This is a genomic window from Rathayibacter sp. AY1D1 (assembly GCF_002932635.1).
Taxonomy (GTDB): Bacteria; Actinomycetota; Actinomycetes; order Actinomycetales; family Microbacteriaceae; genus Rathayibacter.
Window position 1 is genome coordinate 56,600 of the sequence record NZ_PSVY01000008.1, and the last position, 54,978, is coordinate 111,577.

Below are 54,978 nucleotides of genomic sequence, written 5' to 3' on the forward strand. Positions count from 1 at the left end.
GCGGCCTTCAGCGCACTCACCGACGGCGAACTCGTCATCGCCGGCGCGGCCGCTGTCCCCGAGTACGCCGACGAGGTGCGCAGAGCGGTCGGAGCCGACGGTCGCGTCCACCTGCGGCTCGGCCACATCGACGACGCCGAGCTGGACGAGCTCCTGGCAGGCGCGGACCTCGTCACCCTGCCGTACAAGTACCTCTACAACTCCGGAGCCGCGCTGCTCGCCCTCGGCGCGCGGAAGACGATCCTGGTCCCGGCGACCGGATCGACGCGGGCCCTCGCCGCGGAGGTCGGGAGCGGCTGGGTGGAGCTGTTCGACGGCCTCGTGTCGCCGGCGGCGTTGGAGGCGGGCCTCGAGCGAGCGCGCCGGCACGGAGAGAGGGAGCGACCCGACCTGTCCAAGCGCGAGCGTTCCCTCGTGGGAGCGCTGCACGGCGCCGTGTACGAGGCGCTCGTCGCTGCAGGCCGAGGTCGAGGACGAGGCGGGAAGGGGAGGAGAGCGGCGACGCTCGCTCGCCTCCGCGCAGACCCCCGCTTCCTCCGGCATTCCGAGCTGAATCGATGACCGAGCCGCAGGGAGTCGAATGAGGCGTTCAGCGCCGAGCCGCCGTTCACGTACCAGGACTACTTCGAGGGGACAGGACGGACCGGGTCGGAGTACACCCTCTTCGATGATCTCGACTCCGCCGCGGCTCACGCGACGCGGATCCGGCTGCACTCCTAGACGCCCGCTGGCTGCGTGGGATCCGGCGCCCCTGCTGGACGCCTTCCCGATCGACCGCTGGCGGCGCTGAGGACGGGCCGTCAGCGCCGCACTCGGCGCGGTGCCGCCAGCACCGCGTCGAGCAGCTGTGCGAGGTCGGCGGCGCGACGGTGCCAGCCGTACTGCTCCGCGTAGACCGAGCCCTCCCGGTTGGGTCCCGACGCCGCAGCCTCCAGCGCGGACCGCAGCCCGTTCTCTGCGCCCGCAGGGTCGTCGTAGAGCCAGACGCCGGGGGCGGAGCGGGCTCGCAGTGCAGGGGAGGCGGACGAGACGATCCTGAGGCCGGCGGCGAGGTACTCGAAGTACTTCATCGGGCTGCGACCCGCGTTGCCCGGGTCGTCCGAGAGCGGGAGCAGCCCGACGCGGGCGCTCTTCAGCAGCGCGGGCGCCCGGGAGTAGGGCACGGCGCCGAGCAGCTCCACGTTCGCGGGCAGCGTCTCCACGTTCTTCGGGAGCGGACCGGCGAGTCGGAAGGGGACGTCAGGGAACGCCGAGGCGAGCATCCGGACTCCTCCCCAGTCGAAGCGGCGGTCGAGCGCCCCGAGGTAGACGACTCCCGCACGCTCGGCACCGAGACCGTGGAACCGCTCGTACTCGACTCCGTTCTCGAGGACCAGCGTGCGCTCCGGCGCGGCCACTCCCTCGGAGACCGCGCGCAGCACCGGCTCCGACGTGGCGACGAGAGCGTCCGCCCGCTCGAGGAGCTCGATCTCCGCCGCCCGCATCCCCGGTTCGAAATGAGCGTCCGTGGGCCGGTAGACGACACGCTTCGGCTGCAGGAGCTCGAGGAGCGGCACGCCCATCAGGGGCTGGTCGACGATGAGGACATCAGGACGCATCGCCCCACTGGGCGCCCGCCAGGGCCGCAGCGGCACCCGCAGAGACGGCGTCCGCATCCGCGCCGGGAGCGATCCCAGTGGGGCGACGGTGAGCGGTTCGGCGTGCACGACGCCCGCCGCGTCCGTGCGTGGACCTCGCAGCGCAAGACCGAAGCGGGCCCGCACGGTGGCGTCCCGCAGGCGCCCCGCGTGCAGGAGCGAGGACGGCGTCGAGACGTGCGTCACCGTGTTCCCGAGGCGCGAGAGCTCGCGAGCCAGGTGGTGGCTCCCCACTCGGAAGACCCCGACCTCGGCGGTGTGGCTCGCGAAGACGATCTTCACGGGCGCCCGACCGGTCCGGAGGCGTCGACGAGGAGGTCGACGAGTCGTCCTCGCTGCATCCGCAGCGCCGACACGGAGTCTCCGACGCGCCTCCAGTAGTCGGACGGGTCCTCCCGCAGTTCAGCGATCTGGTCGCGGATGAGCGAGAGATCGGCGTCGAAGGCGTTGTGCACGAACCGGTCGATCCCGAGGTCGTCGTAGGCACCCCAGCCCTTCCGCTCGTAGCTCAGATGGACACTCGGAACGCCGCTGCGGATGGTCTGGATGCTGCCGTGCAGCCGGACCGAGACCACGACCGCCGGCCGATCCGCGACCCCGCTGCCGACCGCGTCGCGGAGCAGGCGGAATGGCCCTTCGTGGCCGAGCCGCTCGTAGAACTGCGGATCGTTGTTGCCGCGAGCGGTGGCTTGAGCGAGCAGCTCCGACTCCGGATCGCGCGCGAGGGCGTCGATCCGCGACTCGTAGGCGGCACGTCGCGACCGGCTCGAGGACAGCGCGCGGGCGACGATCCCGACGGGCCCGGGAGCTCCGGCCCGCACGACGGTCCTCGGATCGAACTCGTCGGGGAGGCCCAGAAGGGCCATGTCGGGAGCGCGGTGCACGTTCGCGAGGCCGGACAGCTCCTCGACGGAGCGGTCGTCCCGGGCGAAGACCCCGACGGCGCGGGCCAGTCGCGCCGCGATCACACGGCGGGTCCCGAGATTGAGCGGCCCGATGCTCTGCGGAAGGTAGACGAACGGAACGCGGTCGCTGCGCCGGGGCATCTGGACGAAGTTGGTGCACATCATCTTGACGACTTCGACGGGATTCTTGGTGCGGAGGTAGCCGCCCCCCACGCCGACGACGAGGTCGGACCCGGCGATCGCCCGGGCGTAGCCGGCGCTCCGGCGGCCGGAGAGCAGCGCGACCCCACCGCGTCGCAGCGTCTCGAGGCTGCCGATGCTGCCGGCACGGCCGGTGAGGGGGTGCAGGACACTCTCGTAGAGCTCCTCGTCGAAGCTCGCGGGATCGAGGGCGACGAGCGTGATCTCCGCCGTCGGCAGGGCCGAGAGGACCAGCTCCCGCGCCTCCTCGACGAGCAGGCCGTCGCCGGAGTTGGTGGTGCTGTAGGCGTGGACGATCGTGACCCTCACCGCGCGGCCTCCTCGAAGACGCGAGCATGCGCTGCGATGGAGTCCGACCAGTGGAATCGTCGAGCGTTGATCAGACCCCGGCTCCGCAGGTCGTTGCGGAGGGACGGATCGGCGACGATCTCGCGCATGTGATCGGCGATCGCCGTCGCGCCGATGTCGGTGAGCGTCAGCGCCGCGCCGCCCGCCACCTCGGCGAGCGACCCGCGATCGCTGCAGATGACGGGAACGCCGCACGCCATGGCCTCGACGACCGGGAAGCCGAAGCCCTCGTAGGTGGAGGGGAAGCAGAAGGCGAGCGCTCCCCGGAGCAGCGGGACGAGCGCCTCATCCGGTACGCGGCCGAGGTAGCGCACGCCGCGGGTTCCGCGGACCGCCTCGAGGATCGCGTCGCTCTCCCACGCCGGAGCGCCGGACACCAGGAGCGGCACCCCCGTCTCGTCGAAGACCTTCGAGGCGGCTCGGCACAGCTCGATGATGTTCTTGCGGGGGTCGAGGTTGCCCGCGTAGAGGAAGTACGGGCCGTCGATCCCCAGCTCGTCGAGCGCGACGGAGTCCTGGTCGGTGGAGCGGGTGTTGAACGTGTCGTGGTCGATCCCGTGCGGGATGGTGACGATCTTCCCGGCGGCGTCGGGTGCGACAGTCGCGATGTCCCGGGCGGAGGAATCGGAGACCGTGATGATCGTGGTCGAGAGTGCTGCGAGACGCGCGACGCGCAGGCGCCACAACCGGTCGGAGCTCCGGCTGCGCACATCGTCCACGTGGAGTGTCGCCAGCCCGTGGATCGTGCCGACGATCGGGAGGCGGCTCGGAACCAGCGGCCCCGTGTCCGCGGGGAAGTGGAGGACGTCGATCCCGGAGGGGCGGAGCCTCGGCAGTACGAGTCCCTCATAGGCGCCGTAGACGGCGCTGCGGGCTCGGCCCCCCTCGATCGGAGGTCGGGACAGCACGTGCTGCACGCCGTGTCCGGCGAGCCCGCTGTAGACGGTGCGGGCGTAGCGGGTGTTGCCGCCGACCTGTCTGTCGAGGACACGGGCGGAGACGAGCACTGTCGTCATGGCTTCCTCCTCCGAGGGGCGGTCGGCAGCAGGCCGAGGTAGAGCCGCTCGAGCATCTGCGACTGGTGCTGCACGGTGTTCAGGGCGAGGGCGTGCTCGGCGGCGGCGACGAGACGGGAACGGGCCGCCGGGTCCTCCAGATCGCCCCAGTACGACGCCACATCGTGGGGGGAGTGCGCGACCAGGGGCAGGCCGAGGCGATCGAAGGCGGGGATGTCCCGCACGACGAGGGCCAGCCCCATGCCGTGCGCCTCCAGAACGGCCATCGGCATCCCCTCCCACTGCGCGCTGTGCAGGTACACGTCGGCATCGCCCAGTCGGCGGAGCGCCTCGTCGCGGCTGAGCCAGCCGGTGACGTGGACGCCGGCCTGGTCGAGGGCGGTGCGGTGACGCCCCTCGCCTCCGCCGATCCACGTCGCGTCGACGGAATGGCCGGCGGCGCGCACGGCCTCCACGGCCTCGGCGAAGAATCGGGGATCCTTGTGCGTCGAGAGCCGACCGGCGCCGACGAGGCGGAGAGGCCTCGGCCCGCCGGGGCGAGTGGCGGGCGGGAGCGAGGCGGGCACCGAGTTGGGGACGTGCACGACCTCCGCCCGGCTGAACGGCCACCGGCTCAGACGGGCCTCGCGAGCTGAGCAGGCGGCGAACACGGTGGTGTTGAAGGCGAGGACGCCCTCGAAGACCCGGAACGCCGCCCGGGCGGGCAGCGGGAGGTCTCGGCGCTCGAAGCCGTAGCAGTGCGGCGTGTAGACGATCGGACGTCGCCGGCCCGCCCGGACCGCGAGGCGCGCGTACGCTCCGCCGAAGCTGGAGTGCGCGTGCACGACAGCGCCCGGCATTCCGGCCAGAACCGTTCGCAGAGCGCGGACTCGGGCGACGTGCCCTGTCGGCAGCGCCGTCACGCCTGCGAACGACGCGAAGGCGCTCTCCGGTACCGGAGAGTCCTCCCGCGGTGAATACACGAGCCTGTGCTGGAAGGCGGGCGTGGCCGCTACGTAGTCGCTGATCGCCGACGCGGTACCTGCGCCGAAGCTCTCCGTCACGTGCACGATCGTGCGCTCGCCTTCGCGCCAGTCCTCAGCGAGTGTGGATCCGCTTGTCAACCGTTCGCGCCCTTCCGGCTTGGCCGAGCCGTGGAAGGCTCCGGTCCCTGTCGATGACCATCGGACAGGATCCCTCACCGACCACGCGGTCCGTCGGCATGACTCCGTGAGCGATCCTATGTGCTCCCGGCCGACGGTATGAGGTCGAAAGGGGACCACCTCCGGGGGACCGGGACCGTGGTTAGTCTGTAGTCCTACAGAGCTGAACGGAGCTGCTGCAGGAGACGATCGATGATCGATCACGTCGGAGATGAGGCGCGAGATGGCTCGAGGGGGCGCTGCGACCGCGACGACGCGAGAGGGCGCGGCGCGTCTGGATGTCGTCCAGCGGCTTCTGTTCCTCGCCATCGTCTTCATGCCGTTCCAGCAGGCGCTCACCATTCAGGTCGGCTCTCCGCTGAAGATCACCGAGATCGCCGTCATCCTGGCCATCGGCTTCTCCGTGATCACCGTCCAGAAGGACCGGTACACGCCGGTGGGACGGGAGATCGTGCTGGGGCTCGGTGCGCTGGTCGTTCTGGCGACGATCTGGGCATTCCTGTTCAAGCAACCCGAGGTTCCAGCCGCCTACGGCTATGACCTGGGCTTCACCAACGACATGATCCTCTACTGCGGATACGCTCTGCTGGCCCTCGCGGTCTGGTGGTACGTCGGCCACCGACTGGGATTCCAGGACATGGAGCGGGCTCTCTCGATCGCCGTCCGCCTCGCTTTCGTCTTCTGCGCGATCCAGCTGGCCCTCCACCTCGCCGGGGTCCCGCTGCCCGCTCTCCTCAACTCGACGATTCAGATGGGGGCGACCTTCGGCGTCAGCCTGCCGAGGAACGGCCCGTTCCTCGAGGGGAACTACCTCGGTTTCTTCGCCGGGATCGCGCTGTTCGCCTGCCTGCGCCGTCGCGACCGCATCGGAATCGCCGCCGCCGTCGCCTGCCTCGTCTACTCGCAGTCGACGTCGGCACTGATCGCGACCGTCTCTGCGGCGGTCCTCACGGCGACGCTCCGCCCCCAGCGGGGAGTGGGAGTGCAGATCTTCAGCGTCGGCGCGCTGGGCGCGGTGATCGTCCTGCTCGTTCCCGCCCTGCAGCGCTTCGTCCTCGCGCAGCTCTCGAAGCTCGGACTGGGCACAGGCGCCGTCGACGTCGGCACCCGCTCGCTGAACGTCCGATCCCAGTCGTCGAGCACGGGCTTCACCATGGCCGCGGACAATCCGCTGTTCGGAGTCGGACCCGGCCGGTTCGGCGTGTGGAGGACCGACTACTCCCAGGCGGTGGCGGGGCTCACCTCGAACGGCGCCTCTCGCGGTCTCGCGAACAACGTCTACGCCCAGCTCGCTGCCGAGACCGGAGTGATCGCCCTGGCCCTCTTCGCCGTCCTCCTCGTGATGCTGATCGTGCGGGGATATCGGCGCAACGGGACGGCACTGGGTCTGGGGGTCTTCCTCGCCGTCGCTCTGGCCTCCGCCCCCGCGTGGACCGCCTTGACCGTGTGGATCGCGCTGGCGTACGCCGCATCGCTCGCCTCCGAGCCGCTGCCGGCGACGACCTCGATCGCCCGGTCCGGCCTCGACTCGGAGCGACGGGCAGCGGCGGTGTCGCGATCCATGGCGGTGCGTCCGGCGCCGTCCACCGGTCGGCACCGGCAGTTGTCGGATCGACGGTGAGCTCCGCACCCGCGACGACCGAGCTCTCCCTCGATGATGCGGTACACCTCGCACACGCCCTCACCGCGCACCTCTCCTCCACGCACGGGCTCCGCGCCCTGTTCATCAAGGGGCCCACCGCCCATGCACAGGGCATCCGCACGAGACGCGTGTCCAGCGATGTCGACGTGCTCGTCCACCCGGCGGACGTCCAGCGCCTCGTCGACCTGCTGGCCGAGCGCGGATGGATCCCCCGGCCCGACCGCCCGGCCCCGCGCGCGTACCCGGTGCACTCCGTGACCCTGTTCCATCCGCAGTGGACCTGCGACATCGACGTGCACGACCGCTACCCCGGATTCTTCGCAGAGCCGGAGGAAGTCCTCGACGTGCTGTGGACGTCGCACCGGACCGTGACGATCGCGCACAGGAGGGTCGCTGTGCCCTCCCCGGTCGCGGGCGCGGTCGTCGTCGCGCTCCACGCGCTGAAGGATCCCCTCCTTGCCCGGAGCACGTCCGAGCTCGAGTCGGTCATCGGGTTCCTCAGGGGCGCGAGCGAATCGGACCGGGAGGCGCTGCTCCTGCTCGTCGAGAGCACCCGCAGCGCCTACCCCCTCCGCCCGGTGCTCCACGCCCTCGGGCTGGACGTGCCGGACGACCTGGCCGTGCACGAGCGCCGGTTGTGGGATCTGCGGGTGGCCGGAACGGGGCGGTCCAGCTATCACTGGGCGCTCGCCTTCGTCGAGGCCACAGGGAAGCGGCGCATCGTGCTGATCGTGTCCGCGCTGACGACCGTGATCGGTCTCACACGCCGGGCGCGCCGGAGGGCTGCGGAGACGGGGATGGTCCGCTTCGATCGGCCGTCGTTGTCAGATCTGCGGGCGTTCCTCGGGCTCGTGCGCTCGCTCGCCGCCGATCGTCGACGCCGTCGCCGAGAGAATGCGACCCACTCGTGACCACCGTCGATCCGGGAGCTCTGGATCACGCCGTGTGGGCGCGATCCGATCAGCTGGCCTTCGTCGAGGACGACGCGCAGGCGGTGCTGCTGAACCTGTTGTCGCCGTTTCCCGTGCCCCTCGTGCTGAAGGGCACGGCGCACGCGATCTGGAGAAGGCTCGAGCATCCGTCCACGACCGTCGAGATCCTCGCGGGGCTCGCCGACGAGTTCGGCGTCCCCCGAGAGGTCCTCGAGGAGGACGTGCTCAGTTTCCTCCTGGAGCTGAGCACAGCAGACGTGGTCCACAGGCTGCCCTCGCGCTGAAGGTGAGACATCGTGCAGCAGTGTGCGCCGTGCGGGGGGTGTGAACGGCGGTCGTGACGGCGGCCTTTCCTCCGTACTGTTCGGGAATGGGAGCATCATCGCGGGATCGAGGACGACGGGCGCTACTGAGCCTGACGGCGGCAGCGGGCGCGGGCGCCGTGACGGCGGTGGCGACGGCCCCCCCGGCGACAGCGGCCAACGCCTTCCCGGACGCACGGCTGGACGGCTTCCGGGACTCGACCGAGTTCCCGGGAGCGACTGCTGAGCAGCGGCTCCGGGCCGCTCTCGACGCGGCTCACGCCCTCACGACCGAGTCCTTCCTCGTCGTCTCCGAGCCCGTCGTGCTGACAGCACCCTTGACGATCGACCTCTCGCGTGTGTCGATGGAGTTCGCCGGAGGCGATGTCGATGCGACGGCGGTGTCGGGATCTGCGCTCGTCCTCACCGCCTCCGAGGCCTCCGACGATGCGCCGCACACGCGCGTGAGCCTGCGCGGACTGCGCCTCACGGGTCCCGGCCGAGCGGCTCCTGGATCCGTCGGCCTCGAGCTGTCCTCGGCGACAGGCGTCCGAGGCGCAGGACTGTACGGAGTGGAGATCATCGGATTCGAGACGGGTGTCCGGTTCGGTCCCGGCGCCGAGCATCTGCGCCTCTTCCACGTGGCCGTGGAGGAGTGCGGCACGGGCGTCCTGGTCGCCGGCACTGCCCCAGGGTCGAATCTCGCGATGGTCGGCGGTTCTGTGCGCTCGTGCACGACGGGACTGTCCTCCGCGTCGACCAGTGGCGAACTGCACACGACGTCGCTGGCCATCAGCGGATGCGATCGCGCGGTCGAGGCTTCAGGGGGTGCCGTCACGCTGCACGCTGCGACCGTCCGCCTGACCCCGGCGAGCACGGTCAGCGCGTTCTCCACCGCTGCGACGACGACGGCCAGGATCAGCATCAACGGCGGCACGGTCTCCGCCGCCGCCCCGCTGGCGGCGGCCACAGTCTTCGAGACGGCTCACAGGAGCTGGGGAGGCGGGATCGTCGTGACGAGCACCTCCTTCCGCAACGTCGCTCCGGCATCGGGCTACCTCGTCGGAGGGACCGGCCTCGTCCGGTTGGCGGACGTCTCGATCCTGGACGAGCCCTCCGTCGTGCCGACCTCGGTTCTCGTCCACCGCGCCGCGAACCGGCTCGTCGATGGAGCCTTCGATCTGGGCACGGTCGCGGACGCGTACCTGGACACTCCGGACGCCACCTCTCGGAGTGCGAGCCCGTCGGCCACGCTCGCCGTCGCGTCAGGGCGGCTCCTGGTCCGGAAGACAGGCACCGGACAGACGAGTCTCTCGTTCGATGTGCTCAGCAGACCCGGGCAGGTCTACGCCGCCGACCTCGTCATCGGACAGGCCGCTGCGAACGGGTCGATGATCGTCTCGGAGTCCTTCGTCACCGTCTCCGGTCGTGACGCCCGCGGCATCCCTGTCACCGTCCGCTCGGAGCCCGTCTCCTCGACGACGCAGTCGATGGCGGCGATGGCCGCGGCACTCCCGTTCCGGGTAAGACCCGCGACCGGCGTGGATCGCCAGGCGCCGTCCTGGGCGTCGCATTTCCGCGTGACCGTCGGCCTGAACGACCCCGCCGCGGGAACGGTCGGCATCGACGACGCGGTCGTCACCGAGATGTGAGGACCGGCCGCTCGCGCGGTGGCCCGATGCGTCAGTGGGCGCCGCCTCCGGGGGCGACGACGGCCTGCACGGTTCTCGCGAGCAGCGCGAGGTCCCCGGTGAACGACCAGTTCTCCACGTAGTAGAGATCCAGTCGGATGGCGTCCTCCCAGGAGAGCGTCGACCGCCCGCTGACCTGCCAGAGCCCGGTCATGCCCGGCTTGACGTTGAGGCGCCGGCGCGCGGCTTCGTCGTAGAGCTCGACTTCTCCCGCCACCTGCGGCCGCGGCCCGACGAGCGACATGTCGCCTCTCAGCACGTTGAAGAGCTGAGGGACCTCGTCGATCGAGTACTTGCGCATGAAGCGTCCGATCGGTGTGATGCGAGGGTCGTCGGTGATCTTGAACAGTGGTGTTCCGGACGTTCCCTGAGCGGCGAGCAGCTCGGCGAGCTGATCATGAGCGTTCACCACCATCGAGCGGAACTTGATCATGCCGAAGGGCTTGCCGTTGATGCCGATCCGCGTCTGGCGATAGAACAGGGGCCCCGAGCTCGTCAGCTTGACGGCCAGTGCGACCGAGGCGATGAGAGGCATCAGCACGGCGATGAGGCTCAGCGATCCGACGATGTCGAGGGCACGCTTGCGCGCCTGCTTGCTGCCCTCGAATCGAGGTGTCTCGATGTGCACGAGAGGAAGGCCCGCCACCGGGCGCATGTGGATCCTCGGTCCGCTGATGTCGGTGAGGCTCGGCGCCATGACCAGGTGCTGGCGCCTCGGCTCGAGACTCCAGCTCAACTGTCGGATCTGCTCGGGTGGCAGGTGGTCGCTGCTCGTGATGATGACGGTATCGGCGCCGGTCCGGTTCAGGATGCCCGGCACCGCATCCACCGTGATGTTCTCGAAGACAGGCACCCCCCACCCGCTCACCCGATCGCTGGCCAGATCCTCGGGGATGCACACGCCGACAACGAGATACCCGGCCCCGGGGGCGCGGACGAGCTCGCGGTAGATGTGCTCGACGCTCCGTGGCGAGCCGACGAGGACGACGGAGGAGGAGTACCGGCCCGCGCTCCGCTGCTGCCGCAGCCACACCCTCCAGGCTCCGCGTCCGAGCCAGAGCAGGACGAGGCCGAGCGGGAGCGCGGTGATGATGTACCCGCGGGCGAAGCCGATCTGGCCGAGGTAGGCGACGCACGTGATCACGGCGAACAGCAGGAGCGTCGCATCGAGGATGCGCTTGTACTCCGTCACCTCTCCGCCGAGGACACGGTCTTCGCGTGTGGCGTAGAACTTCAACAGGGCGGCCCACAGCACCACGATCATCGAGGAGACGATCCAGTAGTTCGCGAGCAGGCCCGCGATCTCCGGCTGATGGCCGGCCACGAACAATTCTCGGCTCTCCACTCCGAACCAGAAGAACTGACTGCTGAAGACCGAGAACACGATGACGAGGACATCGGTGATGACGAGTTTTCTGGCCACTGCTCGGGACCAGGAGCTCCGGCCCTTCTCGGAGGAAGAGCTCTTCGTGGAAGTGGGTGTTTGCAGTTTCACCGTGTGAGCCCTGTCTGCGACTGACCGCTGTTCTCTCGCATAAGCGACCTGCCCTCAGCGTAGTGGTCGGGCGTCGTGCTCCTCCGTCCTGAGCGAAGCTCCGCGCAAAGGCCCCTCCTAGGGGATGCTCTCGGCTATTCCGACTATTCCCCGACGATGAGGACGCGCTCGGACCTCCGTTGTGCGCCGTCGACGACCGCTCGGACGTCGGCGGCGGAGATGTCCCGAGCACGGGGAGTCGAGGTGGTTCGGCGGGTCGGATCCGTCGGGCGGTTCAGGTCTCTCGGCTCGCGCGGTCGGCGCTCGTGCGTCCGGTGCTGATGCGGTGTCGCGGCGTCCCGCCGCTGTCGATGGGGCGTGACGCGCAACGGCAGGAGAAGACTCGGGAGAGGCGCCGCGAGAGCTCGCGAGGGGAGACCGGCGGACGATCGTCGGGCACCGACGGCGGGCACGTCGTCGCCGGCAGGGACGAGCAGGACGCTTCCGCTGCCGGAAACGACGACGGCACACTCGTGCTCATCGAGACGGACAGGTGCTGCGCCGGAGTGCTCCTGGGCGTGGAGCCGAGATCGGCGCATGCGTCTGCGGTCATCGGCTCCGGCCGCGGCCGCGGCCAGGCGCCCGTGGTCGGGCGCTCCGGGGGCGAGCGCCTCGCCGGCGGACGATCCTGCCTCGACGGGGAGCTGCTCGGAGCCGATGACGAGCCGTGTCGCGGCTTCCCGGGGCGCTTCCGCTCTCCGTTCAGGACGTCGCGGATCGCTCGGGTCGTGTCGGGTTCGGGCCGGTGAGCGCGACCGGGGATCGAGGCCCTGTCCCCGTCCGCCCGAGCCGGTCGTCCTGTGAGCGAGGCATCCGCTCGCACGAGCGGGTCCGGTGACGTCCTCCCTCGGTGATCGAGGGGAGGACGTCACCGGACCCGCTAGTCCTGCTCGGGGGGCGCGCCGTCGTCAGGGCGCCCCCTGGTGATCAGCTCAGCCGCAGAGTGCCGCGCCTGCCACGTAGAACGCGCGGATGCCGATGTTCGGCGTCGAGGCCGACGCCACGCTGGTGACGTTCGTGATCGTGACGACGGGGCTGCCGGTGCTGTTGCTGTCCCACGTCCCGGGGTTGCTCAACGGGGTGCGGTAGTACTGGTTGTTGTCACCGATCACGTTGATCCAGTTGCCGCCGATCTCGACTCCGAGGTCCTTCGCCGTGCGTCCGGCCGGAAGTGCGGTGAGCTGGGTGCCGTCCTGGTCGAACACAGCGGCCGTCGTCGCGAAGATGCGACGCGTCGCGCCGAAGACCTGGGTGTCGGCGGCGACCTGACGCAGCCCGGTGACTGTGGCGAGGACCTGCGTCCACGGCGACCAAGACGCTCCGGCCTCGATGGTCTTCGTCGCCTCCCATGCCGTCCCGTCGGTCGCGACGAGCGACACCCGCCACAGGCTGTCGTCGCTGAACGACACGGCGATGTCGAGGACAGTGCGGCCTCCGGGCGCGGCCGCGAGCGCGACGCCGTCCCAGTCGTACACCGTGCTGCCGCTGGCCGAGAACAGGCGGGCTCCGCGGTCGCCGCCGGCGATGATCAGACCGTCATCCGCCGCGATGCTGGTCATGCCGATGCGGATGGGGGTCGTCGTGTCCCACTCGTAGAAGCCGCCGGAGGGGGCGGTGTGCGAGTAGACGTCGCCGTCCTGGGAGACGACGTAGCTCAGGTAGGTCGCAGACGCAGCCGTGTCACCGACGCCGGTCCACGCGACTGCGAAATCGACCACAGTGGTGACAGCTTCCGGCATCTCGGACTCGACATTGTTGCGACGTCCGCGGAAGGTCGAGGTGCGGGTGCCGCTGGTGCCGTTCACGATCGCTGCGGTGGTCGCATCGGCCACGGGAACGGTCGGCTGGGCCGGATTCACCACGCCTGCTGTCGTGGCCGTGATGGTGCCCGTCTGGCTGACTCCGGCGGTGGCGAAACGCAGACCGTTGAAGCCCTCCAGGAGGAGGCTTCCGCCGGCACCCGTGAACAGCGTGCGAGGTGTGGCCGTGCCGTCGTACCAGCGCAGCGCGGTCGGCAGAGTCACCGTCACCGCGATGCCTGCGGCGGCCGGAACTCCGGAATCGCTCACCTGGAGGTAGGCGTTGAACGGGTTGCAGCTGCTCGTCGTGTAGGAAGTAGTGGCATCGCCACCCTCCTGGTCGACGAAAGCGACCGTGCGCACGGTCACCGGGGCCGATGCGGCGGCGAGCGGCGCACCGATCGCCGCGACGACGACGGGAGTGGTCCATGCGGCCGCCTGCAGGACGGTCCGGCGGCCGGGAACCGCATTGCGAGCCGGAACGGGCGAATCAGAAGGGGACGTGTTCGACATAATATGCCTCTCTGGTTGGACGAATGGCCTGCGGATCTTCAACGAACGACCTGAGCCGTAGACGGCAGACGTTCCCTCGGAAGATCCACTGCTCATGTCGCAGCGTCCCGAGAGTTTTTCCGCGACGATTGATTTCGCGAGAGGGCTGTCCTTCCCGCGGCAGGCCTGAGACTACTGCACACCAAGTAATTCCACGCAACGGGGTTCGACGATCTCGAGACAGATGAGAGAGGCTCCGAAACGGCGGCGGAACGACTATCCGCCTCACTCCGAGGTCGCCCTGTTCTGCCGCAAGAGAGATGATTGATCGACAGGTGAGGCGCAGAGCCGTCTCCCGCTTGTGTTCCTTCTCTCTCCTGGCGGATCGATCGGGCCGTGAGTCCGGCCGGATGAGGCGCTCCGGTGTCGGCTGCCCGGATGCGTCTCCCCGCTCGCTTTCCCGCCCGAGGAACCCCTACAAGGCCGATCGGAGGATGGCCTCTACGGCCTTCGTGATTCCGTCACCAGGCGCGCACGGGCAGGACCGCCTCCCGAGGGCGTCCTCCTCGTTCAGGTGCAGCGTCTCCGTCGGCTGCACGGCCTCGTCGTGATCCGACTGATCGGCCTCACCTCGGCCGGGCGCGGGCTCGTTCGCGGATCCCCGGCGGCGAGAGGAGGATCGCCGGCGCATCCGCAGTCGCTCATCGACCCATCAGGACGTCCGCTCCGTTCCGGCTCCTCCGACGCTGCCGTCGCGTCGTCCGACCTCGGCGCCGGAGCGGCGGCGACGGGCGCCGCTCCGATGGGACTCGGGTCGGGTCCGGTGAGCGGGCGCGTTCCGCCTCCGGCGCAGTCGGGTGCGGGAGGATGATCGGATGGACGACACGGCGGTACGGCGGCTCCTCGAGGGGCTCGCGGGGGCGGAGGCGAGCTTCCCGTTCGGCCCGGGCACGCGGGTGTGGAAGGTCGCCGGGAAGGTCTTCGCGCTCGAGTCGGAGCGCTTCGAGCGCCCCGTCGTGAGCGTCAAGGCGCTGCCCGAGAACGTGGTGCACCTCGTCGCGGGGGTCGAGGGCATCGAGCCCGGGTACCACCTGAACAAGAAGCACTGGGTGACCGTCGATGCGGGCGGGGCGGTGGAGTCCGGGCTGGTGCTGGAGCTGATCGAGGAGTCCCACGCGATCGTCGTCGCCGGACTGCCCAAGCGGCTCCGGCTCGCCCTCGGCGGCACCGCCGCCGGCTCGCTGAACGAGGACCGCTGAACGACGCCCGCCCGGCGCCGCCCTGCCGCAGCGCCCCCGCCGCGGCAGAGGCTCGCGGGGCGCGGCCTACAGGCCGTAGGAGCGGAGGTACGCGGCGGTGTCGTGCCAGCCCTCGACGGCGAAGCACTCGACGCCCATCGCCTTGACGGGGTAGTCGTTGCCGTCCGGGTCGAGGCGGTCGCCGACGAAGATCATGTCGTCGAGAGGGATGCCCGTCAGCTCGGTGAGCTTGTTCATCCCGTACGCCTTGTCGATGCCCTTGCGGGTGATGTCGACCGACGTCGAGCCGCCGGAGCGGACCTCGAGGTCGGGGAGCACGGCCTGCACGGCCTCGCGGAGGGTGTTCTTCTTCTCGCCGTCCGGGTCCCAGGCCTGCTTGACCTCGACGGGCGCGGACTGGCCGAGGGCCGAGAAGGTGATCTGCGAGTCGCGGTCCTCGAGGATCGGGCCCCAGGTCTCGGACTCCCAGTAGCCGAGCTCCTTCGCCTTCTCCTCGACGGCGGCGAGCGCGCGCGACTTCTCGTCCTCGGTGAGGTTCTCGGCGTAGATCTGCGCCCAGTCGCCGTTCTCGTACCGGTAGTACTGCGTGCCGCAGGTGGGCATGAGGTGCAGCTTCGCGAGCACCTCGGGGTCGGCGCCCTCGAGGCGGTCGAGCACCTGCATCCGGAACTGGCCGATCTGGCCGCCCGAGATGATGCACACCTCGGTGGCCTGGAGCAGCTTCACGAAGAGGTCGGCCATCGCCGGGTCGACGGGGGACTTCGAGGCGGCGAGGGTGTCGTCGAGGTCGAAGGCCATCAGGCGGGGCAGGGTGCTCATGGAACTCGTTTCACGGTCTGCGGACGGGGCGGTAACGAGGATACGGGGCGCCGCCGCAACGCGCGCGCGGTCGGCGCGAGCGGGCTCCGAGCGCAGACTGGGGGCATGACCGCCGCCACAGCGCCCGACGGAGGACGCCGCTCCGTTCCGCGCACTCTCGCCCGCATCCTCCTGGGCCTGGTGCTCGTCACGGCCGGCTCGGCGCACCTGACGGTCGCGCGTCAGGCCTTCCAGGCGCAGGTCCCGCCGTGGCTGCCGGCCGACCCGGACCTGGTGGTCGTCGCGTCGGGCGTCGTCGAGATCGCGCTCGGGCTGGCGCTCGTCGTGCTCGTGCGGTGGCGCGTGATCGTGGGAGTCGTGGTGGCCGCGTTCTTCGTCGCGGTCTTCCCGGGGAACATCTCGCAGCTGGTGACGCGGACGCCGGCGTTCGGCCTCGAGACGGACGCGGCGCGCGCGGTGCGGCTCGTCTTCCAGCCCCTGCTGGTGGTCTGGGCGCTCTGGTCGACCGGGGCGTTCTCGGCCTGGCGGGCCCGCCGGTCGCGACGCCGCGGGGACTGAGCCGCCGGTCCGCGGCCCGATCGTCCCGCGATCCTCCGGAACGACGAACGGCGGTCGGCGGGAGACCCCGCCGACCGCCGCCCGTGCCCTGCTCGGCTAGGCCGCGAGGCGGCGTCGCGCGACGACCAGCGCGAGACCCGACAGCAGCAGCACGAGGGCTCCGCCGATCAGGCCGGCCGCGTCGGCGCCGGTGTTCGCGAGCGAGCCCGGGCCGGAGCCTCCCGCGACGGGGGCCGCCGTGGTGGTGGGGTGCGGCGACGGAGCGGTGGTGGGCTGCTCCGTCGGGGTGCCGGGCTCGGTCGGCGCCGGGGTGACCGGGACCTCGGCGGCGGGCTCCGTCGTCAGCGACCAGTTGGGGTCGTAGAAGTCGGCCTGGTCGATCACGCCGCGGGCGGTCGACCAGTCGATGAGGAGCTGGCGGATCTCGAGACGCTCGTCGTAGACGAGCGGTGCCTGCGCGACGGCCGGGTAGGCGCCTCCGCCGCTCTGGCGGTAGTTGTTGACCGCCATCACGAAGCGCTCGTCGTCGGCGACCGGGGTGCCGTCGGCGTGGGCGAGACCGCGGATCCGCGAGCCGGCGGGCTGGGAGACGTCGATCACGTAGTCCAGGCCCGAGATCGCGTCGTAGTTGTAGTCCGGGATGCCGTCGGGGCGGTCCTCGGTCGTCGCGTTGGTGCCGGTCTCGGGGTCGAACACGGCGCCCTCGGCGGTCTGCACGAAGTAGCGGGCCGAGAACTCGAGGTAGTCGCGCACCTCGGCTCCGGTCAGCTCCACTCCGCGGAGGGTGTTCTCGTAGATGTACAGGCCCGCGATGTCGCGGATGCTGACCTGCCCCTTCGGGAAGACGGCGGTGCGCGAGAACGGCGACGCCTGCGAGATCACCGGCAGGTCGGCCCACTCGGTGCCCTCGAGAGCCGTCTCGACGGTCTCGGCCTGGACGGTGTTGATGAAGTCGATGATCGGGGTGTCCTCGTAGCGCGAGGTCGCGGCCGAGAGCTCCTCGACCGAGTCGGCGACGGGGGTGTTCACGTACTCGATCGTGGCGGCGTGCTGCTCGGCGAGGGCGTCGACCAGTGCGGGCGACTCCTCGGCGATGTCCTTCGCGTAGACGGGCTGCGTGACGGGCGCGTTCCCGGCCGACCAGTCGACCTCGAGGCCGCCCGCGGCGTCCGGCACCAGGTTCAGGGTGACCTCGGTGAGGCCCTGCGCCCAGAACTCGGGCTGGGTGACCAGCACCTGCTCGCCGGCGACGTTGGTGAACAGCGTCTGCGGCAGGTCCTTGTGGCTGTGGCCGGCGACGACCACGTCGATGCCGGGGACCTGCGTCGCGATGTTGTTGACGACGTCCTCGTTGAGGTCGGCGGGGTCGTACTCGGCGTCCGGCACCGTGCCCTGGCCGGTGTGCGCGAGGACGACGACCACGTCCGCCTGCTCCTGCACGATCGGGACCCACTGCTTCGCGGCGGCGACCATGTCCTGGAACTCGAGGACGCCGTCGACGTACTGCTTGTCCCAGACGCGGACGCCGGGGGTGACGAGGCCGAGGACGCCGACGGTGACCGTCTTCCCGTCGATCTCGCGCTCGATCAGCGTGTAGGGGTCGTGGTACGGCTTGCCGGTGGCGACGTCGACGACGTTCGCGCCCAGCAGCGGGGCGTTCAGGTCGCCCTCGTACGCGCTGAGCATGTCGAGCCCGTAGTTGTACTCGTGGTTGCCGACGACCTGCGCGTCGTAGCCGATGGTGTTGAACGCGGTGGCCATCGGGTGCGTCGTCTCGCCGGAGAGGACGCCCGCGGCGCCGTCGCCGAGGCCGTAGTAGTAGGTGAGCGGCGTGCCCTGGATCGCGTCGCCGTTGTCCATGACGAGCACGGACTCCTCGCCCTTCTCGGCGCGGAGGCGGTCGACCTCGGTCGCGACGCGGGTGAGGCCGAGCGCACCGTCGGCCGGGTACGGCGCGTTCGCGAAGTAGTCCCAGTCGTAGACGTGCCCGTGCGTGTCGGTCGTCGACACCAGGGTGAGCTCGACGCCGTCGTCGAGAGGGGCGGCCGAGGCGATCGGAGCGGCGGTGGCGGCTCCGAGTGCGACGACGGCGAGGAGGCTTGCGGCGCGGAGTCTGCGCATCGTGGTCCTGTTCGCGTGATGAGTGGAGTGTGAACGTCCTCGAATCTATGCGCCGCGTGTGAACTGCGCATGACGGGATCGAGAGCATTGCTCGGCGATGCGTCCGCGGTGCCGGCCCGGAGCCGGAGGAGTCCGCGGGGCCGCCCCCGAGCGCAGGAGCCGTCCTCCGGCCCCTCCGCTAGAATCGAGCGGCTGGTCGCGCGGAGGCGGCACGACTGCCGCGCCGCACCCGCCCACCCCCGCCCCTCCCGTCGAGAAGGACACGCCATGCCAGCAATCGTCATCACCGGCGCCCAGTGGGGCGACGAGGGCAAGGGACGCGCCACCGACCTCCTCGGCAGCCGCGTCGACTACGTCGTGAAGTTCAACGGCGGCAACAACGCCGGGCACACCGTCGTGGTGGGCGACGAGAAGTACGCCCTGCACCTGCTCCCCTCCGGCATCCTCACCCCGGGCGTCGTCCCGGTCATCGCGAACGGCGTCGTCGTCGACATCGAGGTGCTGTTCCACGAGCTCGAGGCGCTGAGCGCGCGCGGCGTCGACGTGTCGAAGCTGCTCGTCAGCGCCAACGCGCACGTCATCACCAGCTACCACCGCACCCTCGACAAGGTGACGGAGCGCTTCCTCGGCAAGCGCCAGATCGGCACCACCGGCCGCGGCATCGGCCCGGCGTACGCCGACAAGATCAACCGCGTCGGCATCCGCATCCAGGACCTCTTCGACGAGAACATCCTCCGCCAGAAGGTCGAGGGCGCCCTCGACCAGAAGAACCACCTGCTGGTGAAGGTCTACAACCGCCGCGCGATCCTGGTCGAGCAGGTGCTGGAGGACCTGCTGCAGTACACCGAGCGCCTGCGCCCGATGGTCGCCGACACGTCGCTGGTCCTCTCGCAGGCGCTCGACGCGGGCAAAACGGTGCTGTTCGAGGCCGGCCAGGCCACGATGCTCGACGTCGACCACGGCACCTACCCGTTCGTCACCTCCTCCAACGCGACCTCGGGTGGAGCGGCCACCGGCTCCGGAGTCGCGCCGAACCGCATCGACCGCGTCATCGCGGTCATCAAGGCGTACACGACCCGCGTCGGCGCCGGACCGTTCCCGACCGAGCTCTTCGACGAGTGGGGCGAGTACCTCCGCCGGCAGGGCTTCGAGTTCGGCACCACGACCGGCCGCCCGCGCCGCTGCGGCTGGTACGACGCCCCGATCGCCCGCTACTCGGCGCGGATCAACGGGGTCACCGACTTCGTCCTCACCAAGCTCGACGTGCTCTCGGGCCTCGAGACCATCCCCGTCTGCGTCGCCTACGACGTCGACGGCGTGCGCCACGACGAGGTCCCGGTCTCGCAGAGCGACTTCCACCACGCGAAGCCGATCTACGAGGAGTTCCCCGGCTGGCAGGAGGACATCTCCGGCTGCCGCGAGTTCTCGGACCTGCCGCAGACCGCGCAGGACTACGTGCGCGCGCTCGAGGCGATGAGCGGCGCCCGGTTCTCGGCGATCGGCGTCGGGCCGGAGCGCGAGCAGGTCGTCGTGCTGCACGACCTGCTCGACTAGAAGCGGCGAGGAGCCGGGCCGGGCAGCCCTCTCGGAGGCGGCCGACGTGGTCACAACGGAGGAAGAACGTCGGGGACCTCGCGGAGTGACGCGGATCCCGGGCCCTCTCGACGAATCCTTCCTCCGGTGTGGACACGACCGCCGCCGAGCGCGCCGGATAATCGGCGCATGCAGATCTACGCCGACCTCCCGGCCGTCCGCGCGCGGCAGATCCTGGCCGACGCCCTCGCTCTCGGCGTGGCCGTCGTGGCGATCGCCGCGGGGATCGCGGTCGGCTCGCTGATCGCCGGCCTGGCCGAGATCGGCCGTCGGCTCGAGAGCGCCGGCAGCGGCTTCGGCTCGACCATGAGCGACGCCGGGACCACCCTCGGCGGCATCCCCCTGCTCGGCGACGCCGTGCGCGCTCCGTTCGACGAGGCGAGCGGGGCCGGCTCCGTGCTCGCCGCCGCCGGACGCGACCAACAGCAGCTCGCGAGCGCCCTGGCCGTGGTCGCCGGGCTCGCCGTCGGGGGCCTCCCGCTCCTGCTCCTGGCCGTGCTCTGGCTCCGGCCCCGGCTCCGCTTCGCCCGCCGGACCGCCGAGCTGCGCGCCCTCGGCTCGACCGGCGGCGGAACCGAGCTGCTGGCCCTGCGCGCGCTCACCCAGGCGTCCCCCCGCGACATCCTCGCCGCGCACCCGGACGCCGCCGCGGGCTGGCGGGCCGGCGACCCCGCCGTCACCGCCGCGCTGGCGGCCCTCGCCCTCCGCCGGGCGGGGCTCCGGCCCCGCTGACCCCGCAGGACCATCGCGGGTCCGCCGGAGGGATGATGCCGCGAGCCACTGCGGACGACGCCGGCGACACGGGTGCCTCCGTAGCGTCGAGGACATGCAGAACCAGACCTCCTCCGTCGTGGCGCGCGTCGAGGGCGTGCGCAAGCTCTACGGCAGCACGCCGCCCGTCGTCGCCCTCGACGACGTCACGCTCTCGATCGAGCGGGGCGAGTTCACCGCGGTGATGGGTCCCAGCGGATCCGGCAAGTCGACGCTCATGCACGTCCTCGCCGGCCTCGACACCGCCTCCTCCGGCCGCGTGTTCCTCGGGGAGGCCGAGATCACCTCGATGAGCGACGCCGAGCTGACCGTGCTCCGCCGCCGCAGCGTCGGCTTCGTCTTCCAGGCCTTCAACCTCGTCCCCACGCTCGACGTGCGCGGCAACATCCGCCTCCCGTTCGAGCTCGACGGCCGCTCCCTGACCGGCGACGAGGAGCAGTGGATCGCCCGGCTGATCGAGTCCCTCGGGCTCCGCGAGCGCCTCACGCACCGGCCCCACGAGCTCTCGGGCGGGCAGCAGCAGCGCGTGGCGATCGCCCGCGCCCTCGCCACCCGACCGCAGCTGATCTTCGCCGACGAGCCCACCGGCAACCTGGACTCGCGCACCGGCCGCGAGGTCCTCAGCCTGCTCCGGGCCTCCACCCGCGAGTACGGCCAGTCGATCGCCATGGTCACCCACGACCCGATCGCGGCGGCCTACGCCGACCGCATCGTCTTCCTCCGCGACGGGGCCGTCGTCGACGACCGCCGCGGGATGAGCGCCGAGGAGATCTCGCGCGCGATGCTCACGATGGAGGGCGCGGCGTGAGCGGCGTGCGCACGGGCTCGAGCCAGGGCGGGGGCGCCATCGTCACCGTCGCCGCACTCGCCGCGGCGTTCGGCGCCGTGCTGGTGCAGGTCATCGCCGACATGGTCGCGGCCTTCGCGGCAGCGGGGATCGACGGCATCGGCCAGGTCGCCCTCATGCTCGGGATGGTCGGCGCCGTCTTCTTCGGCATCGCCGTGTTCGTGGGCGGGATCGTCACGGCCAACGCGGTCTCGACCGTCATCGCCGGGCGCACCCGCGAGATCGCCCTGCTGCGCCTGCTCGGCGCCTCCGGCCGGTCGCTGCGCAGCGGGATCGTCCGCACGGGCCTCCTGCAGGGGCTCCTCGGAGCGGCGATCGGCCTGGTCGCCGGCGTCGCTCTCGTGGCGCTCGCCGCGGAGCTCGCCATCCGGAGCGGCACCCTGCCCCGCTTCGACTACCCGCTCGTCTCGCCCGGCCTCGTGCTGCCGCTGATCGCCGTGGTCGCCTCGACGGTCATCGCCTCGTGGTCCGGATCGCGCCGCGTGCTGGCGGTCGCGCCGTCGCAGGCCGCCGGATCCTCCGCCGAGCCCCGCTACGAGGAGCTGCGCGGCCGCACCGCCCGCAACGTCACGGCGATCGTCTTCGTCGTGGTCGGCGCGCTGCTGCTCGCCGCGGGCGTGGTCCTCGGGCTCGCCAACCCCGGCGGCGTCCTCCTCGGGCTCGTCGGAGGCATGGCGTCCTTCACCGGCGTGATCCTCGGGGCGCCCGTCCTGCTCCCTCCGCTCACGGCCCTCGTGGGCCGCGCCTTCGGCCGGGGCCCCGTCGCCCGCCTGGCGTCCGCCAACGCCGTCCGCAATCCGGCACGCAGCGCTCGGGCTGTGATCGGACTGGTCATCGGAGTGTCGCTGGTCACGATGTTCGCGGTCGCCGCCGCCACCTTCGGCACGATCATGGAGCGCTCGGGTGAGACGAACCCCGAGGTGATAGCGGCGTTCGAGCAGTTCATCCAGGTGAGCACCGCGGTGATGAGCGTCCTGCTCGGCTTCTCGGTCGTCCTGGCCGCCGTCGGCATGGTCAACACGCTGTCGCTCAGCGTGCTGCAGCGCCGGCGCGAGCTGGGCCTGCTCCGCGCGCTCGGCTTCACCGGCTCGCAGGTGCGGTCGATGGTGGTGCTCGAGGCGGCGCAGATGATCATCGCTGCCGCGGTGCTCGGCATCGTGCTCGGGATCGTCTACGGCTGGTGCGGCGCGATCTCGGTGTTCGGCTCGCTGCCGGGCATCGGACTGATCCCGCCGACCGTCCCGGTGCCGATCCTGGTGGCGGTGCTCGTGGTGGGCGTCGTGATCACGGTCGTCTCGGCCGTGCTGCCCGCCCGCCGCGCCACGAAGGTGTCGCCGGTCGCCGCTCTCGCCGTGGCCTGAGAGCCGGCGCCGCGCAGAACCCGCAGCCGGAGGGCCGGCGCCCTCACCACGGAGGACCCGGTGGCCGGAGGGCCGGCGCCGCGCAGAACCCGCAGCCGGGGGCCGGCGCCCTCACACCACCGAGAACCCCGCGGCGAGGGGCTCCCGCCCGCTCAGCGCGAGCAGGAGCTCCTCGCCGCGTCCGGCTCGAGCGGCCAGCCCGCCGGTCAGCGCGCAGCACGCCTCGACGGCCTCGCCGGGCAGCACGTGCGGGATCCCGGTGGCCCGCGAGAGGTCGAGCGTGTGCACGACCAGCTCGAGCAGCCGGGTCCGGAGGTACTCGTCCAGCTCGATCGCGTGGCCGCCCACGGCGACGAGGCGGCCGGGACGCTGGGCGGCGACCAGCTCGATCGCGCGGCCCGCCGCCTCCGCCAGCGCCTGAGCCGGCCTGTCGCCGAGCAGCAGCCCCGCCTCGACCCCGCGCCGCGCCACCGCCGCGGGGTCGGCGACGTTCCCGGCCAGCGCGGCGTAGTAGTCGAGCGCGTCCTCGATGGTCGGCTCGGGCGGCTCCGGAGCGAGGAGGTACGCCTCGACCGTCAGCACCGCCCGCGACGCGTGGCCCGCGAGGCCGCGGACGTCCCAGACGCCGAGCCCCGGCTGCTCCCACTGGTCGTCCCGCACCTGCGCGAGCAGACCGACGAGGGCGGCGGCGGCGGACTCGAACAGCGCGGCGGTGCTCATGGAGCCATGCTGGCACGGTGCCCCACACTTATCGCATGAGCAGCCCCCGCCGCCCCGGTCCCGTCACGCTCGTCGGCCGCTCGATCGTCCTCGAGCCGCTCGCCGTCGAGCACGTCGAGCCGCTCGGGCGGGCGATCGGACGTCCGGAGGTGTTCGCCGGCGGCTACGGAGGAGGACCGTCCGGCCTCCCCGGCACCCCGGAGGAGTTCCGCGCCTTCGTCGACCGCTACTACCCCTGGGGCACGGGCCTGCCATTCGCCGTGCTGCAGGAGGGGCGCGTCGTCGGCACGACCTCGCTGGCCGACTTCGACGAGACGCGCGAGGCTGCCCACCTCGGCTGGACGGCCTACGCGCCCGAGACGTGGGGCACCGTCGTGAACCCGGAGGCGAAGCGGCTGGTGCTCGGGCTCGCCTTCAACAGCGGCTACGAGCGGGTGAAGCTCCAGGCGGATGCGGTGAACGCGCGCTCGCGGGCCGCGATCCTCCGCCTCGGCGCCGTGTTCGAGGGGGTGCTCCGCCACGACCAGCGGCGGGCCGACGGCTCGTGGCGCGACACGGCCGTCCACTCGATCCTCGCGGCCGAGTGGCCGGCCGTCCGCGACGCGCTCGACCGCCGGATCGACGCGGCGCCAGCGCTCCCTCCCTCGACCGCGCAACCGCTGACCGGGCGGCCGCCCGAGGAGTAGGAAGGAGGCATGGAACGCATCCACTACGCCGGCAGCTCCGTGCTGACGGGTACCGCCATCGCGCGGTCGCTGCTGGCCTACGCGGAGGCGCTGGCGCTCACCAAGGGGTCGATCACGGTCGACATCCCGATCCGCCAGGAGTCCGGCCGGCCCGGACGGGCGGCGCTGCTGATCGGACCGGCGAGCCAGCTGTTCTCGGAGTCCGAGGACGACGGAGCCGAGGAGCTGCTCGACGAGGAGCTCGTCGAGCGCTTCACCCGCGAGACGGCCCGCCTGGGCGTCTCGCACCCCGTGGCCGAGGAGGACGGCGGCGCCGGGCCCCTCTCCGCCGTCGACACCGAGATCCCGCACTTCCACGGCGAGGACGACTCCTGGTGAGCATCCGGGGCGCCGGTAGGATCGACACTCACGACTCCGCCCGATCCTTCGCGGACGGGCGACTTCCCGAACGGAGAACCGCCTGATGGGGCGACTGATCTACGACTCGACCCTCGAGGCCGACTTCGACGACCGTCTGCTGGCGCACCTGCAGATCGTGATCGGCTCGAAGCTCGCGCGCAACGAGTCCTTCTACTTCTCGTGGAAGGACTCGCAGGCGGTCGGCGACGGACGCACCTCGATCTGGCTGCACCCCGCCATCCCGCTGCGCTTCAAGTACCACGGCGGCCGTGCCCCGAACATCAACCCGGACTGGATCCGCCAGCTGCTCGCCGATTCGCACACGGCGCACGGGCTGCGGATCAGCGAGGAGCCCCACGGGACCGCCCGTCAGAGCGAGGAGAGCATGCTGTGAAGCGCGTCGAGATCATCTACGGCGGAGCGCCGTTCAGCCTGAGCGAGACGTCGGCCGCGGAGGTGCGCGAGAGCATCGACCGCGCCCTGGACGGCTCCGCGTCGCGCTGGATCACGGTGAACCAGGGCGAGGGCGAGCCCCGCGAGACCTCGATCCTGATCACGCCGGGAGTGGCGTTCTCGGTCGCCGACGTCGCGCACTGAGGTCGACGCCGCGGTCACGGTGATCGCCGCCGCTCACGCCGCCGGCTCGGTCCGGGGCGCTCGCACCGCCGGCCCGCCTCGGAACGACTGCCGTCCTCAGTGCACCCGCGCCGCTCAGCCCGCCAGCACGCGCGGGAACTCCCCCGGGATCTCGCTCGCGAGGTACCCGGCCGGGCCGATCCGCGCGGAGAGGCGCGTGTCCGCCTCCGTGTGCAGGAACGCGCCCCACGCGGCCGCGCCCATCGGATCGACGCCGCGCCCGCGCAGGCCCGCCGTCGCTCCGGCGAGCACGTCGCCGCTGCCCGCGGTGGCCAGCCCGGGGTGCTCGCCCTCGATCCGCACCGCGTCGCCGTCGGGCGAGGCGATCGTGTTGAACAGGCTCACCACCGCGCCGTAGCGCTCGGCGACCGCGAGGGCGGCCCGCTCGACGTCGTCGACCTCCTCGCCGAGGAGCCGGGACGCCTCCTCCGAGTTCGGGGTCAGCAGGAGCCGGCCCGCGAGCCTCCGTGCGAGACGGCGCTGCCCGGGCAGGACTCCGAGCGGGAAGGCGTCGAGGTGCACAGCCGGCACGTCGTCGAGGAGCGGAGCGAGGGCCCGCAGGGTCGCGGCGGTCGCGCGCGGGTCGTCCAGGCCGGGTCCGATCAGGGCGACGTCGGCGGAGGAGAGCTCGCCGGCCAGGACGTCGAGCCCGCGGCCCGAGACGGAGCCGGTGCGCGTCTCCGCGAGCGGGACCACTCCGCACTCTGGCAGCGCGACCGCGGTGGCCGACGCGACCGACTCGGCGACGCAGAGCGTGATGCGACCCGCGCCGGTCCGCAGCGCGGCGATCCCCGCGAGGATCGCGGCGCCGGGCGTCTTGCGGGCGCCGCCGACGACGACCACGTCGCCGCGAGAGTGCTTCGAGCCTCCGGGCTCCGGGAGGGGCCAGCGCTGCTCGAGCAGGGCGCGGGAGACGAGGTCACTCATGAGGGTCTCCTTCTCCGTCCGCGCGGTCGTCGTGCCGGGTGACGGGGGCGCCGGAGCGCTCGAGGTGGGACGTGCGGTTGAAGAGCTCGAGGCGCCACGCGTCGCCGTCGCGGACGAGACGGGTGACGGAGCCGTTGGCGACGGGCGTCGAAGCGCCGATGTCGAGCAGCTCGTGCTCGGAGAGGCTCTCGAGGACGTAGCGGAGGACGAGGACGACCGCGTCGTGGCAGAAGAGGATCGCCGGCCCGGGAGGCGCGGCGACGGCGAGGTGGTCGACGAAGGCGCGGACGCGGAGCGCGAGGTCCGTCCAGGCCTCGCCTCCCGGCGGCCGGTAGTAGAACTTGCCGAGCCACTCGCGCCGCGCCGCCTCCTCGGGCATCCGGGCCCGCACGCCGGCGGAGGTGAGGCGGTCGGTGACGCCGAGGTCGCGGTCGCGCAGGCGCTCGTCGGGGCGAAGCCGCAGGTCGATGCCGGCCTCGCCGAGGGCGAGGCGCGCGGTCGCGGAGGCGCGGCGGTAGGGCGACGTCCAGGCGGAGGCGGGCCGCGCCTCCTCGGCCAGCCAGCGGCCGAGCGCGCGCGCCTGCTCCTCGCCGGCGGGGGAGAGCTCGACGTCGGGGTCGCGGCGGTCGACGGCGATCTCGTGCGCCCCCGAGGCCTCGGCGGCGCTCGCCGCGATGTTGGCGAGGCTCTCGCCGTGGCGGACGAGGAGGAGCTCGGTCGGGCCGGTGGAGGAGGCGGGCATGACTCCACGCTCCGCCTCGCGGGCCGGAGGCGCCAGGGGGTTCCGCCGCGGCGACGCGGGTTGCTACGGAGTCGTCAGGGGTTCCGCCGTCGTCAGGGGTTCCGCCGCCGTCAGGGCGCCTCTCCGTCGGCGCGCTCCTCCGCAGAGACCGCCGTGACGACCGCGGTGAGCGTCTCGGGGTCGCTCAGGATGCGGAAGTGCCCGCCGGTCTCGATCCGGACGTTGACCGCGCCCTCGAGCATGCTGCCCTCGGGGATGTGCGGGTCGAAGAGGCCGAACACGGACGTGATCCGCGCGTTCGCTCCGGAGCGGCTCGACAGCAGCAGGGTCGTGGCGTCGCGCGGCGAGAAGGCTCGCAGGCTCCGGAGGACCAGGTAGGGCGCGTAGCGGGAGCCGCCGAACGGGGTCGCCACGGCGACCATCCGGTCGACCCGGCCGTCCGGGTCGAGCTCGGTCATCACGTACTTGCCGATCAGTCCGCCCTTGCTGTGGGCGACGATCACCACGTCGCGGAGCCCGTGCTCGGCGAGGTAGGCGGCCACGTCCTCGGCCGTCCGGGCGACCGGGCGGCCGTTGCGGCCGAGGCTCGTCAGCACGTGGAGAGGGTGCCCGCGCTCGTGCAGCGGATCGATGATCGGGCGGAGGAAGGACCAGGTCTCCCAGATCCCCGGCAGGACCACGACGGGCCGCCGGTCGCCGTCGAGGTAGTCGTCCGGGGCACGGCGCGAGAGGACGCCGCGCACCTGCCAGGCGACGGCGTAGGCGTAGTCGCGGATCCACCAGACGGCGTCGCGGACCAGGCGCCGGAGCCGGCTCATGCGGCCGGCTCCGACCGGAGGGGGAGCGGGGCGGCGGGCCTCTCGCCGAGCGCGGCGGCGAAGCGGAGGATCTCGCGGGCGAGCGCTCCGGGCTCGGTGCGGGGGACGACGTGGCGCGAGCCGGCGAACTCGACGAGCCGCCCCTCGCGCGCGTGGGCCGTGAGCCGCTCGCACCAGTCACGGGTGGCGATCGGATCGTCGCGGCCGCGGGCGACGAGGACCGGCACCTCCAGCCGGGCGACGCGCTCCTGGACCGGATGCCGCAGCATCTCGGGCAGCTGGCGCAGGTACCAGCGCAGGCCGCCGCGCAGGTAGTCGGCCAGCACGATCGCGTCGACGCCCACCGGCTCGCCGAGGCAGTCCCGCAGCAGCGCGAGCCCCTGGCGGACCGCTCCGGGCCGCTGCGGATCCACCACCGGCCCGATGAGCACCGCGCCGTCGACCAGGCCGGGCGCGCGCAGCCCCAGCTCGACCGCCACCTGCGACCCCATCGAGTGCCCGACGACGACCGCGCCCGAGACGCCCAGTCCGCGGAGGACCTGCTCGACCTGCCGCGCGTGGTCCTCGAGGCCGATCCTCCGCCGCGGTCGCGCGTTCGCGCCGAAGCCGGCGAGGTCGACGCCGATCACCCGGCCGTGCCGCTTCAGGCGGGCGGCGAGCGGCGAGAAGGTGTGGTGCGACATCCCGATCCCGTGGATCAGGACGAACACCGCGCCCGCTCCGGCCGGACCGGTGTCGACCGTCCGCAGCGTGACGTCCTCGACCTCGTGTCGCACGGGGAGGACGCGGCGGGGCGGTGTCGGCAGCATCGTCCCAGGCTAGGGATCGGCGGCCGGCCGCGCGGGGGGATGCGCCCGCTCCCGCCGTGGTCTAGGCCGCATCCACCCTGGGGAGGAGCGTCCACCCCGCCGGCCGCCGGCGGTCCCCGCCGAGCGTCCCGTCGTCCCCGCTGTCAAGCGGCTCCTCCGCGGCGGCGCCCCTGCCTAGCCTCGGAGGAGGGGGCCGGCGTGCGCCGCTCCCGGAGGGATGACGCCATGCGGATCGCGATCGTCGGGGCGACCGGCAACCTGGGGACGGCCCTGCTGCGGCGCCTGCACGGCGAGGCCGGGGTGGAGGAGATCGTGGGCATCGCCCGCCAGGCCCCTCGGCCTCGCTCGGAGGAGTACCGCGACGTGCGCTGGGTCGAGATCGACCTCGCGTCGAGCGTCGCCCCGCGGCGGCTCCGCGAGGCCTTCGCCGGCGTCGACGCCGTCGTCCACCTCGCCTGGGCGCTGCAGCCCAGCCACGACGAGCCGTTCCAGCGGCTGGTCGACGTCGGAGGCACTGCGGCCGTGCTCGAGGCGGTCGCCGCCGCGGGAGTCGGCCAGGTCGCCGTCGCCTCGTCCGTGGGCGCCTACAGCGCCGCGCCGAAGTCGATCCGGGTGACCGAGGACTGGCCCACGGGCGGCCTGCACACCTCGACCTACAGCCGCCACAAGGCCGCGAACGAGCGGCAGCTCGACGCCTTCGAGGAGCGGCACCCCGAGATCGTCGTCACACGCCTGCGCCCGGGGCTCGTCTTCCAGCGCGGAGCGGCGACCGAGATCGCCGGGCTCTTCGCCGGACCCCACTACCCGACGCGGTGGCTGAAGGCGGTCCGGATCCCGGTCCTTCCGCTGCCGAGGAGCATCGTCTTCCAGGGCGTGCACGCCGACGACGTGGCCGACGCCTTCTGGCGCGCGCTCGACCGGCGCGCCGGCGGGGCCTTCAACATCGCGGCCGAGCCGGTCCTCACGCCGGAGCGGCTGGCGCACGCCTTCGGCGCCCGCCTGGTCACGGTGCCGTTCGGGCTGCTCCGCTCCGTCGTCACCGCGACCTGGCACCTGCGCCTGCAGCGCACCGACGCGGGCTGGCTCGACATCGCGGGCAACGTCCCGGTGATGTCGACCGAGCGCGCCCGCGCCGAGCTCGGCTGGGCGCCGACCCGCACGGCGGAGGAGGCGCTCGCCGAGCTCGTGGTCGGCCTGGCCGACCGCTCGACCGTCCCGGGCTCGCCCCCGCTCCGGGGCTGATCCGGCCGGGAGCCGATCAGAGGCGAGCCCTCCCGGTCAGTCGGCGACGCGGATGAGCACCTTGCCCGTCGCGCCCTGCTCGACCGCGTCGTGGGCGGCCGCGGTCTCCTCGAGCGGGAACCAGGTCAGCGGGAGGCCCGCCTCCTCGCCCACCGGGAGCGCGCCGTCGACGAGCGCCGCGGTGATGTCCTCGGCCGCGGCCTGCAGTGCCTCCTCGCCCACGGTGTAGAGCAGCAGGCCCTGCCAGCGGGCGTTCTTCGCGAAGCTCGCGACGATCGGCACGGTGAACTCGTCGCCGTTGTTGTTCGCGTAGTACCCGATGCTGCCGTGGTTGGCGAGCACCTCGACGTCGAGCGCGGCGTTCTGAGCCGGTGCGACCTCGACCACGTGCTGGACGCCCTCGGGGGCGAGCTCGCGGATCCGGTCGGCGAGGGCGTCGTCCGGGTACTGCAGCACGTGCTGCGCACCGGCCGCACGGGCGAGCCGCTCCTTGGAGTTGCTGCTCACCGTCGCGATGACGGTCGCCCCGGCCCAGACCGCGAGCTGGATCGCGGCGTGCCCGACGGCTCCGGCGCCGCCCTGGACCAGGACGGTGCGGCCGGCGAGGGCGCCGGGGGCGAGGCGGGAGGGGCCGTGCTCGTGCACGGTGAGGGCGCGGTGGGCGGTCATCGCGGGGACGCCGAGGCTCGCGGCGACGTCGGTGCCGACGCCCTCGGGCAGGCGCACGACGTGCTCGGCGGCGAGCACCGCCGACTCCTGCGCGGTGCCGGTGGGGCGGCGGTGCGCGGAGAGGTACATCCAGACCCGGTCGCCGACGGCCAGGCCCTCGACGCCCTCGCCGAGCGCCTCGACGACACCGGCGCCGTCCTGGTTCGGCACGACCTCGTCGAACGCGAGGTCGCCGTCTGCGCGCGCCTTCCAGTCGGTCGGATTCACGCCCGATGCCAGGACGCGGACGCGGACCTCGCCGGAGCCCGGAGCCCGCTCATCCCGGTCGACGAGGGAGAGGACGGAGGAGTCACCGGTGCGGGAGTAGACGATCGATCGCATACGGAGGGCAAGGAGCGCGGGCGGCGGTGTATTCCCGGCGGCACGACGAAGGGCGGCGGGCCCGGAGGCCCACCGCCCTGTCAGCGCCGACGGATCAGTGCTGCACGTCCTCCTGGACGGCGTGCTTGGCCTCGCGGGCCGAGTCCTTCACGTCGTCGGTGGCGGAGGTGCCCGCCTCCTTGACGTTCTGCGCGGCGTCGGTCGCGGTCTCCTTGACGGAGGCGAACGCCTGCTGCGCGGGCTCGCGGAGCTCGCTCGCCGCCTCCTTGGCCGCGTCGGTCACCTTGTCGACGACCGGCTGGGCCTGCTCCTTGACGCGGCTCGCCGCCTCCTTCTCCTTGCTGGAGGCGGGGATGAGCGAGGCGACGAGGAGTCCGGCGCCGAGGGCGATGAGCCCCACGGCGAACGGGTTGCCCTCGGCCTTGGCCTTCGCCGAGCCCGCACCGCTCGAGAGCGAGTCGGAGGCGTCGTGCGCCGAGCCCATCACGCGGTCGCGGACGGAGCCCACGGCCGACTTGACCTTGTCGGTCTGACGCTGCGCGATGGCGGACGGGCTGACCTTCTCGGCCAGCGCGTCGACGTCCCCGCCCAGCTCGAGGCGCGTGCGCTCGATGTCCGCCCGGATCTCCTCGGGTGTCTTGTTCTGTCCTGCGTCGTACGTCATCGTCCTGCCCCGTTCGGCTTGAGGGTGTCGGGAATCTTCTTGAGGGAGTCGACCGTCTCGGGAGCGCCGTCGACCTGCTTCAGGCTCTTGCGGCCCACCGCGTAGAGGATCGCGGCCACGATCGCCCAGATGACGGCCACGACCACTCCGGACCAGCCGTTGCCGATCAGAGTGCCCAGGCCCCACCAGAGGGCGATCGAGAGGAAGAGCACGGCCATCAGCGCGGCGTACCCCGCCCCGCCGAGGAGGCCCGCTCCCTTGCCCGCCTTGCCGGCGGACTCCTTGAGCTCGGCCTTGGCGAGGGCCATCTCCTGGCGGATCAGGGTGGAGAGGTCGCGCGAGACCTCGCCGAGCAGATCGCCCAGCGACGTCGACCCGGCCCGCTGGTCGGGCGTCTCCGTCGAGCGGTGGACGCCCGTCGGGTCGGTCACAGCCGGCCGCCGTTCGGGAAGCCGCCGTCGAGCGGGTCGGCGACGGGCTCGGTCGGCGCGTAGTCGCGCTCGAGGGAGCTCGATCCGACGGTGCCGTAGGCGGACGCGACGGGCGCGTCGTACGCGGAGGCGTCGGAGTACGCGGTGGTCGAGGCGGGGGCGTCGAACTCGGGCCCGTCGGTGCGGGTGCTCGTCGCCTCCTTCTCGTCCTTCGCCTCGGCGGTCAGGGCTCGGATGAGGCGCCCGCCGACGAGTCCCGTCGCCGCGGCGATGAGGATGAAGGCACCCGGGCGGCGGCGGGCGAACGTGCGGACGTCGTCGAGGAGCTCGGACGGGTCGCGGTTCTCGAGCCACGAGGCCACACCCTGCACGCGGGTGGCCGCCTGGGAGACGAGCTTCGCGGCGGCGTTGTCGCTGCCGCCCTCGCCGTTGGCCAGCGCGGTCAGGTCGTCACTGAAGGCGCGGGCGCCCTTGGCGGCGTTCTCCTTCTGGGCGTGGGCCTGCTCGGTGAGCTGGGTGCGGCTCTGGTCGTAGAGGTCCTTGACCTGGACCTTGGCCTCCTGGACCACGTTGGCGGCCTCGTCCTTGCCGGTCGAGAGCACTTCGCTCGCGGCCTGCTTGGCGTCGCCGGCGACGGCGCCGGCCTGGTCCTTGGCGGTGCCCGCGGCGGCGCTCGCCTTCTCCTTCGCGGAGTCGGCCGTGCTGCCCGAGGAGGAGCCGGAGGAGGTGTCCGTGGAGGCGACGTGCGCCCCGCTGTCGATGGGGGTCTCGGTCGCGCCGAAGTTCGCGGCGCCGTCTCCGAACGGAGGTGAAGCGGGATCGATGTTCGACATCGTCTGTCCCTTCCAGGATCGAGTGGGGAATGAATGCGTGCCGGCGTCGCCAGTCTGTTCGGGCTCTCAAGTACCGGGAAGGGCATAGCGGCTGACCCCCCGATGGGGCTACCATCCCGCGCCCACGAGGGCGGGGCCCGAGAGCCCGTGGATCGACTGCTCCGCCACCGCGTCAAGCCCCTTCTGACCCGCGAACAGGGCTCCCTACCGTCGAGAGGACAGACATCGGACGTCCGCACCCGGATCCGCCCGGCTACCCCGGAAAGGCAACCAGTCATGTTCTTCCACCGTCAGGAACTCCAGTTCACGTCCACGCCCTCGAAGCCCGACGCGGTCTTCGCCCGCCGCTTCCAGGAGGTGCTCGGCGGCCAGTACGGCGAGATCACCGTGGCGATGCAGTACGGCTTCCAGGCCTGGAACGCCCACGACCCGGGCAAGTACCGGGACCTGCTCTTCGGCATCGGCGCCGAGGAGTTCGGCCACGTCGAGATGATCGCCGTGATGATCGCCCAGCTGCTCGAGAAGGCCCCGGTCGAGCAGTCCGAGGACGCGATGAAGAAGGACCCCGTGCTCGCGGCGGTCATCGGCGGCTCCGACGTGCAGCACGCCATCGTGGCCGGCGCCGGCGCGCGCCCCGTCGACAGCATGGGCAACCCGTGGCAGGGCTCCTACATCACCGCCAGCGGCAACCTGCTGGCCGACTTCACCGCCAACGCGAACGCGGAGATGCAGGGCCGGCTCCAGGTCGCCCGGCTCTACCACATGACCGACGACCACGGCGTGCGCGACCTCCTGTCGTTCCTCCTGGCCCGCGACACCATGCACCAGAACCAGTGGATAGCGGCGGCCGCCGAGCTGCGCGCGGAGGGCCGGGAGGACCTGCCCGTGCCCTCGAACTTCCCGATCTCGAAGGAGGAGCGCTCCGTGTCGTACGAGTACATCAACTTCTCGGACGGAGCAGCGGCCTCCGAGGGCAGCTGGGCCTCGGGCCCGACCCCGGACGGCAAGGGAGAGTTCAGCTACCGCGTCGCGGAGCCCGGCGGCAACGTCCCGATGCCCCCGCCCACCCAGCCGGACGAGCGCCTCTACGGCACCGACCCGAAGCCGAACATCGTCGAGAAGGCAGTGGGAGCCGTCAAGGACGCGGTGACGGGCAAGTGAGCGCCGCACGGGTCCTCGGGGCGCTCGGCGCCTCCGCTCTGACGATCGGCCTGCTGGCCGGCTGCACCGGCGACGCCCAGACGCCCTACCAGTCGGGGAGCGCGGTGCCCACCAGCGCCGACGACGGATCGTCGCAGACGCCCACGAACGCGCCCTCGCAGTCCGCTCCGTCCGAGTCCGCCACCCCGGCGACCTGATCCCGCGCCCTCGACCGGCCGGCACCGGTCGAGGGCGCGAATCATCGCAGTCCAGCGGGCGCCCGGGCAAGCCCCTTCCCGCTCCCAGGAAGCGGGCAGTTCCCGGTCCTACGGTCGTGCCAACGATCAGCGAAGGAGGCACCACCATGGGGCTCGATGACAAGATCAAGAACGCCGCTCAGGACATCGCCGGCAAGGCGAAGGAAGCCCTGGGCGACCACAAGAACGACGACAGCCTGAAGGCCGAAGGCCAGAAGGACCAGGCCGTGGCCTCGGCCAAGAAGGCCGGCGAGGACGTCAAGGACGTCTTCAAGTAGGTCTCGGCAGTACCGCGAAGGCGGCGCTCCCCTCGGGGGGCGCCGCCTTCGCTGTTCCCCGGCTAGGGGTGCAGGACGACCTTGATGCAGCCGTCCTCCTTCTTCTGGAAGGTCTCGTAGAGGGCCGGAGCGTCCTCGAGCGGCGCCCGGTGGGTCACGAGGTCCATCACGCCGAGCGGATCGGAGGAGTCCTCCACCAGCGGCAGCAGGTCGTCGATCCAGCGCTTCACGTTGCACTGGCCCATCCGCACCGTCACCTGCTTGTCGAACATCGACTTCAGCGGCATCGGGTCGGCCTCTCCGCCATAGACCCCGCTCAGCGAGACGGTGCCGCCGCGGCGCACCAGGTCGAGGGAGGCGTGCACCGCGGCGAGGCGGTCGACGCCGACCGTGTCCATCGCCTTGCGGGCGATCGGGTCGGGCAGGAGCCCCGCCATCGACTGCGCGAACGAGCCGACAGGCGAGCCGTGCGCCTCCATGCCGACCGCGTCGACGACGGAGTCGGGGCCGCGCCCGTCCGTGAGGTCGCGCAGCTGCGCGGCGATGTCGTCGGACAGGTCGAAGGTCTCCACGCCGTACCGCTCGGCCATCGCGCGCCGCTCGGCGACGGGCTCCACGGCGAGGATGCGGTAGCCGCGGTGGGCGCCGATCCGCGCCGCGAACTGGCCGACAGGGCCGAGTCCGAAGACGACCAGGGTCCCGCCGTCGGGCACCTGCGCGTACTCCACGCCCTGCCAGGCGGTGGGCACGATGTCGCTGAGGAAGAGGTAGCGCTCGTCCGGCAGGTCCGTGCCGACGACGATCGTGTTGTAGTCGGCCAGCGGCACGCGGAGCAGCTCGGCCTGCCCGCCGGGGACCTGGCCGTACATCTTCGTGTAGCCGAAGAGCGCCGCTCCCGAGCCGTACTCGGTGACCTGCGTCGTCTCGCACTGCGACTGCAGCCCTCGGCGGCACATGAAGCACTCGCCGCAGGCGATGTTGAAGGGCACGACGACCCGGTCGCCGGGCTTCAGGGTGGTGACTCCGGAGCCCACCTCCTCGACGACGCCCATGGGCTCGTGGCCGAGCACGTCCCCGCGGTCGATGTAGGGCCCGAGGAGGCGGTAGAGGTGCAGGTCGGAGCCGCAGATCGCGGTCGAGGTGATCCGGACGATCGCGTCGGTCGGCTGCTGGATGCGGGGGTCGGGGACGGTCTCGACCGAGACCTTCTCGATGCCCTGCCAGGTGAGTGCTCGCATGCTCGTGTCCGTTCTCCGGCTCGCGCCGGTCGGGGTCGGTGTCCCTCCACCGCACACCCGGAGGGCGCCGAGGGGGAGGGGCTTGACGCTCCCCGGAGCGCTCCCGAGGGGGATTCCCGGGAGAACGCACGGACGTGCATCCCGCGTTCACCCGACTCACGGCGGCCGAGTGGTGGGATGGGGGGATGGATGCTCTCTACACCGCCATCGCCCACGCCTCCGGTGGAGGACGCGACGGCCACGTCCGCACCGAGGACGACCGTCTCGACCTCGACACCCGCGCCCCGCAGGAGCTCGGCGGCTCCGGCGAGGGGACCAACCCCGAGCAGCTGTTCGCGGCCGGCTACTCCGCCTGCTTCCTCAGCGCCCTGCACGGAGCCGGTCGCCAGCTGAAGATCGACACGACCGACGCGGCCGTCTCGGCCAGCGTCTCGATCGGGAAGAACGACTCCGACGGCTTCGGCCTCTCGGTCGAGCTCGACGTCTACGTGCCGAAGGCGAGCTCCGAGGACGCGCAGAAGGTCGCCGACGCGGCGCATCAGCTCTGCCCGTACTCCAACGCCACCCGCGGCAACATCCCCGTGCAGATCAACCTGGTCGACTGACCGGGCCCTCTGGACGGCCCCTCCCGGACTCCGGGCAGGGGCCGTCGTCGTGTCCGGGGGCGGTCCGTTAGGGTCGGGGCATGACCGAGGAGCTGTCGCACGAGGAGCCGTCGCACGAGGAGTCCCTGGCGCGGGCCGAGCTCGTGCAGATCCGTCAGAGCATCGACAACATCGACGCGGCGCTGATCCACCTGCTCGCCGAGCGCTTCAAGTTCACGCAGAAGGTCGGCCGGCTGAAGGCCGCGCACGGGCTGCCCGCCGCGGACCTCGAGCGCGAGGCCCGCCAGATCGCGCGGCTGCGGGCGCTCGCCGAGGAGTCGCACCTCGACCCGGCGTTCGCCGAGAAGTTCCTCGGGTTCATCGTCGCCGAGGTCATCCACCACCACCAGCGCATCGCCGACGGCGCCGAGGACTGAGGCTCAGCCCTCGATCCGCAGCAGCCCCACCGTGCGCTCGCGCAGCACGCCGAGCAGCAGCGGGTAGTCGGGGAAGAGCTGGTCGCGCCGCAGCGTCGGCACCCGCAGCCCGAGGGGGACCTCCGTGACGCGGCCGTTCGTCTCGGTGAGGGTCAGGCGGAGGCTATGGCTCCCCGTCGGGCTCGAGGCGACGACCGAGCGCAGAGCCTCGAGCGGGAAGATCAGCCCGTCGATCTGGATGGCCGACTCCGACACCACGATCGAGCCCGGCAGCCCGGGCCGCAGCGCCAGCCGCGCCGCGACCAGCCCGAGCGGGAGGGAGAGCGCCACGACGACCGCCCCCAGCGCGATCTGCGCGCGGTCGCCCGACGGGGATCCCGCGAGGGCGACGGCCAGGACGCCGGCGGCGAACGCCTCCGTGGCGACGACGACCAGGGCGACCGCCCGGCGCTGGAGCGGAGCGCGGTGCGGCCGGAAGCGGACGGCCGAGGCGGGCCCGGCCAGAGCGGGCGGCAGGGCGTCGCGGACGCGGGCGGCGGCGCCGAGGTCGGCGAGCAGGGCTGCGAGGTCCTCCGGGCGGAAATGCGCGCAGCGGACCTCGACTCCGTCGCCGCGGCACCAGGCGACGAAGCCGTCGCCGTCGGCGGACTCGAGGAAGCGGACCGACCGGCGGGGCCACTGCTCGCGGCGGCGGCGGCCGCGCATCAGCACGACCTGCGTCTCGGTCGTCATCACGCGGGTGGGGGAGACGACGAAGAGCGAGACCGCCGAGGCCAGTCCGATGACGACGGTGAGGGCGAGGAGCCCGAGCGCGAGCACCGACTCGTCGAGGACCCCGCGGCGGTCCGCGAGGACGGCGAACGGGATGAGCACGGCCGCGAGGCCGGCGCCGAGGAGCCGCAGGAGGAGGGCGCGGAGGCGCCGCAGGACCGATGGGCCGTACACCCGTCGCGTCCGGATCGCCATCGGTTCCGACTCCATCGCGTCAGGCTAGCCCCGGCCGGGGCCGGTCGCCCGGAGAGGCGCGGCGGTGGCGCGATCCTCGCGCCACCCGTCCCCGGTTCGGGGGAGGAGTGGCGCGAGGCGCGGCCTACGCCTCCGCGGTGCGGTGCAGGGCGCGGACCGAGACGACCCGGCGTCGGGCGATCGCGGCGACGGTGAGCAGCAGGCCGAACAGCAGCCAGATCACCAGGCCGACGACGGCGCCGGCCGTGCCGTCGGTGCCCTCGACCACTCCGGACAGCGCGTTCTGCGCCGCCGAGAGCGGCAGGAACCCGAGCACGTCGTCGAACAGCCCGGGGACCGTCGAGATGATGCCCGCGCCGAGCGCGATCACCGCCGCGACCATCGCGAGGAAGCGGCCGATCCCTCCGAGCAGGGCGACCAGCCCCTGGTTCACCGCGGCGAACGAGGCGCCGGTGAGCATCGCCAGGAGGGCGAAGCCGACCCAGCGGCCCGGCTCCAGGCCCGCGACCCCGCTCATCACGATCGCGACCGCGAGTCCCTGTACCACGCCGATCACGAGCGCCGGCACGTAGGAGGAGAGGGCGAGCGCCGCGGAGGAGCGGGTCGAGGAGAGTGCACGGTGCGAGAACGCCGCGAGCACCAGGAACGTCGCGAGGGCGCCCAGCCAGAGGGCGATCGTCGCGAAGAACGGGACGCTGGAGGCTCCGAACAGGTCGGTCGCGCTGCTCGCGTTCTCGACCGGGTCCGAGACGACGTCGGCGAGGTTCGTCGACTCCGACTCGGTGTAGGTCGGGAGCTGCGCGACCGCGGCGTCGAGGCCGGTCGCGAGCGTGCGGGTGCCGTCGGCGAGCTGCACGGCGCCGTCCGAGACCCCGCTCGCGCCGTCGGCGAGCTGGTCGGCTCCGTCGGCGGCGGAGGAGGCTCCCGCGGCGAGGTCGGCGGCGCCGCCCGCGGCCGTGGTCGCGCCGGTCGCGAGGTCGCGGGCACCGGCCGCGGCGGTGGTGGCGCCGGTCGCGAGCTGCGCCGACCCGGCCGCCGTGGTGTCGAGGCCGTCGGCGAGCTGGGACGCTCCGCCCGCGGCGTCGTCCGCGCCGTCGGCGAGCTGCGTCAGGCCGCCGGACAGCTGTCCGATGCCCCCCGAGAGAGTGCGCGCGCCGGTGGCGGACTGCCCGACCGCGTCGATCAGCGAGGGCTGCCCGTCGCCGCCGAGGCGGATGCCCGCGTCGATCCCGGCGACGGCTCCCGCGGTCGTCGTGGCGAGGGTGGTCGCGCCGGTGGGTCCGTCCGCCGAGGCGATGACGGCGCGCGCGGCGAGGCACTGCGTCGTCTCGCAGCCCTCGAGCGCGGCGCTGAGCGCCTCGAAGGTCCCCGCAGTGGCAGCGGCGGCGCCGGCGCTGAGGGCGGCGACCTGCTGGGTCCCGTCGCCGGTCCTCACCACTCCCTCCCTCAGCTGGTCGAGCCCGTCGGCCAGGTCGGAGGCGCCGCCCTGCAGCGCGGTCGCCCCGGTCGCCGAGTCGCGGGCGCCCGTCGCGAGCTGTCCCACTCCGCCGGAGAGGCCGCGCGCACCGGTGGCCAGCTGCGCGACCCCGCCGGAGAGGTCGGAGGCTCCGGTGCCCAGCTGTCCCACGCCGTCGGCGAGGGACGAGGCTCCGGTGCCGATCTGCCCGACGCCGTCGGAGAGCGAGGAGGCGCCGCTGGCGAGCTCGTCGATCCCGTCGGCGAGGCTGCTGGTGCCGTCGGCGAGGGTGGAGGCGCCGGTGCCGAGCTGGTCGGCGCCGTCGGCGAGCGTGCCCGCGCCCTCGGCCGCCTGGCCGATCTGCTCGTTGAGGGTGTTGAAGCCGACGTAGACGTTCTCGAGGTAGGCCGTGGTCAGCTGCGTGTTGAGCAGCGAGGTGGCGGTGCTGGTCACCGTGGCCGAGATGGCGTCGTCGACGAGCTTGGCCTTCTCGCTGGTGGCGATGTCGATGGTCGCCTTCGTCGCCTCCGCGGCGTCGCCCGAGTACGAGGTGGCGGCGGCGGAGAAGGAGGAGGGGATCGTCACGACGGTCGCGTAGCTGCCGTCGGCGAGGCCCTTCGCGGCGTCGTCCTTGTCCGTGAGGACCCAGGTGAAGTTGCCCGTCGAGTCCGAGCCGGAGACGTTGGGCACCGGGGTCGTGCTCGCGGACGGCGTCGCGCTCGCCGAGGGGGTGGAGGAGGGGGCGTCCGAGCTCGCGGAGTCGGTGCCGCCCGTCACCAGGCCGGCCGCGAGCTGGCGCCCGAGCGGCACGGTCTGCCCGTTGATCTCGACCGGGGTGTCCTCGTTGACCACGGCGGCCGTGATCGTGTCGAGTCGCTCGGTCGGGTTCCACAGCGCCCACACCAGGAGGCCGCCGATGACGAGGGGGACCAGGACGATCCCGAGAAGGGTCAGCCAGGACACCTTCTTGACGCCGCGGGGGCGTTCGAGGGAGAGGAGAGCCATCTGTCAGAGGACCTTTGCGATCGCGCGGCGCTCGGCCGCGGGCGAGACCGCGAGCACGCCGCGGTCGGAGGGGAGGAGGTCGTCGAGCGCCTCGGCGTCGACGGAGGAGGCGACCACGGTGAACGCGTCGTCGGCGGCGCGGGCGGCGTCGAGCTCGGCCCGGATCGCGCCGCGCAGCTGCGGGTCGGTGACCGTGTCGAGGTCGTCGAGCACCAGGATCGGCGGAGCCGACTCCAGGGCCGACCGGACGTCGGCGACGGGGTCGGCGGCTCCGGCGAGGCGCACCAGCCCGACCCGGCCGCGCACGGCGGCGGAGCGGATCGGCACGACCAGGCCCGCGACCTTCAGGCGCCCGGAGTCGGGGGCGAGCCGACCGGCGATGCTCAGCAGCAGCGCGGTGCGGCCGGAGCGGTGCGGCCCGTGGACCACGAGGGAGGAGCCGGGAGCGACCCGCAGCGAGACGCCGCTGTAGACGGGACCGTCGGGTCCGTCGAGGCGGAGGTCCTCGGCCGCGATCACGTCCGTGGATCCGGGCTCCGGCCAGTCGGCCAGCGCGAGCTCCTTCGTGAGGCCCTCGCCCTCGACGTCGAAGGACGGGAGGATGCGGTCGAGCCAGCGCGGCATGTGCCAGGCGCGGTCGCCGAGCAGGTGCAGCACGGCGGGCACCAGCGTCATCCGCACGATGAACGCGTCGACGAAGACGCCCACGGCGAGCCCGAGCGCGATCGGCTTGATGTTGGTGTCCCCCTCCGGCACGAAGGCGGCGAAGACCGAGAACATGATGACCGCGGCGGCCGTGACCACCTTGGCCGAGCCGACGAAGCCCGACTCGACAGCGGCGCGCGCCGGCCTCCCGTGCACGTAGTCCTCGCGCATCCGCGAGACCAGGAACACCTCGTAGTCCATCGCGAGGCCGAAGAGCACGCCCATCAGGATGATCGGCATGAAGCTGATGATCGGGCCCGTCTTGTCGACGTGCAGAGCGTCCGAGAACCATCCCCACTCGAACACCGCCGCCACGGCGCCGAAGGACGCACCGACCGACAGCAGGTAGCCCAGCGTCGCCTTGATCGGCACCCAGAGCGAGCGGAACACCATCGTCAGCAGCACCAGCGACAGGCCCACGACGAGCAGGCCGAACGGCAGCAGGGCCTTGGCGAGAGTGTCCGAGATGTCGATCCCGACCGCGGTCTGGCCGGTCACTGCGAGGTCGACGCCGTACTCCTGCTGGAAGTAGTCGTGCTTGTCGCGGATCTCGGCGACCAGCGCCTTGGTGGCCTCGGAGTCGGGGCCGCCCTCGGGAATGACCTGGATGATGCCGGTGTCGGCGGTCTCGTTGGGCGTCGCGAGCGGCACCGAGGCGACTCCGTCGAGCTTCTCGATCTCGCCCTTGAGGTCGTCCATCAGGCCGAGCGGATCGGTCGAGCCGATGATCGTGCCGGTGACGATGAGCGGGCCGTTGTAGCCGGCGCCGAAGTTCTCGGCGAGCAGGTCGTAGGTGGTGCGCGCGGGAGTGCCCTCGGCCTGGTAGCCGGCGTCCGGCAGGGCGAGGCGGAGGCTGAGCGCCGGGATGCTCGCGACGCCGAGCACGCCGATCACCGCGATGATCGTCACGATCGGGAAGCGCGTGACGACCCGGACCCAGCCGCGGAAGAACCCGCGCGGGACCTCGGCGTGCACGTGGCCGCCGGGGGAGGCGGTCGCCGCCTCCTCGTGCGCCTCGGTGTCGACGTGGGTGCCCGCGGCGGCGGCGGCCTTCGCGGCCTTCCTCTTGGCCCGGCGCTCCTTGGGGCGCAGCCGCGCGCCGGCGAAGCCGAGGAGGGCGGGGGTCAGGGTGAGCGCGATGACCACGGCGATCGCGACTCCGCCCGCCGCTGCGACGCCCATCGTGGTGAGGAACGGGATGCCCGCGACCGAGAGGCCGACGAGCGCGATGATCACGGTCAGGCCCGCGAAGACGACGGCGGAGCCCGCGGTCGCGGTCGCCCGCGCGGTCGACTCCTCCGGGTCCATGCCCTGCTTCAGCTGGTCCTGGTGGCGGCTGATGATGAAGAGGGCGTAGTCGATCCCGACCGCCAGGCCCAGCATCAGCGCCAGGAGCGGCGTGGTCGAGGAGATCGAGGCGAAGCGGGTGGCGATGAAGATGGCCGACATCGAGAGGGCGACGCCGAGCAGTGCGGTGACCAGCGGCATGCCGGCGGCCAGGAACGAGCCGAAGGTGAGCACGAGGACGACGAGGGCGACCACGAGGCCGATCGCCTCCGTGATGGTCACGCCGGGGAGGTTCTGGGCGAAGAGATCGCCGCCGAGCGAGACCACGGAGCCGGCGGGCAGCGCGTCCTGGAGGGTCGTCGCCTCGGCCTTCAGCGCGTCGCGGCTCTCGGGGCTCGTGGTGGTGGCGGAGCCGTCCATCTGCGCGGTGATGACGAGGGCGTTCCCGGCGTCGGAGATCGTGCCGGACACGCTGTCGGAGTAGGGGTCCGTGACGGCCGCGACCTCGTCGACGTCGCCGAGCGCGGCGACCGCGTCGCTGACGGGGCCCTTCACGTCGGCGTCCTGGACGCTGCCTCCGTCGGGCGCGACGACAACGTACCGCGCGGACGTGCCGCTGACCTGGGGGAAGGTGCGCTCGAGCTGGTCGAGGGCGGTCTGCGACTGCGTGCCCGGGATGGAGAACGTGTTGTCGGTGCCCTGGTTGAGCAGCAGCGCTCCTCCTCCGCCCGCCACCACGATCAGCAGCCACAGGACGGCGACGAGGCGGTGGGCGCGGTACACGCGACGACCGAGACGGTAGAGCAGCGACGACACGCGGTCTCCTGACGATGGGTGGGGAGGGTGGCGATACGTCTCTGTACCAGGGCGGAGCCGGGCTCCGATACACGAGCGTATCCGATACAGGACCGTATTCGATACGTGAATGTATCGGATAAGGTGAACGGCGTCGAAGGTGTTGACAGGGCGGGCAGGAGGCTGGTGATGACGGCGATCGACTCCACCCCTCCCGAGACCTCCCGCCGAGGCCGCACCCGCGAGCGCCTGCTCGACGCGGCCTACGACGTCTTCGCCGAGACCGGCGTGCACAGCGCGTCCGTCGAGCAGATCTGCGAGCGCGCCGGGTTCTCGCGCGGCGCCTTCTACTCCAACTTCTCCACCAAGGAGGAGCTGTTCTTCGCGCTCATGGAGCGGGAGAACGGCGCCCGGGTGACCGCCCTCGTCGAGCAGATGGACCGTACGATCCCGCGCGTCGTCTCGGCCGACGAGCCGCTGACGGCCGAGACGCTGGCCGTGGTCATCCTCGACTTCCTCCAGGGTCCTGCCACCGACAACCGCCGCTGGTGCGTGGTCGAGTCGGAGTTCGAGCTGCTCGCGCTGCGCGACCCGCGGATCGCTCCGCAGTACCGCGACTTCCGCGCCGGCTTCGACGCCTCGCTCGTGCAGATCGTGCACGGGGCGCTGCGCCAGGTGCGCCGCGACTTCTCCCTCGAGCCGACGACGGCCGTGCGCCTGCTGGTGGCGGGCTACGACGACGCGGTCAAGCAGTCGATCCTCGAGGACGAGTCGGAGCCCGAGTCGCTCGAGCGCCTGCGGGCGACGCTGACGGCGATCGTCCTCGCGATCTCGTCCGCCGACGCCTGAGCCGGGCCGGCTCTCGCGACGGCGGCCGCCGTACCCGACGGCCGGCTCCGCACAGGCAGGCCGAGCGGCCGCTGGAGAGTGTCTGGTCCGGTCCCCGCTCCTCCGCCCGCGCGACGAGGATGGACCCATGGAACTGCGTCAGCTCGAACACTTCCTCGCCGTCGCGAAGGAGCAGCACTTCACCCGCGCCGCGAGCGCCCTGCAGATCTCGCAGTCGGGCCTCTCGGCGTCGATCCGCGCGCTCGAGAGCGAGCTGGGCAGCCCCCTCTTCACCCGCAGCACGCGCCGGGTCGAGCTGACGCCGGCCGGTCGGGCGATGCTCGCGGAGTCGGAGCGCTCGGTCGCCAGCGCGCTCGCCGCCCGCGACGCGGTTCTCGCCGTGCAGGGGGTGCTCCGCGGGAGCCTCGCGGTCGGCACGGAGGAGTGCCTCGGCGGCGTGCACCTGCCGCGCGAGCTCGCGAACTTCCGCGAGCAGCACCCGGGAGTCGCGCTCCGGCTGATCCACGAGGGGTCCGGCACGCTGCTCGACTCCGTCGCCGCCGGCCGCCTCGACCTGGCGCTGGTCGCCGACATCGGAGCCGTGCCGGGCGGCGTGCGGACGATGCCGCTGGCGAGCGAGGGCTTCGCGGTGCTCGTGCGCCCGGGTCACCCGCTCGCGAGCCGCGTCGGCTGCCGCATCCCGGACCTGGCGGGCGAGACGATCGTGGGGCTGCAGGAGCACTGGGCGGCGAGTCACCTCGCGGCGCGGGCGTTCGCGGCGCACGGCCTCGCGTTCGAGGTCGAGCTCGAGGTGAACGACGTGCACACGCTGCTCGACCTGGTCGAGTACGGCATGGGGATCGCGGTCGTGCCGGCGCACTTCGCCGAGAAGCGCCCGGCCGGGCTGCGGGCGGTGGCCCTCGCCGATCCGCTCCTGGTGTGGCGGACGATGGTGGCGGTGCCGGAACGGCCGAGCGCCGCGGCCCGCGCGTTCGTCTCGGCCCTCCCGCAGCCGCTGCAGGACGCGGTCTGAGTCGGAACGCGCTCGCAACGGAGGAGGGACCAGCGCCGAGATCCCGCGATCCGCGTCGGACCGGTGCCTCGACCGGATCCCTCCTCCGTCATGAACGGGCTCAGTCGAGCGAGGCCAACTCCTCGGGCGTGAGCTCCAGGTCGGCCGCCGTGGCGGAGTCGCGGATGCTCTCGGGGCGGGAGGCGCCCGGGATCGGCAGCACGACCGGGGCCTTCGCCAGCTCCCAGGCGAGGCAGACGACCTGCGGCGTCACGCCGCGGGCCTCGGCGACCGCCGCGAACGCGGAGTAGCGCGAGCCGAGCTCGCCCGCCGAGGAGATGCCGCCGAGCGGGCTCCACGGCAGGAACGCCAGTCCGAGCTCGGCGCAGAGCTCGAGCTCCGGCTCGCTGGAGCGGAACGACGGCGAGAACTGGTTCTGCACCGAGACCAGGCGCTCGCCGAGAATGCCGTGCGCCTCGCGGATCTGGTCCGGGTCGGCGTTCGAGATGCCCGCTCGGAGGACGACGCCCTCGTCGAGCAGCTCGGCCAGCGCTCCGATCGAGTCGGCGTAGGGGACCGCCGGGTCGGGCCGGTGGTACTGGTAGAGGCCGATCGCGTCGACGCCGAGGCGCTTCGCGGACGCGCGGGCCGCCTCCTTGAGGTACTCGGGGCGGCCGTCCTGGTCCCAGGGGCCGGGCTCGCGCCGCAGGTGGCCGCCCTTGGTGGCGACGAGCACGGCGGAGGTGTCGCCGCCGTAGCTGCGCAGCGCCTCCGCGATCAGCAGCTCGTTGTGGCCGAGGTCGTCCTGGGTGGCGAGGTGGTAGGCGTCGGCCGTGTCGATCAGGGTCACGCCGGCGTCGAGGGCGGCGTGGATCGTGGCGATCGAGCGCTCGCGGTCCGGGCGGCCCTCGATCGACATCGGCATGCCGCCGAGTCCGATCGCGCCGACCTGGAGGTCGCCGAGAGTGCGCTGCTTCATGAATGCTCCTTCGCAGTGGGGTGGGTGGTCACCAGGCGTAGTCCTCGGGGGCTGTCCGGTGGCCGGGGAAGATCTCGTCGAGGCGCGCGAGGGCCTCGGCGTCGAGGGTGATGTCGACGGCGGCGACGGCGCTCTCGAGCTGCTCGAGCGTCCGCGGCCCGGTGATCGGACCGGTGACGGCGGGCTGGTGGAGGAGCCACGCCAGCGCCAGCTCGCCGGGCGCCTCGCCGCGCTCGCGGGCGAACGCCTCCCACTGCTCGAGCGCGGGACGGTGCTCCTCGATCGCGGCGAGGGTGCGCTCGGAGGAGCGGCGCCCGCCCTCCGCGGTCTTCTCGAGCACGCCGCCCAGCAGTCCGCCCTGCAGCGGCGACCAGGGGATGACGCCGAGCCCGTAGTGCAGCGCGGCGGGCAGGACCTCGCGCTCGACGTCGCGGACGAGCAGGTTGTAGATCGACTGCTCGGAGGCGAGGCCGGTGAAGTGGCGGGCGCGCGCCGCCTCCTGCGCCTGGGCGAGGTGCCAGCCGGCGAAGTTGCTGGAGCCGACGTAGAGGACCTTGCCCTGCTGGACGGCGACCTCCATCGCCTGCCAGATCTCGTCCCAGGGAGTCGTCCGGTCGACGTGGTGGAACTGGTAGAGGTCGATGTGGTCCGTCTGCAGGCGGCGGAGGCTCTCGTCGAGCGCGCGGCGCAGGGTGAGCGCCGAGAGACGGCCGCCGTTGGGCCAGGAGTCGCGGCCGCGCTCGGCTCCGGGAGCGGCGAACTCGCCCATGTCGCCGAAGACCTTGGTCGCGAGGACGGTGCGCTCGCGGCGCTCGCCGCCCTGCGCGAACCAGCGGCCCACGATCTCCTCGGTGGCGCCGCGGCCGGCCTCGCCTCCGTACACGTTGGCCGTGTCGAAGAAGTTGACGCCGAGCTCGTGCGCGCGGTCCATGATCGCGAACGAGTCGGACTCCTCGGTCTGCATGCCGAAGTTCATGGTGCCGAGGACGGTGCGGGAGACGGACAGGCCGGTGCGGCCGAGGTGCGTGTACTGCATGGTCCCAGTCGACTCCGGTTCGGGCCGCGTGTCCAACAGGTGCTCGGCATGGGTGCGATCGACGGGGGAGGTCAATCGGGGGCGCGCCGTCCAGGGGCCACCCCGCGCCCCGCGTCGGGCCTGCGCGTCGGCCGGGTCCAGCGGCCTCGACCGGATCGCCCGCAGCCCGCTGGGCGCGGTGGCGCCCGGCCGCCCGGGTGCCGGGTTAGAGTCGCGGAATGGTCCGGACGACGCAGCGCCTCGTGATCGCCCTCTCCGCCGTGGTCCTGCTCGCCGGCTGCACGGCGGAGGCGACGAGCCCCGCCGCCCCACCCGCCGAGCCGACCGCCTCCACCGCACCGCCCGCCGCCGGAGCCGAGTCCACGCCGCGGCCGGTGCCGAGCGTCTCGACCACTCCCGCACCCGTCGAGGACGTCTCGGGCGAGTGCGTCGTCCAGGCGCTCGACGAGGGGACGCTCGACGGCGTCGACCTCGAGCGCGTGCGCGACCGCGGCACCCGCGTCGGCGCGACCGGGACGGCGAGCACCGCCTCCGACGGCGCCCCGGCCTCCTACCTGGTGGCAGCGGGCGACATCAGCGAGCGGATCGCGGACCGGTTCTGCATCAGCTCCGACTACCTCTCCGCGCTGAACTCGGTGCGCCGCGACGGCGTCGACATCGACAGCCTGTACGGCGGCGACACCCTCAACCTCCGCCCGACGACCGTCCTGAGCGTCGGCGACCAGAACGGCCGCGTCCTCGACAACGCCGAGCCCGACGACCTCCCCGCGCAGACCGGCTGACGCCGCCGACGCCCGCCGCCACTCCTCCCGCCTCGCAGCAGCAGGCGACCACCGCGGAAGGCGCGGATCCGACGGCACGTGCGCGGCACTCAGCCCAGGACGCCGATCAGGACCGCCGACACGGCGACGGTCGCCGCGAGCCCGGTCGTCCGCGAGCGGCGGCGCGCCGGATCCTCGAACCACGGCAGCCCGCCCCAGCGCAGCACGGCGCCGGCCGCCCCGGCCGCGGTGAGAGCCACCAGCGCGGCCCAGGGGAGCAGCGTCAGCGCCGACCAGTCGACGAGCGCCCGCCCGAGCAGCAGCACGGCGACGGCCTCGACGCCGCGGGCGAGCGTCCGGACGCGGTCGCGGTCGAGGAGCCCGGCCGCCCGGCGCCGGGGGACGCTCCCCAGGGCGAAGCGCCCGACGGTGAACGCGACGACGAGCAGGACGAGGATCGAGGCGATCATCACGACTCCTCCCCGGCGCGCTCCAGCAGGCGCAGGCCGAGCTCGTCGACCGAGCTCGCCGTGTCCCCGTTGACGAACACGGCCACGCCGCTCTCCCGGTCCATCGCGAGCATCGTCGAGTAGCCGGAGGTCCCTCCGTTGTGCCAGGTGACGGATCCGCCGTCCTCCGACTCCGAGGTGAACCAGCCGAGGCCGATCCGCGCCCCGTCGGCATCGAACCGCGGATCCAGGACGCTCGCCGCGGGCACCCCCAGCGCGGGGTCGTCGGTGAGGAGGGCCTGCGCGTAGCGGGCCATGTCCGCCGCCGTGGAGCGGGTGAAGCCCGCCGGCGCGTAGCCCGCCATCGTCCACGCGTCGACGGACCGCCCGCTCGCCGAGAAGCCGGTCGGCGCGTCGGCGGGGAGGGCGTCCGCGGTCTCCGGGACGGAGGTCGCGGTCATCCCGAGCGGATCGAGGACGCGCTCGCGGAGGAGGTCGGCGTAGTCGCGGCCCTCGGCGCGGGCGAGCGTCTGGCCCAGCACCGCCGCACCGAGGTTCGAGTAGGCGTGCACGTGCTCGCCCTGGTCCGCCTCGGCGGCCTGCCGGAGGACGTCGTCGGCCGACCAGCCCGCGTAGGGGTCCGTGCCGCGCAGCTGGGCGACGAGCGTCGAGGCGAGGTCGCCGACACCGGTGGGGAGTCGCGGCAGGCCGGAGCGATGGGTCGCCAGCTCCTCGAGCGTCCCGGTGAAGCCGCCGACGGCGGCGGGGTCCTCGAGCCCGACCGTCCCCTCGGAGGCGCTCCGGGCGAGGAGGAGCGCGGTCATCGTCTTCGTGACCGATCCGATCTCGACCTCGGTCCGCTCGTCGGCTCCGAGTCCGCCGTAGCGCACGCCGTCGGGCGTGATCACGGCCGCGACGAGGTGGTTCCGCGCCCCGTCTCCGACGTCGGTCCGGAGCCACCCGGCGATCTCGACGTTGCCCGTCGCCTCGGTCGAGAGGGTCGGAGCGGAGGGACGGAGCAGCACTCCGCCGAGCAGGACGACGGCCGCGGCGGAGGCGGCGGCGAGAGCGAGGCGGCGGCGGGTCATCGGGGTCCTCCGGCGGCGAGCAGGATCACGAGCAGGGGGACGAGGCGCTCCGGCGGGACGCCGTAGCGACCGCGGCCGCGCGCCTCCAGCCAGCCGGCGGCGACCAGCTGGTTGACGTGGTGGTAGATCTGCCCGGTGGTGCCCGCGCCCTCGCTCTCGGCGAGCTGGGCGACGGTCTCGACTCCGCCGGCCACCGCCTGCAGGAACCGCAGGCGCACGGGGCTGCCCAGCGCGGCGAGCGCGGTCGGCCCGGGGCTCGCTCCCCAGTCGCGCTCGAAGAACGCGTCGGTGCTGAGGCCGTACTGCCACTCGACGGGGCCGGCCGGAGTGGCGACCGAGCCGGCGAAGACGACTCCGCCGGGAGAGGGCAGGCGCTCGCGGAGAGCGGTCAGGGCCCAGAGCGGATCGTCGGCGGCGGGCGCGGCGGGAGTGTCGGCGCGCTCGAGGCGGTCCAGCCGCGCTCGGAGCTCGTCGACCTCGCCGGCGAGGTCGCGGGAGGAGGTCATGCCTCCACTATTGCAAACATTCCGTAATCACGGAACTCCGGAGCGGAGCCGGTACCGCAGGAGTCGCGGTGGTCCAGCTCGACCACCGCGACTCCTGCGGACTCGGATCGCCCGGAGGCTCAGCCGAAGTGGCGCGGCAGCACGGCGCCGTTCACCGAGCGCAGCTCGTCCAGCGGCAGCGTGAAGAGACCCTGCACCTCGACCGCGGGGGTCGCCGCGTCGGTCACGCCGATGCGCAGCACCGGGTAGCCCCGGCCCTCGCAGAGCCCGCGGAACTTCACGTCGTCCTCGCGCGGCACCGACACGAGCACACGGCCGGTCGACTCCGAGAACAGCGCGGCCGTCGCGTCGACGCCGTCGCGCTCCATCAGCTCGTCGAGCCAGATGCGCGCCCCGACGCCGAAGCGCAGCGCCGACTCGGCCAGCGCCACCACGAGCCCGCCGTCGGCGAGGTCGTGAGCGGAGGCGATGAGCGACTCCTTCGCGCCCGCCGAGATCAGCTCGGCCAGCGCGCGCTCGGCGGCCAGGTCGAGCTGCGGGGGCAGCCCGCCGAGGTGGTCGTGGATCGTGCCGGCCCACGCGGAGCCGTCGAGCTCGTCGCGGGTGGTGCCGAGGAGGTAGAGGTTGTCGCCCTCGTCCTGCCAGCCGGAGGGGATGCGGCGCGCGACGTCGTCGATCACGCCGAGGACGCCGACGACGGGGGTCGGGAAGATCGGCACGTCGCCGGTCTGGTTGTAGAACGAGACGTTGCCGCCGGTGACGGGGATCTCGAGCTCGAGGCAGGCGTCGGCGAGCGCGCCCACGGCCTCGCGGAACTGCCACATCACCTCGGGGTTCTCGGGGCTGCCGAAGTTGAGGCAGTCCGAGACGGCGACCGGGGTCGCTCCAGTGACGGCGACGTTGCGGAACGCCTCCGCCAGCGCCAGGCGGGCGCCCTGCGCCGGGTCGAGCTGGCACCAGCGCCCGTTCGCGTCGGTCGCGACCGCGAAGCCGAGGCCCGACTCCTCGTCGACGCGGACCATGCCGCCGTCGTCGGGATAGCTGAGCGCGGTGTTGCCGAGCACGTAGCGGTCGTACTGCGAGGTGATCCAGCTCTTGTCGGCGAGGTTCGCCGAGCCCAGGAGCGCCAGGGTCTCGGCGCGCAGCGCGTCGCCGCCGGTCGAGCGGGGCAGTCGGGAGGAGGAGTCGGCCTGCAGCGCGTCGAGCCAGGAGGGGTACTCGATCGGGCGCTCGTAGACCGGGCCGTCGACCGCGACGGTGCGCGGGTCGACGTTGACGATCTCCTCGCCGTGCCAGTTGATGATGAGGCGGCCGGAGTCGGTGACCTCGCCGAGCACGCTGGTCTCGACGTCCCACTTGCCGACGACCTCGAGGAACGCGTCGAGCTTCTCGGGCGTGACGACGGCCATCATCCGCTCCTGCGACTCCGACATGAGGATCTCCTCCGCCGTGAGCGAGGGGTCGCGCAGCAGCACCGAGTCGAGCTCGATGAACATGCCGCCGTCGCCGTTGGAGGCCAGCTCCGAGGTGGCGCAGGAGATGCCCGCGGCGCCCAGGTCCTGGATGCCCTCGACGAGGTCCTTGCGGAACAGTTCGAGGCAGCACTCGATGAGCACCTTCTCGGCGAACGGGTCGCCGACCTGCACCGCGGGGCGCTTGGTCGGTCCGCCGTCGGCGAAGGTGTCGGAGGCGAGGATCGACGCGCCGCCGATGCCGTCGCCTCCGGTGCGCGCCCCGAAGAGCACGACCTTGTTGCCGACGCCGCGGGCGTTCGCGAGGTGCAGGTCCTCGTGGCGGAGGACGCCGACGGCCAGCGCGTTGACGAGCGGGTTGCCCTGGTAGACGGAGTCGAAGTAGGTCTCGCCGCCGATGTTCGGCAGGCCGAGGCAGTTGCCGTAGAAGGAGATGCCGGCCACGACGCCGTGCACCACGCGCGCGGTGTCGGGGTCGTCGATCGCCCCGAAGCGCAGCGCGTCCATGACCGCGACCGGCCGGGCGCCCATCGAGATGATGTCGCGGACGATGCCGCCGACCCCCGTCGCCGCACCCTGGAAGGGCTCGATGTAGCTCGGGTGGTTGTGGCTCTCGATCTTGAAGGTGACGGCCCAGCCCTCGCCGACGTCGACCACTCCGGCGTTCTCGCCCATGCCGACCATGAGGTTCTTCTTCATGGCGGGGGAGACCTTCTGCCCGAACTGGCGGAGGTACATCTTCGACGACTTGTAGGAGCAGTGCTCGCTCCACATCACCGAGTACATCGCGAGCTCGCCGCTCGTGGGGCGGCGGCCGAGGATCTCGCGGATGCTCGCGTACTCGTCGGGCTTGAGTCCGAGGGCCGCGTAGGGCTGCTCCCGCTCGGGCGTCGCCTCCGCGTTCGCAGTGGTGTCGGGAACGGCGGTGCGGCTGTCTGCCATGTGCTGGAGGCTCCAGGGGAGGGGGACGGGATGCGCGTCGATCCTACCCGCCGCGGTCGCCGGGGCCCGGGCCCTCCGGTGGAGCGGTGCGGGCACCGGCGCCTAGGATCGGGCGGGTGAAGCGGGCGGCTCTGATCGGGACCGTGCTGTGGGGGCTCTACCAGTGCTTCGGGAACCTCGGAGCGGCGAACATCTCGTCGGACGAGCCCGTGTACCTCGCCGCGGGCTGGGACTACCTGCACGGCGACGTGAGCGCGAACCTCGAGCATCCGCCGACGGCGAAGTACCTGATCGGGCTCGCGCAGGTGCTGCTCGGCGAGGGGCTGCTCGCGGGCAGGATCGCCGCCGGCGCGGCCGCGTTCCTCACCGGGGTGGTGCTCTGGCTCTGGTTCCGGCGCGAGCTCGGCCCGACGCTCGCGCTCGTCCCGGCCGGCCTGTTCCTCCTCCTCCCGCGCACCGCCGTGGGCGCCGGCACCCGGATCGACCGCCTCGCACTCCTGGAGCCGTTCATGGTGCTCTTCGCCGTCGCGGCGATGGCGGCGGCGTGGACCTGGTCGCGCGCCTCGCCGGGCAGGCGGAGCGGCTGGCTGATCGCGCTGGCCGGTGCGCTGCTGGCGCTGTCGGTCACCTCGAAGCTGACCACCGCGGTCCTCGCGCCCGTGCTCCTGCTGCCGCTGCTGTGGTCGGGGAGCAGGGCCCGGGCTCTGCGGGGCGGCCTCGCCCTCTCCGTCGCGTTCGTCGTCACCGGGGTGCTCGCCTACCTGCCGGTGCACCCGGTCGAGGCGATCCGGTACCTGCTCGAGTTCCAGTCCGAGCACAACGCCGACGGCCACCTGATCGAGGTCGCCGGGACCGCGTACGTCTTCCCTCCGTGGTGGGCGAACCTCTGGTTCATGGTCGTCGGCATCGGGCCGGCGGCGCTCGCCGTGCTGCTCCTCGGGACCCTGCTGGCCCTGCTCGCTCCGCGGCGCCGCGCGCTGGTGCTCTACCTGGGCGCCGCGACGCTGCTCCTCCTCGTGTTCCACCTGGCGATCAGCTCGGTCGCGCTGCCGCACTACTACGCGGCGTGGGCGTGGCTCCTCTGCGCGCTGGCGGGCGTCGGCATCGCGGAGGCGCTGCGCGGCGGGATCGTGCTGCCCGCACCCCTCGCCCGCGGCGTCGGCGCGGTGCTGCTGGCCGTTTCCCTCGTGATCGCGATCGCCACCTCGGCGGGGATCGCCCAGGAGCGGCCGACCGGGATCGCGCGGGTGGCCGACGTGCTGCGCGAGCGCGGCCTCGACGGCGGCCTGGTCCTCGCGCAGGGCATGTCCTCGGGCGTCTACGTGCCCTACATCGGCGACCGGGTGACGACCGATCCGTCGTCCGCCGGGATCGTCGCCATCGCGATCGAGCGGTCGGCGCGCTTCCCCGTCGATCCGCGCGTGTACGCCTACCTCGAGTCGGCGCGGCCCGAGACGGTGCGGCTCGACGACCTCACCCTCGTGCTGGTCGACGGACCGCTGCCGTGACCGCTCACTTCGAGCGGCAGGCCCCCGGATCCACGGCGTCCGTCAGCGAGGCGGCCTGCTCGACCACGGGAGTGAGGACCGAGAGCGGGATGGCGTAGCCGACGTTGTCGACGGAGGCGGCCTTGCCGAAGACGACGCCCGACACGGTGCCCTCGAGAGAGAGCAGCGGGCCGCCCGAGTTGCCCTGGTTGACGACGGCGGCGAGGGTCAGCACCTCCCGTGAGGTCGGTGCGCCGTCGACCATCAGCGAGACCGTGGCGTCGGAGGAGATCTCGGCCGAGCCGAGGGTCAGCGGGCCGCCGAAGGGGTAGCCCGCGACCACGGCGTCGTCCCCGGCGGCGACGGCGTCGTCGAGCGGGAGCGGGGAGGCGTCGAGCCCGTCGACGGCGATCACGGCGAGGTCGGCGGCCGGGTCCAGGTAGACGACGCGGCCGGTGCGCGGGGCTTCGCCCGGCGCCTCGACGACCGGCTGCGAGACTCCGCCGACCACGTGCGCGTTGGTGATGACGCGGTCGTCCGAGACGACGAAGCCGCTGCCCGTCACTCCGACGTCGCAGGCCCAGGCCGTGCCGGAGACGCGCACGACCGAGCGGGTGGCGGCGGCGACCTCCGGGTCGTCGGTCGAGACGTCCGGGATCGCGGGCGCCTGGGTGGGAGCGTCGAGCGCCTCGACGACCCAGGACGTGCCCTCGTCGACCACGGTCGACTGCAGTTGGGCGAGGAAGGCGCGGACGGGGGAGGGGGTGAGGTCGTCGATCGTGCGGATGACCGTCGATCCGGCGACCGAGGTCGTGACGAGGGGGACGCCGAGGAGGGAGACGGCCGAGGTGACGGCGATCCAGACCAGGCCGGAGATCGCGACGCCGGCGACGCCGCCGGCGAGCCGGTCGAGCAGGCCGAGCTTCACGCGGTCGGCTCCGCGGCCGATGACCGCGCCGAGCGTCGCTCCGATCGCGTAGCCGACGCCCAGCAGCAGCACGGCGGTGCCGATCACGGCGAGCAGGCGCCACTCGCTGCCGGCCGTCCACGACGAGACGGCGGGCACGGCGAACGAGGCGCCCATCGCGCCTGCGACGATCCCGGCGAGACCGCCGAGGGTCCGGAGCAGGCCGCGCCGCAGACCGTCGACGAGCGCGCCGATGAGGCTCAGCACGACGATGACGTCGACGATCACGGATGCACCCACGCGGAACTCCTGCCGGTGTCGGGGACGGGTCCTCCAGCATGACCGACGCGGGATGCGCGGACGCCCGGAGGCGGCTGGCAGTCCGCGGCGGCTGAGGTGCGCGGGACGGCGGCGGCGGCGCGGGAGCCGGACACCG

The 54,978-nt window shown here is 72.6% G+C and carries 53 protein-coding genes (1 of these 53 running past the window's edge); 25 read left to right on the plus strand and 28 right to left on the minus strand.

Annotation, left to right across the window (positions count from 1 at the left end):
- Positions 1 to 561, plus strand: partial view of a glycosyltransferase gene (locus C5C56_RS07895; protein WP_104262617.1) — the 3' portion only. 513 nt of this gene lie to the left of the window's left edge; only the last 561 of its 1,074 coding nucleotides appear in the window; the start codon falls outside the window, past its left edge; the stop codon is at positions 559 to 561.
- Between the two features lie 239 nt (positions 562 to 800).
- On the opposite strand, the gene C5C56_RS07900 is transcribed toward C5C56_RS07895, so the two are convergent.
- The 4 genes from C5C56_RS07900 to C5C56_RS07915 are packed head-to-tail and all read right to left on the minus strand — an operon-like array spanning position 801 to position 5,591.
- The gene (locus tag C5C56_RS07900) at positions 801 to 1,919 is read right to left on the minus strand and encodes a glycosyltransferase (protein ID WP_104262618.1); all 1,119 of its coding nucleotides are present in this window, start codon (positions 1,917 to 1,919) and stop codon (positions 801 to 803) included.
- Complete coding sequence (locus C5C56_RS07905) at positions 1,916 to 3,052, minus strand: polysaccharide pyruvyl transferase family protein (RefSeq protein ID WP_181027183.1); 1,137 nt, start codon at positions 3,050 to 3,052, stop codon at positions 1,916 to 1,918. The genes C5C56_RS07900 and C5C56_RS07905 overlap by 4 nt, the downstream gene beginning before the upstream one ends.
- Positions 3,049 to 4,107: a glycosyltransferase family 1 protein gene (locus tag C5C56_RS07910; RefSeq protein ID WP_104225715.1), complete on the minus strand. Its 1,059-nt coding sequence runs from the start codon at positions 4,105 to 4,107 to the stop codon at positions 3,049 to 3,051. The genes C5C56_RS07905 and C5C56_RS07910 overlap by 4 nt, the downstream gene beginning before the upstream one ends.
- Positions 4,104 to 5,591, minus strand: a complete 1,488-nt coding sequence (locus tag C5C56_RS07915; RefSeq protein WP_104319374.1) for a glycosyltransferase family 4 protein — start codon at positions 5,589 to 5,591, stop codon at positions 4,104 to 4,106. Before C5C56_RS07915 ends, C5C56_RS07910 begins: the two co-directional genes overlap by 4 nt.
- Here C5C56_RS07915 and C5C56_RS07920 point away from each other — a divergent pair.
- The 4 genes from C5C56_RS07920 (at position 5,473) to C5C56_RS07935 (ending at position 9,777) form a co-directional block, all read left to right on the plus strand.
- The gene (locus C5C56_RS07920; RefSeq protein WP_181065640.1) at positions 5,473 to 6,870 is read left to right on the plus strand and encodes an O-antigen ligase; all 1,398 of its coding nucleotides are present in this window, start codon (positions 5,473 to 5,475) and stop codon (positions 6,868 to 6,870) included. The two genes, C5C56_RS07915 and C5C56_RS07920, sit on opposite strands and share 119 nt — an antisense overlap.
- A complete protein-coding gene (locus C5C56_RS17795; protein ID WP_181027180.1) occupies positions 6,867 to 7,802 on the plus strand; it encodes a nucleotidyltransferase family protein in 936 nt (311 codons plus the stop codon). The genes C5C56_RS07920 and C5C56_RS17795 overlap by 4 nt, the downstream gene beginning before the upstream one ends.
- Complete coding sequence (locus C5C56_RS17800; RefSeq protein WP_181027179.1) at positions 7,799 to 8,107, plus strand: PqqD family protein; 309 nt, start codon at positions 7,799 to 7,801, stop codon at positions 8,105 to 8,107. The genes C5C56_RS17795 and C5C56_RS17800 overlap by 4 nt, the downstream gene beginning before the upstream one ends.
- A gap of 167 nt (positions 8,108 to 8,274) precedes the next feature.
- Positions 8,275 to 9,777 (plus strand): hypothetical protein, encoded by a 1,503-nt coding sequence (locus C5C56_RS07935; protein WP_146078929.1) that lies wholly within the window; start codon positions 8,275 to 8,277, stop codon positions 9,775 to 9,777.
- A gap of 31 nt (positions 9,778 to 9,808) precedes the next feature.
- Here C5C56_RS07935 and C5C56_RS07940 read toward each other — a convergent pair whose 3' ends face one another.
- Both C5C56_RS07940 and C5C56_RS07950 read right to left on the minus strand, forming a co-directional pair.
- Complete coding sequence (locus C5C56_RS07940) at positions 9,809 to 11,239, minus strand: sugar transferase (protein ID WP_258059309.1); 1,431 nt, start codon at positions 11,237 to 11,239, stop codon at positions 9,809 to 9,811.
- A 1,043-nt stretch (positions 11,240 to 12,282) separates the two neighbouring features.
- Positions 12,283 to 13,662, minus strand: coding sequence for a hypothetical protein (locus tag C5C56_RS07950; RefSeq protein ID WP_146078822.1), 1,380 nt, complete (start codon positions 13,660 to 13,662; stop codon positions 12,283 to 12,285).
- A gap of 854 nt (positions 13,663 to 14,516) precedes the next feature.
- On the opposite strand from C5C56_RS07950, the gene C5C56_RS07955 reads away from it, so the two are divergent.
- Positions 14,517 to 14,900: an MmcQ/YjbR family DNA-binding protein gene (locus C5C56_RS07955; protein WP_104222787.1), complete on the plus strand. Its 384-nt coding sequence runs from the start codon at positions 14,517 to 14,519 to the stop codon at positions 14,898 to 14,900.
- A gap of 66 nt (positions 14,901 to 14,966) precedes the next feature.
- On the opposite strand, the gene C5C56_RS07960 is transcribed toward C5C56_RS07955, so the two are convergent.
- The gene (locus tag C5C56_RS07960) at positions 14,967 to 15,719 is read right to left on the minus strand and encodes an HAD-IIB family hydrolase (protein ID WP_104222786.1); all 753 of its coding nucleotides are present in this window, start codon (positions 15,717 to 15,719) and stop codon (positions 14,967 to 14,969) included.
- A gap of 105 nt (positions 15,720 to 15,824) precedes the next feature.
- Here C5C56_RS07960 and C5C56_RS07965 point away from each other — a divergent pair, with 105 nt between their 5' ends.
- Positions 15,825 to 16,277 carry a DoxX family membrane protein gene (locus C5C56_RS07965; RefSeq protein WP_104250678.1) on the plus strand — a complete coding sequence of 151 codons (453 nt, stop codon included), beginning with the start codon at positions 15,825 to 15,827 and terminating at the stop codon, positions 16,275 to 16,277.
- Positions 16,278 to 16,373: 96 nt separating this feature from the next.
- Here C5C56_RS07965 and C5C56_RS07970 read toward each other — a convergent pair whose 3' ends face one another.
- Positions 16,374 to 18,398 (minus strand): bifunctional UDP-sugar hydrolase/5'-nucleotidase, encoded by a 2,025-nt coding sequence (locus C5C56_RS07970; RefSeq protein ID WP_104319354.1) that lies wholly within the window; start codon positions 18,396 to 18,398, stop codon positions 16,374 to 16,376.
- Positions 18,399 to 18,665: 267 nt separating this feature from the next.
- Here C5C56_RS07970 and C5C56_RS07975 point away from each other — a divergent pair, with 267 nt between their 5' ends.
- From C5C56_RS07975 to C5C56_RS07990, 4 genes are all read left to right on the plus strand, one after another.
- On the plus strand, positions 18,666 to 19,952 hold the full coding sequence (locus C5C56_RS07975; RefSeq protein ID WP_104250676.1) for an adenylosuccinate synthase: 1,287 nt from the start codon (positions 18,666 to 18,668) through the stop codon (positions 19,950 to 19,952).
- A 168-nt stretch (positions 19,953 to 20,120) separates the two neighbouring features.
- Entirely contained in the window at positions 20,121 to 20,723 is a 603-nt protein-coding gene (locus C5C56_RS07980; RefSeq protein WP_104319355.1) for a hypothetical protein, read from the plus strand.
- Between the two features lie 94 nt (positions 20,724 to 20,817).
- A complete protein-coding gene (locus tag C5C56_RS07985; RefSeq protein ID WP_104319356.1) occupies positions 20,818 to 21,570 on the plus strand; it encodes an ABC transporter ATP-binding protein in 753 nt (250 codons plus the stop codon).
- Positions 21,567 to 22,970 (plus strand): FtsX-like permease family protein, encoded by a 1,404-nt coding sequence (locus C5C56_RS07990; protein ID WP_258063296.1) that lies wholly within the window; start codon positions 21,567 to 21,569, stop codon positions 22,968 to 22,970. Before C5C56_RS07985 ends, C5C56_RS07990 begins: the two co-directional genes overlap by 4 nt.
- Before the next feature lie 111 nt (positions 22,971 to 23,081).
- On the opposite strand, the gene C5C56_RS07995 is transcribed toward C5C56_RS07990, so the two are convergent.
- On the minus strand, positions 23,082 to 23,690 hold the full coding sequence (locus tag C5C56_RS07995; RefSeq protein WP_104288355.1) for a maleylpyruvate isomerase N-terminal domain-containing protein: 609 nt from the start codon (positions 23,688 to 23,690) through the stop codon (positions 23,082 to 23,084).
- Between the two features lie 35 nt (positions 23,691 to 23,725).
- On the opposite strand from C5C56_RS07995, the gene C5C56_RS08000 reads away from it, so the two are divergent.
- The 4 genes from C5C56_RS08000 (at position 23,726) to C5C56_RS08015 (ending at position 25,372) form a co-directional block, all read left to right on the plus strand.
- Entirely contained in the window at positions 23,726 to 24,376 is a 651-nt protein-coding gene (locus C5C56_RS08000) for a GNAT family N-acetyltransferase (RefSeq protein ID WP_104319357.1), read from the plus strand.
- Between the two features lie 9 nt (positions 24,377 to 24,385).
- Positions 24,386 to 24,754: a hypothetical protein gene (locus tag C5C56_RS08005; RefSeq protein WP_104222777.1), complete on the plus strand. Its 369-nt coding sequence runs from the start codon at positions 24,386 to 24,388 to the stop codon at positions 24,752 to 24,754.
- 85 nt (positions 24,755 to 24,839) lie between these two features.
- Positions 24,840 to 25,169: an ATP-dependent DNA ligase gene (locus tag C5C56_RS08010; protein ID WP_104222776.1), complete on the plus strand. Its 330-nt coding sequence runs from the start codon at positions 24,840 to 24,842 to the stop codon at positions 25,167 to 25,169.
- Entirely contained in the window at positions 25,166 to 25,372 is a 207-nt protein-coding gene (locus C5C56_RS08015) for a hypothetical protein (protein ID WP_104222775.1), read from the plus strand. The genes C5C56_RS08010 and C5C56_RS08015 overlap by 4 nt, the downstream gene beginning before the upstream one ends.
- A 114-nt stretch (positions 25,373 to 25,486) precedes the next feature.
- Here C5C56_RS08015 and C5C56_RS08020 read toward each other — a convergent pair whose 3' ends face one another.
- From C5C56_RS08020 to C5C56_RS08035, 4 genes are all read right to left on the minus strand, one after another.
- Entirely contained in the window at positions 25,487 to 26,338 is an 852-nt protein-coding gene (locus tag C5C56_RS08020; protein ID WP_104273158.1) for an NAD(P)H-hydrate dehydratase, read from the minus strand.
- Positions 26,331 to 27,080 (minus strand): histidine phosphatase family protein, encoded by a 750-nt coding sequence (locus tag C5C56_RS08025; RefSeq protein WP_104319358.1) that lies wholly within the window; start codon positions 27,078 to 27,080, stop codon positions 26,331 to 26,333. The genes C5C56_RS08020 and C5C56_RS08025 overlap by 8 nt, the downstream gene beginning before the upstream one ends.
- 110 nt (positions 27,081 to 27,190) lie before the next feature.
- Positions 27,191 to 27,898 (minus strand): triacylglycerol lipase, encoded by a 708-nt coding sequence (locus C5C56_RS08030; RefSeq protein ID WP_104239324.1) that lies wholly within the window; start codon positions 27,896 to 27,898, stop codon positions 27,191 to 27,193.
- Positions 27,895 to 28,707, minus strand: a complete 813-nt coding sequence (locus tag C5C56_RS08035; protein ID WP_104319359.1) for an alpha/beta fold hydrolase — start codon at positions 28,705 to 28,707, stop codon at positions 27,895 to 27,897. The genes C5C56_RS08030 and C5C56_RS08035 overlap by 4 nt, the downstream gene beginning before the upstream one ends.
- Positions 28,708 to 28,932: 225 nt before the next feature.
- Here C5C56_RS08035 and C5C56_RS08040 point away from each other — a divergent pair, with 225 nt between their 5' ends.
- Positions 28,933 to 29,949 (plus strand): NAD-dependent epimerase/dehydratase family protein, encoded by a 1,017-nt coding sequence (locus C5C56_RS08040; protein ID WP_104319360.1) that lies wholly within the window; start codon positions 28,933 to 28,935, stop codon positions 29,947 to 29,949.
- A 36-nt stretch (positions 29,950 to 29,985) separates the two neighbouring features.
- Here C5C56_RS08040 and C5C56_RS08045 read toward each other — a convergent pair whose 3' ends face one another.
- The 4 genes from C5C56_RS08045 to C5C56_RS08060 all read right to left on the minus strand — a co-directional run bounded on the left by C5C56_RS08045 (position 29,986) and on the right by C5C56_RS08060 (position 32,927).
- Positions 29,986 to 30,999, minus strand: coding sequence for an NADPH:quinone reductase (locus C5C56_RS08045; protein WP_104319361.1), 1,014 nt, complete (start codon positions 30,997 to 30,999; stop codon positions 29,986 to 29,988).
- Positions 31,000 to 31,093: 94 nt separating this feature from the next.
- On the minus strand, positions 31,094 to 31,663 hold the full coding sequence (locus C5C56_RS08050) for a DUF3618 domain-containing protein (protein ID WP_104222768.1): 570 nt from the start codon (positions 31,661 to 31,663) through the stop codon (positions 31,094 to 31,096).
- Entirely contained in the window at positions 31,660 to 32,094 is a 435-nt protein-coding gene (locus tag C5C56_RS08055; RefSeq protein ID WP_104222767.1) for a phage holin family protein, read from the minus strand. The genes C5C56_RS08050 and C5C56_RS08055 overlap by 4 nt, the downstream gene beginning before the upstream one ends.
- Entirely contained in the window at positions 32,091 to 32,927 is an 837-nt protein-coding gene (locus tag C5C56_RS08060) for a hypothetical protein (protein WP_104319362.1), read from the minus strand. Before C5C56_RS08060 ends, C5C56_RS08055 begins: the two co-directional genes overlap by 4 nt.
- Positions 32,928 to 33,203: 276 nt before the next feature.
- Here C5C56_RS08060 and C5C56_RS08065 point away from each other — a divergent pair, with 276 nt between their 5' ends.
- The 3 genes from C5C56_RS08065 to C5C56_RS08075 all read left to right on the plus strand — a co-directional run bounded on the left by C5C56_RS08065 (position 33,204) and on the right by C5C56_RS08075 (position 34,602).
- Positions 33,204 to 34,088, plus strand: a complete 885-nt coding sequence (locus C5C56_RS08065) for a manganese catalase family protein (RefSeq protein ID WP_104222765.1) — start codon at positions 33,204 to 33,206, stop codon at positions 34,086 to 34,088.
- Positions 34,085 to 34,285 (plus strand): hypothetical protein, encoded by a 201-nt coding sequence (locus C5C56_RS08070; protein WP_104222764.1) that lies wholly within the window; start codon positions 34,085 to 34,087, stop codon positions 34,283 to 34,285. The genes C5C56_RS08065 and C5C56_RS08070 overlap by 4 nt, the downstream gene beginning before the upstream one ends.
- A 146-nt stretch (positions 34,286 to 34,431) precedes the next feature.
- Positions 34,432 to 34,602, plus strand: coding sequence for a CsbD family protein (locus tag C5C56_RS08075; RefSeq protein WP_104319363.1), 171 nt, complete (start codon positions 34,432 to 34,434; stop codon positions 34,600 to 34,602).
- A 62-nt stretch (positions 34,603 to 34,664) separates the two neighbouring features.
- On the opposite strand, the gene C5C56_RS08080 is transcribed toward C5C56_RS08075, so the two are convergent.
- The gene (locus tag C5C56_RS08080) at positions 34,665 to 35,840 is read right to left on the minus strand and encodes a zinc-dependent alcohol dehydrogenase (protein ID WP_104319364.1); all 1,176 of its coding nucleotides are present in this window, start codon (positions 35,838 to 35,840) and stop codon (positions 34,665 to 34,667) included.
- A gap of 185 nt (positions 35,841 to 36,025) precedes the next feature.
- Here C5C56_RS08080 and C5C56_RS08085 point away from each other — a divergent pair, with 185 nt between their 5' ends.
- Positions 36,026 to 36,445 (plus strand): organic hydroperoxide resistance protein, encoded by a 420-nt coding sequence (locus C5C56_RS08085; RefSeq protein WP_104222761.1) that lies wholly within the window; start codon positions 36,026 to 36,028, stop codon positions 36,443 to 36,445.
- Between the two features lie 80 nt (positions 36,446 to 36,525).
- Positions 36,526 to 36,861, plus strand: a complete 336-nt coding sequence (locus tag C5C56_RS08090; RefSeq protein WP_104222760.1) for a chorismate mutase — start codon at positions 36,526 to 36,528, stop codon at positions 36,859 to 36,861.
- Between the two features lie 3 nt (positions 36,862 to 36,864).
- Here the strand turns inward: C5C56_RS08090 and C5C56_RS08095 are convergent, their stop codons facing one another.
- From C5C56_RS08095 to C5C56_RS08105, 3 genes are all read right to left on the minus strand, one after another.
- Positions 36,865 to 37,842, minus strand: a complete 978-nt coding sequence (locus C5C56_RS08095; protein ID WP_146086460.1) for a hypothetical protein — start codon at positions 37,840 to 37,842, stop codon at positions 36,865 to 36,867.
- Between the two features lie 109 nt (positions 37,843 to 37,951).
- Positions 37,952 to 40,288: a YhgE/Pip domain-containing protein gene (locus C5C56_RS08100; RefSeq protein WP_104297356.1), complete on the minus strand. Its 2,337-nt coding sequence runs from the start codon at positions 40,286 to 40,288 to the stop codon at positions 37,952 to 37,954.
- Positions 40,289 to 40,291: 3 nt separating this feature from the next.
- Entirely contained in the window at positions 40,292 to 43,096 is a 2,805-nt protein-coding gene (locus C5C56_RS08105) for an MMPL family transporter (RefSeq protein ID WP_104319366.1), read from the minus strand.
- A gap of 168 nt (positions 43,097 to 43,264) precedes the next feature.
- On the opposite strand from C5C56_RS08105, the gene C5C56_RS08110 reads away from it, so the two are divergent.
- Both C5C56_RS08110 and C5C56_RS08115 read left to right on the plus strand, forming a co-directional pair.
- Positions 43,265 to 43,924 carry a TetR/AcrR family transcriptional regulator gene (locus C5C56_RS08110; RefSeq protein WP_104247472.1) on the plus strand — a complete coding sequence of 220 codons (660 nt, stop codon included), beginning with the start codon at positions 43,265 to 43,267 and terminating at the stop codon, positions 43,922 to 43,924.
- 127 nt (positions 43,925 to 44,051) lie between these two features.
- A complete protein-coding gene (locus C5C56_RS08115) occupies positions 44,052 to 44,936 on the plus strand; it encodes a LysR family transcriptional regulator (protein ID WP_104247471.1) in 885 nt (294 codons plus the stop codon).
- A gap of 100 nt (positions 44,937 to 45,036) precedes the next feature.
- On the opposite strand, the gene C5C56_RS08120 is transcribed toward C5C56_RS08115, so the two are convergent.
- Both C5C56_RS08120 and C5C56_RS08125 read right to left on the minus strand, forming a co-directional pair.
- The gene (locus C5C56_RS08120; protein WP_104239446.1) at positions 45,037 to 45,894 is read right to left on the minus strand and encodes an aldo/keto reductase; all 858 of its coding nucleotides are present in this window, start codon (positions 45,892 to 45,894) and stop codon (positions 45,037 to 45,039) included.
- Between the two features lie 28 nt (positions 45,895 to 45,922).
- Positions 45,923 to 46,930, minus strand: coding sequence for an aldo/keto reductase (locus C5C56_RS08125; RefSeq protein WP_104222753.1), 1,008 nt, complete (start codon positions 46,928 to 46,930; stop codon positions 45,923 to 45,925).
- Positions 46,931 to 47,148: 218 nt separating this feature from the next.
- On the opposite strand from C5C56_RS08125, the gene C5C56_RS08130 reads away from it, so the two are divergent.
- Positions 47,149 to 47,712, plus strand: coding sequence for a hypothetical protein (locus C5C56_RS08130; RefSeq protein WP_104273145.1), 564 nt, complete (start codon positions 47,149 to 47,151; stop codon positions 47,710 to 47,712).
- Positions 47,713 to 47,801: 89 nt separating this feature from the next.
- Here C5C56_RS08130 and C5C56_RS08135 read toward each other — a convergent pair whose 3' ends face one another.
- The 4 genes from C5C56_RS08135 to purL all read right to left on the minus strand — a co-directional run bounded on the left by C5C56_RS08135 (position 47,802) and on the right by purL (position 52,148).
- Complete coding sequence (locus tag C5C56_RS08135) at positions 47,802 to 48,161, minus strand: hypothetical protein (protein WP_104225688.1); 360 nt, start codon at positions 48,159 to 48,161, stop codon at positions 47,802 to 47,804.
- On the minus strand, positions 48,161 to 49,228 hold the full coding sequence (locus C5C56_RS08140; protein WP_104319367.1) for a serine hydrolase: 1,068 nt from the start codon (positions 49,226 to 49,228) through the stop codon (positions 48,161 to 48,163). The genes C5C56_RS08135 and C5C56_RS08140 overlap by 1 nt, the downstream gene beginning before the upstream one ends.
- Positions 49,225 to 49,734, minus strand: coding sequence for a winged helix-turn-helix domain-containing protein (locus tag C5C56_RS08145; RefSeq protein WP_104319368.1), 510 nt, complete (start codon positions 49,732 to 49,734; stop codon positions 49,225 to 49,227). The genes C5C56_RS08140 and C5C56_RS08145 overlap by 4 nt, the downstream gene beginning before the upstream one ends.
- Positions 49,735 to 49,853: 119 nt before the next feature.
- The gene (gene purL, locus C5C56_RS08150) at positions 49,854 to 52,148 is read right to left on the minus strand and encodes a phosphoribosylformylglycinamidine synthase subunit PurL (RefSeq protein WP_104234263.1); all 2,295 of its coding nucleotides are present in this window, start codon (positions 52,146 to 52,148) and stop codon (positions 49,854 to 49,856) included.
- Positions 52,149 to 52,264: 116 nt separating this feature from the next.
- On the opposite strand from purL, the gene C5C56_RS08155 reads away from it, so the two are divergent.
- Positions 52,265 to 53,656 (plus strand): glycosyltransferase family 39 protein, encoded by a 1,392-nt coding sequence (locus C5C56_RS08155; protein WP_181137569.1) that lies wholly within the window; start codon positions 52,265 to 52,267, stop codon positions 53,654 to 53,656.
- Positions 53,657 to 53,660: 4 nt separating this feature from the next.
- On the opposite strand, the gene C5C56_RS08160 is transcribed toward C5C56_RS08155, so the two are convergent.
- Positions 53,661 to 54,842, minus strand: a complete 1,182-nt coding sequence (locus tag C5C56_RS08160; RefSeq protein ID WP_258065625.1) for a MarP family serine protease — start codon at positions 54,840 to 54,842, stop codon at positions 53,661 to 53,663.
- Positions 54,843 to 54,978 lie beyond the last annotated feature (136 nt).

Excerpts from the sequence above, each read along its gene's own strand:
- C5C56_RS07910 (WP_104225715.1), bottom strand. The coding sequence starts at position 4,107 with ATGACGACAGTGCTCGTCTCCGCCCGTGTCCTCGACAGACAGGTCGGC.
- C5C56_RS07920 (WP_181065640.1), top strand. The coding sequence starts at position 5,473 with ATGGCTCGAGGGGGCGCTGCGACCGCGACGACGCGAGAGGGCGCGGCG.
- C5C56_RS07915 (WP_104319374.1), bottom strand. The coding sequence starts at position 5,591 with ATGGTGAGCGCCTGCTGGAACGGCATGAAGACGATGGCGAGGAACAGA.
- C5C56_RS07950 (WP_146078822.1), bottom strand. The coding sequence starts at position 13,662 with ATGTCGAACACGTCCCCTTCTGATTCGCCCGTTCCGGCTCGCAATGCG.
- C5C56_RS07955 (WP_104222787.1), top strand. The coding sequence starts at position 14,517 with ATGGACGACACGGCGGTACGGCGGCTCCTCGAGGGGCTCGCGGGGGCG.
- C5C56_RS07960 (WP_104222786.1), bottom strand. The coding sequence starts at position 15,719 with ATGAGCACCCTGCCCCGCCTGATGGCCTTCGACCTCGACGACACCCTC.
- C5C56_RS07965 (WP_104250678.1), top strand. The coding sequence starts at position 15,825 with ATGACCGCCGCCACAGCGCCCGACGGAGGACGCCGCTCCGTTCCGCGC.
- C5C56_RS07970 (WP_104319354.1), bottom strand. The coding sequence starts at position 18,398 with ATGCGCAGACTCCGCGCCGCAAGCCTCCTCGCCGTCGTCGCACTCGGA.
- C5C56_RS07975 (WP_104250676.1), top strand. The coding sequence starts at position 18,666 with ATGCCAGCAATCGTCATCACCGGCGCCCAGTGGGGCGACGAGGGCAAG.
- C5C56_RS07980 (WP_104319355.1), top strand. The coding sequence starts at position 20,121 with ATGCAGATCTACGCCGACCTCCCGGCCGTCCGCGCGCGGCAGATCCTG.
- C5C56_RS07985 (WP_104319356.1), top strand. The coding sequence starts at position 20,818 with ATGCAGAACCAGACCTCCTCCGTCGTGGCGCGCGTCGAGGGCGTGCGC.
- C5C56_RS07995 (WP_104288355.1), bottom strand. The coding sequence starts at position 23,690 with ATGAGCACCGCCGCGCTGTTCGAGTCCGCCGCCGCCGCCCTCGTCGGT.
- C5C56_RS08000 (WP_104319357.1), top strand. The coding sequence starts at position 23,726 with ATGAGCAGCCCCCGCCGCCCCGGTCCCGTCACGCTCGTCGGCCGCTCG.
- C5C56_RS08005 (WP_104222777.1), top strand. The coding sequence starts at position 24,386 with ATGGAACGCATCCACTACGCCGGCAGCTCCGTGCTGACGGGTACCGCC.
- C5C56_RS08010 (WP_104222776.1), top strand. The coding sequence starts at position 24,840 with ATGGGGCGACTGATCTACGACTCGACCCTCGAGGCCGACTTCGACGAC.
- C5C56_RS08020 (WP_104273158.1), bottom strand. The coding sequence starts at position 26,338 with ATGAGTGACCTCGTCTCCCGCGCCCTGCTCGAGCAGCGCTGGCCCCTC.
- C5C56_RS08025 (WP_104319358.1), bottom strand. The coding sequence starts at position 27,080 with ATGCCCGCCTCCTCCACCGGCCCGACCGAGCTCCTCCTCGTCCGCCAC.
- C5C56_RS08030 (WP_104239324.1), bottom strand. The coding sequence starts at position 27,898 with ATGAGCCGGCTCCGGCGCCTGGTCCGCGACGCCGTCTGGTGGATCCGC.
- C5C56_RS08035 (WP_104319359.1), bottom strand. The coding sequence starts at position 28,707 with ATGCTGCCGACACCGCCCCGCCGCGTCCTCCCCGTGCGACACGAGGTC.
- C5C56_RS08040 (WP_104319360.1), top strand. The coding sequence starts at position 28,933 with ATGCGGATCGCGATCGTCGGGGCGACCGGCAACCTGGGGACGGCCCTG.
- C5C56_RS08045 (WP_104319361.1), bottom strand. The coding sequence starts at position 30,999 with ATGCGATCGATCGTCTACTCCCGCACCGGTGACTCCTCCGTCCTCTCC.
- C5C56_RS08050 (WP_104222768.1), bottom strand. The coding sequence starts at position 31,663 with ATGACGTACGACGCAGGACAGAACAAGACACCCGAGGAGATCCGGGCG.
- C5C56_RS08060 (WP_104319362.1), bottom strand. The coding sequence starts at position 32,927 with ATGTCGAACATCGATCCCGCTTCACCTCCGTTCGGAGACGGCGCCGCG.
- C5C56_RS08065 (WP_104222765.1), top strand. The coding sequence starts at position 33,204 with ATGTTCTTCCACCGTCAGGAACTCCAGTTCACGTCCACGCCCTCGAAG.
- C5C56_RS08075 (WP_104319363.1), top strand. The coding sequence starts at position 34,432 with ATGGGGCTCGATGACAAGATCAAGAACGCCGCTCAGGACATCGCCGGC.
- C5C56_RS08080 (WP_104319364.1), bottom strand. The coding sequence starts at position 35,840 with ATGCGAGCACTCACCTGGCAGGGCATCGAGAAGGTCTCGGTCGAGACC.
- C5C56_RS08085 (WP_104222761.1), top strand. The coding sequence starts at position 36,026 with ATGGATGCTCTCTACACCGCCATCGCCCACGCCTCCGGTGGAGGACGC.
- C5C56_RS08090 (WP_104222760.1), top strand. The coding sequence starts at position 36,526 with ATGACCGAGGAGCTGTCGCACGAGGAGCCGTCGCACGAGGAGTCCCTG.
- C5C56_RS08095 (WP_146086460.1), bottom strand. The coding sequence starts at position 37,842 with ATGGAGTCGGAACCGATGGCGATCCGGACGCGACGGGTGTACGGCCCA.
- C5C56_RS08100 (WP_104297356.1), bottom strand. The coding sequence starts at position 40,288 with ATGGCTCTCCTCTCCCTCGAACGCCCCCGCGGCGTCAAGAAGGTGTCC.
- C5C56_RS08110 (WP_104247472.1), top strand. The coding sequence starts at position 43,265 with ATGACGGCGATCGACTCCACCCCTCCCGAGACCTCCCGCCGAGGCCGC.
- C5C56_RS08115 (WP_104247471.1), top strand. The coding sequence starts at position 44,052 with ATGGAACTGCGTCAGCTCGAACACTTCCTCGCCGTCGCGAAGGAGCAG.
- C5C56_RS08120 (WP_104239446.1), bottom strand. The coding sequence starts at position 45,894 with ATGAAGCAGCGCACTCTCGGCGACCTCCAGGTCGGCGCGATCGGACTC.
- C5C56_RS08125 (WP_104222753.1), bottom strand. The coding sequence starts at position 46,930 with ATGCAGTACACGCACCTCGGCCGCACCGGCCTGTCCGTCTCCCGCACC.
- C5C56_RS08130 (WP_104273145.1), top strand. The coding sequence starts at position 47,149 with ATGGTCCGGACGACGCAGCGCCTCGTGATCGCCCTCTCCGCCGTGGTC.
- C5C56_RS08135 (WP_104225688.1), bottom strand. The coding sequence starts at position 48,161 with ATGATCGCCTCGATCCTCGTCCTGCTCGTCGTCGCGTTCACCGTCGGG.
- C5C56_RS08140 (WP_104319367.1), bottom strand. The coding sequence starts at position 49,228 with ATGACCCGCCGCCGCCTCGCTCTCGCCGCCGCCTCCGCCGCGGCCGTC.
- C5C56_RS08145 (WP_104319368.1), bottom strand. The coding sequence starts at position 49,734 with ATGACCTCCTCCCGCGACCTCGCCGGCGAGGTCGACGAGCTCCGAGCG.
- purL (WP_104234263.1), bottom strand. The coding sequence starts at position 52,148 with ATGGCAGACAGCCGCACCGCCGTTCCCGACACCACTGCGAACGCGGAG.